This window comes from Exiguobacterium sp. s28 (assembly GCF_018618135.1).
Classification (GTDB): Bacteria; Bacillota; Bacilli; order Exiguobacteriales; family Exiguobacteriaceae; genus Exiguobacterium; species Exiguobacterium mexicanum_A.
On sequence record NZ_JACSLL010000011.1, the window covers coordinates 1 to 55,419 of the forward strand.

The 55,419-nt window shown below is 49.5% G+C and carries 66 protein-coding genes, 2 tRNA genes and 3 rRNA genes (1 of these 71 only partly in view); 50 read left to right on the forward strand and 21 right to left on the reverse strand.

The genetic code is table 11. From position 1 onward, the window contains the following. The 5 genes from KNP78_RS11300 to KNP78_RS11320 form a co-directional block, all read left to right on the forward strand. Positions 1-83: ribosomal RNA gene (locus tag KNP78_RS11300) — 23S ribosomal RNA — on the forward strand; the annotation flags it as partial. Between the two features lie 57 nt (positions 84-140). After that, a 5S ribosomal RNA gene (rrf, locus tag KNP78_RS11305) occupies positions 141-256 on the forward strand. Between the two features lie 91 nt (positions 257-347). Further along, positions 348-463 (forward strand): 5S ribosomal RNA (rrf, locus tag KNP78_RS11310). A 109-nt stretch (positions 464-572) separates the two neighbouring features. After that, positions 573-1,445, forward strand: coding sequence for a GNAT family N-acetyltransferase (locus KNP78_RS11315; protein ID WP_214824304.1), 873 nt, complete (start codon positions 573-575; stop codon positions 1,443-1,445). Next, complete coding sequence (locus KNP78_RS11320) at positions 1,438-2,376, forward strand: coiled-coil domain-containing protein (protein ID WP_214824306.1); 939 nt, start codon at positions 1,438-1,440, stop codon at positions 2,374-2,376. Before KNP78_RS11315 ends, KNP78_RS11320 begins: the two co-directional genes overlap by 8 nt. Before the next feature lie 9 nt (positions 2,377-2,385). Here KNP78_RS11320 and KNP78_RS11325 read toward each other — a convergent pair whose 3' ends face one another. Then, complete coding sequence (locus tag KNP78_RS11325; RefSeq protein WP_214824310.1) at positions 2,386-2,763, reverse strand: HIT family protein; 378 nt, start codon at positions 2,761-2,763, stop codon at positions 2,386-2,388. Between the two features lie 51 nt (positions 2,764-2,814). Between KNP78_RS11325 and KNP78_RS11330 the strand changes: the two genes are divergently transcribed. Then, the gene (locus tag KNP78_RS11330; protein WP_214824314.1) at positions 2,815-3,462 is read left to right on the forward strand and encodes a uridine kinase family protein; all 648 of its coding nucleotides are present in this window, start codon (positions 2,815-2,817) and stop codon (positions 3,460-3,462) included. Here KNP78_RS11330 and KNP78_RS11335 read toward each other — a convergent pair. After that, positions 3,457-4,236 carry a sporulation protein gene (locus KNP78_RS11335; protein ID WP_214824317.1) on the reverse strand — a complete coding sequence of 260 codons (780 nt, stop codon included), beginning with the start codon at positions 4,234-4,236 and terminating at the stop codon, positions 3,457-3,459. The two genes, KNP78_RS11330 and KNP78_RS11335, sit on opposite strands and share 6 nt — an antisense overlap. A gap of 139 nt (positions 4,237-4,375) precedes the next feature. Between KNP78_RS11335 and KNP78_RS11340 the strand changes: the two genes are divergently transcribed. From KNP78_RS11340 to KNP78_RS11370, 7 genes are all read left to right on the forward strand, one after another. Next, positions 4,376-4,452 (forward strand) — tRNA-Met (locus tag KNP78_RS11340). Positions 4,453-4,477: 25 nt separating this feature from the next. Further along, a tRNA-Met gene (locus tag KNP78_RS11345) sits at positions 4,478-4,554 on the forward strand. A 105-nt stretch (positions 4,555-4,659) separates the two neighbouring features. Continuing rightward, positions 4,660-5,109 (forward strand): tRNA (adenosine(37)-N6)-threonylcarbamoyltransferase complex ATPase subunit type 1 TsaE, encoded by a 450-nt coding sequence (gene tsaE / locus KNP78_RS11350; RefSeq protein WP_214824329.1) that lies wholly within the window; start codon positions 4,660-4,662, stop codon positions 5,107-5,109. Further along, the gene (gene tsaB, locus KNP78_RS11355; protein WP_214824331.1) at positions 5,106-5,762 is read left to right on the forward strand and encodes a tRNA (adenosine(37)-N6)-threonylcarbamoyltransferase complex dimerization subunit type 1 TsaB; all 657 of its coding nucleotides are present in this window, start codon (positions 5,106-5,108) and stop codon (positions 5,760-5,762) included. Before tsaE ends, tsaB begins: the two co-directional genes overlap by 4 nt. After that, positions 5,755-6,240 carry a ribosomal protein S18-alanine N-acetyltransferase gene (gene rimI, locus KNP78_RS11360; RefSeq protein ID WP_214824340.1) on the forward strand — a complete coding sequence of 162 codons (486 nt, stop codon included), beginning with the start codon at positions 5,755-5,757 and terminating at the stop codon, positions 6,238-6,240. Before tsaB ends, rimI begins: the two co-directional genes overlap by 8 nt. Then, positions 6,212-7,234, forward strand: a complete 1,023-nt coding sequence (tsaD, locus tag KNP78_RS11365; RefSeq protein ID WP_214824351.1) for a tRNA (adenosine(37)-N6)-threonylcarbamoyltransferase complex transferase subunit TsaD — start codon at positions 6,212-6,214, stop codon at positions 7,232-7,234. The genes rimI and tsaD overlap by 29 nt, the downstream gene beginning before the upstream one ends. 14 nt (positions 7,235-7,248) lie before the next feature. Next, positions 7,249-7,815 carry a hypothetical protein gene (locus KNP78_RS11370; RefSeq protein WP_214824354.1) on the forward strand — a complete coding sequence of 189 codons (567 nt, stop codon included), beginning with the start codon at positions 7,249-7,251 and terminating at the stop codon, positions 7,813-7,815. 50 nt (positions 7,816-7,865) lie between these two features. Here KNP78_RS11370 and KNP78_RS11375 read toward each other — a convergent pair whose 3' ends face one another. Next, on the reverse strand, positions 7,866-8,273 hold the full coding sequence (locus KNP78_RS11375) for a hypothetical protein (RefSeq protein ID WP_034781408.1): 408 nt from the start codon (positions 8,271-8,273) through the stop codon (positions 7,866-7,868). After that, positions 8,270-10,171 (reverse strand): ABC-F family ATP-binding cassette domain-containing protein, encoded by a 1,902-nt coding sequence (locus KNP78_RS11380; protein WP_214824357.1) that lies wholly within the window; start codon positions 10,169-10,171, stop codon positions 8,270-8,272. Before KNP78_RS11380 ends, KNP78_RS11375 begins: the two co-directional genes overlap by 4 nt. A 149-nt stretch (positions 10,172-10,320) precedes the next feature. Here KNP78_RS11380 and KNP78_RS11385 point away from each other — a divergent pair, with 149 nt between their 5' ends. The 6 genes from KNP78_RS11385 (at position 10,321) to KNP78_RS11410 (ending at position 16,707) form a co-directional block, all read left to right on the forward strand. Further along, positions 10,321-10,977: a redox-sensing transcriptional repressor Rex gene (locus tag KNP78_RS11385; protein WP_029596207.1), complete on the forward strand. Its 657-nt coding sequence runs from the start codon at positions 10,321-10,323 to the stop codon at positions 10,975-10,977. After that, positions 10,977-11,195 (forward strand): twin-arginine translocase TatA/TatE family subunit, encoded by a 219-nt coding sequence (locus tag KNP78_RS11390; RefSeq protein ID WP_034781411.1) that lies wholly within the window; start codon positions 10,977-10,979, stop codon positions 11,193-11,195. The genes KNP78_RS11385 and KNP78_RS11390 overlap by 1 nt, the downstream gene beginning before the upstream one ends. Before the next feature lie 3 nt (positions 11,196-11,198). Beyond that, on the forward strand, positions 11,199-11,987 hold the full coding sequence (gene tatC, locus KNP78_RS11395) for a twin-arginine translocase subunit TatC (RefSeq protein WP_034781413.1): 789 nt from the start codon (positions 11,199-11,201) through the stop codon (positions 11,985-11,987). 141 nt (positions 11,988-12,128) lie between these two features. Next, positions 12,129-14,768: a hypothetical protein gene (locus tag KNP78_RS11400; RefSeq protein ID WP_214824360.1), complete on the forward strand. Its 2,640-nt coding sequence runs from the start codon at positions 12,129-12,131 to the stop codon at positions 14,766-14,768. 106 nt (positions 14,769-14,874) lie between these two features. Beyond that, positions 14,875-15,168 (forward strand): YesK family protein, encoded by a 294-nt coding sequence (locus tag KNP78_RS11405; protein WP_214824363.1) that lies wholly within the window; start codon positions 14,875-14,877, stop codon positions 15,166-15,168. A gap of 192 nt (positions 15,169-15,360) precedes the next feature. Beyond that, positions 15,361-16,707 (forward strand): FAD-dependent oxidoreductase, encoded by a 1,347-nt coding sequence (locus tag KNP78_RS11410; protein WP_214824366.1) that lies wholly within the window; start codon positions 15,361-15,363, stop codon positions 16,705-16,707. Between the two features lie 31 nt (positions 16,708-16,738). Here KNP78_RS11410 and KNP78_RS11415 read toward each other — a convergent pair whose 3' ends face one another. After that, positions 16,739-16,921: a PspC domain-containing protein gene (locus tag KNP78_RS11415; RefSeq protein ID WP_214824369.1), complete on the reverse strand. Its 183-nt coding sequence runs from the start codon at positions 16,919-16,921 to the stop codon at positions 16,739-16,741. Positions 16,922-17,074: 153 nt separating this feature from the next. Here KNP78_RS11415 and KNP78_RS11420 point away from each other — a divergent pair, with 153 nt between their 5' ends. Together KNP78_RS11420 and KNP78_RS11425 are read left to right on the forward strand one after the other, a co-directional pair. Beyond that, the gene (locus tag KNP78_RS11420; RefSeq protein ID WP_214824371.1) at positions 17,075-17,548 is read left to right on the forward strand and encodes a hypothetical protein; all 474 of its coding nucleotides are present in this window, start codon (positions 17,075-17,077) and stop codon (positions 17,546-17,548) included. A 16-nt stretch (positions 17,549-17,564) separates the two neighbouring features. Beyond that, positions 17,565-18,149, forward strand: a complete 585-nt coding sequence (locus KNP78_RS11425; RefSeq protein WP_214764640.1) for an NADPH-dependent F420 reductase — start codon at positions 17,565-17,567, stop codon at positions 18,147-18,149. A gap of 39 nt (positions 18,150-18,188) precedes the next feature. Here KNP78_RS11425 and KNP78_RS11430 read toward each other — a convergent pair whose 3' ends face one another. Continuing rightward, positions 18,189-18,548 (reverse strand): TM2 domain-containing protein, encoded by a 360-nt coding sequence (locus tag KNP78_RS11430; RefSeq protein ID WP_034781421.1) that lies wholly within the window; start codon positions 18,546-18,548, stop codon positions 18,189-18,191. Between the two features lie 117 nt (positions 18,549-18,665). On the opposite strand from KNP78_RS11430, the gene KNP78_RS11435 reads away from it, so the two are divergent. The 3 genes from KNP78_RS11435 (at position 18,666) to bsh (ending at position 20,468) form a co-directional block, all read left to right on the forward strand. After that, entirely contained in the window at positions 18,666-18,824 is a 159-nt protein-coding gene (locus KNP78_RS11435) for a hypothetical protein (RefSeq protein WP_029596201.1), read from the forward strand. After that, positions 18,821-19,234 carry a hypothetical protein gene (locus KNP78_RS11440; protein ID WP_214824372.1) on the forward strand — a complete coding sequence of 138 codons (414 nt, stop codon included), beginning with the start codon at positions 18,821-18,823 and terminating at the stop codon, positions 19,232-19,234. Before KNP78_RS11435 ends, KNP78_RS11440 begins: the two co-directional genes overlap by 4 nt. A 259-nt stretch (positions 19,235-19,493) precedes the next feature. Further along, the gene (gene bsh / locus KNP78_RS11445; protein WP_214824373.1) at positions 19,494-20,468 is read left to right on the forward strand and encodes a choloylglycine hydrolase; all 975 of its coding nucleotides are present in this window, start codon (positions 19,494-19,496) and stop codon (positions 20,466-20,468) included. Between the two features lie 33 nt (positions 20,469-20,501). On the opposite strand, the gene KNP78_RS11450 is transcribed toward bsh, so the two are convergent. From KNP78_RS11450 to KNP78_RS11465, 4 genes are all read right to left on the reverse strand, one after another. Next, entirely contained in the window at positions 20,502-20,780 is a 279-nt protein-coding gene (locus tag KNP78_RS11450; protein ID WP_214824374.1) for a hypothetical protein, read from the reverse strand. A gap of 92 nt (positions 20,781-20,872) precedes the next feature. Then, the gene (locus tag KNP78_RS11455; protein ID WP_214756781.1) at positions 20,873-21,304 is read right to left on the reverse strand and encodes a hypothetical protein; all 432 of its coding nucleotides are present in this window, start codon (positions 21,302-21,304) and stop codon (positions 20,873-20,875) included. Between the two features lie 129 nt (positions 21,305-21,433). Then, on the reverse strand, positions 21,434-21,643 hold the full coding sequence (locus KNP78_RS11460) for a YdiK family protein (RefSeq protein WP_131472784.1): 210 nt from the start codon (positions 21,641-21,643) through the stop codon (positions 21,434-21,436). A gap of 16 nt (positions 21,644-21,659) precedes the next feature. Then, entirely contained in the window at positions 21,660-22,355 is a 696-nt protein-coding gene (locus KNP78_RS11465; RefSeq protein ID WP_251128373.1) for a CPBP family intramembrane glutamic endopeptidase, read from the reverse strand. Between the two features lie 213 nt (positions 22,356-22,568). Here KNP78_RS11465 and groES point away from each other — a divergent pair, with 213 nt between their 5' ends. The 6 genes from groES to KNP78_RS11495 all read left to right on the forward strand — a co-directional run bounded on the left by groES (position 22,569) and on the right by KNP78_RS11495 (position 27,001). Beyond that, on the forward strand, positions 22,569-22,853 hold the full coding sequence (gene groES, locus KNP78_RS11470) for a co-chaperone GroES (protein WP_021065365.1): 285 nt from the start codon (positions 22,569-22,571) through the stop codon (positions 22,851-22,853). Between the two features lie 42 nt (positions 22,854-22,895). Further along, positions 22,896-24,536: a chaperonin GroEL gene (gene groL / locus KNP78_RS11475; RefSeq protein ID WP_214824375.1), complete on the forward strand. Its 1,641-nt coding sequence runs from the start codon at positions 22,896-22,898 to the stop codon at positions 24,534-24,536. 57 nt (positions 24,537-24,593) lie between these two features. Beyond that, positions 24,594-24,812 carry a hypothetical protein gene (locus tag KNP78_RS11480; RefSeq protein WP_214824376.1) on the forward strand — a complete coding sequence of 73 codons (219 nt, stop codon included), beginning with the start codon at positions 24,594-24,596 and terminating at the stop codon, positions 24,810-24,812. A 73-nt stretch (positions 24,813-24,885) separates the two neighbouring features. After that, a complete protein-coding gene (locus tag KNP78_RS11485) occupies positions 24,886-25,431 on the forward strand; it encodes a hypothetical protein (RefSeq protein WP_214824379.1) in 546 nt (181 codons plus the stop codon). A gap of 158 nt (positions 25,432-25,589) precedes the next feature. After that, positions 25,590-26,156 (forward strand): hypothetical protein, encoded by a 567-nt coding sequence (locus KNP78_RS11490; RefSeq protein ID WP_214824382.1) that lies wholly within the window; start codon positions 25,590-25,592, stop codon positions 26,154-26,156. 23 nt (positions 26,157-26,179) lie between these two features. After that, a complete protein-coding gene (locus KNP78_RS11495; RefSeq protein ID WP_214824386.1) occupies positions 26,180-27,001 on the forward strand; it encodes a hypothetical protein in 822 nt (273 codons plus the stop codon). Between the two features lie 50 nt (positions 27,002-27,051). Here the strand turns inward: KNP78_RS11495 and KNP78_RS11500 are convergent, their stop codons facing one another. The 5 genes from KNP78_RS11500 to KNP78_RS15815 form a co-directional block, all read right to left on the reverse strand. Continuing rightward, positions 27,052-27,426, reverse strand: a complete 375-nt coding sequence (locus tag KNP78_RS11500) for an HIRAN domain-containing protein (protein WP_214824389.1) — start codon at positions 27,424-27,426, stop codon at positions 27,052-27,054. A 269-nt stretch (positions 27,427-27,695) separates the two neighbouring features. Further along, a complete protein-coding gene (locus KNP78_RS11505; protein WP_214824391.1) occupies positions 27,696-28,778 on the reverse strand; it encodes a hypothetical protein in 1,083 nt (360 codons plus the stop codon). Beyond that, a complete protein-coding gene (locus tag KNP78_RS11510; protein ID WP_214824394.1) occupies positions 28,775-29,482 on the reverse strand; it encodes an ABC transporter permease in 708 nt (235 codons plus the stop codon). Before KNP78_RS11510 ends, KNP78_RS11505 begins: the two co-directional genes overlap by 4 nt. After that, positions 29,479-30,327 (reverse strand): ABC transporter ATP-binding protein, encoded by an 849-nt coding sequence (locus tag KNP78_RS11515; protein ID WP_214824398.1) that lies wholly within the window; start codon positions 30,325-30,327, stop codon positions 29,479-29,481. Before KNP78_RS11515 ends, KNP78_RS11510 begins: the two co-directional genes overlap by 4 nt. A 130-nt stretch (positions 30,328-30,457) precedes the next feature. Further along, a complete protein-coding gene (locus KNP78_RS15815; protein WP_214824401.1) occupies positions 30,458-31,444 on the reverse strand; it encodes a LytTR family transcriptional regulator DNA-binding domain-containing protein in 987 nt (328 codons plus the stop codon). Between the two features lie 122 nt (positions 31,445-31,566). Between KNP78_RS15815 and KNP78_RS11525 the strand changes: the two genes are divergently transcribed. The 4 genes from KNP78_RS11525 to KNP78_RS11540 all read left to right on the forward strand — a co-directional run bounded on the left by KNP78_RS11525 (position 31,567) and on the right by KNP78_RS11540 (position 35,487). Beyond that, on the forward strand, positions 31,567-33,216 hold the full coding sequence (locus KNP78_RS11525) for a DUF2075 domain-containing protein (RefSeq protein ID WP_214824534.1): 1,650 nt from the start codon (positions 31,567-31,569) through the stop codon (positions 33,214-33,216). Then, positions 33,213-33,521 (forward strand): nucleotide pyrophosphohydrolase, encoded by a 309-nt coding sequence (locus tag KNP78_RS11530; protein WP_214754722.1) that lies wholly within the window; start codon positions 33,213-33,215, stop codon positions 33,519-33,521. Before KNP78_RS11525 ends, KNP78_RS11530 begins: the two co-directional genes overlap by 4 nt. Continuing rightward, entirely contained in the window at positions 33,518-33,946 is a 429-nt protein-coding gene (locus tag KNP78_RS11535) for a hypothetical protein (protein WP_214824404.1), read from the forward strand. The genes KNP78_RS11530 and KNP78_RS11535 overlap by 4 nt, the downstream gene beginning before the upstream one ends. A gap of 347 nt (positions 33,947-34,293) precedes the next feature. Then, positions 34,294-35,487, forward strand: coding sequence for an MFS transporter (locus KNP78_RS11540; protein WP_214824407.1), 1,194 nt, complete (start codon positions 34,294-34,296; stop codon positions 35,485-35,487). Between the two features lie 288 nt (positions 35,488-35,775). Here the strand turns inward: KNP78_RS11540 and KNP78_RS11545 are convergent, their stop codons facing one another. Continuing rightward, positions 35,776-36,204, reverse strand: a complete 429-nt coding sequence (locus KNP78_RS11545; protein WP_214824414.1) for a DUF4279 domain-containing protein — start codon at positions 36,202-36,204, stop codon at positions 35,776-35,778. A 72-nt stretch (positions 36,205-36,276) separates the two neighbouring features. Between KNP78_RS11545 and KNP78_RS11550 the strand changes: the two genes are divergently transcribed. Further along, positions 36,277-36,747 carry a hypothetical protein gene (locus KNP78_RS11550; RefSeq protein ID WP_214824417.1) on the forward strand — a complete coding sequence of 157 codons (471 nt, stop codon included), beginning with the start codon at positions 36,277-36,279 and terminating at the stop codon, positions 36,745-36,747. Between the two features lie 26 nt (positions 36,748-36,773). Here KNP78_RS11550 and KNP78_RS11555 read toward each other — a convergent pair whose 3' ends face one another. After that, complete coding sequence (locus tag KNP78_RS11555) at positions 36,774-37,046, reverse strand: hypothetical protein (protein WP_214824420.1); 273 nt, start codon at positions 37,044-37,046, stop codon at positions 36,774-36,776. A gap of 121 nt (positions 37,047-37,167) precedes the next feature. Next, a complete protein-coding gene (locus KNP78_RS11560; protein WP_214824423.1) occupies positions 37,168-37,395 on the reverse strand; it encodes a hypothetical protein in 228 nt (75 codons plus the stop codon). A gap of 134 nt (positions 37,396-37,529) precedes the next feature. Between KNP78_RS11560 and KNP78_RS11565 the strand changes: the two genes are divergently transcribed. Next, positions 37,530-38,063 carry a DUF3841 domain-containing protein gene (locus tag KNP78_RS11565; RefSeq protein ID WP_214754630.1) on the forward strand — a complete coding sequence of 178 codons (534 nt, stop codon included), beginning with the start codon at positions 37,530-37,532 and terminating at the stop codon, positions 38,061-38,063. Next, a complete protein-coding gene (locus tag KNP78_RS11570; protein WP_214824426.1) occupies positions 38,063-38,815 on the forward strand; it encodes a nucleotidyltransferase domain-containing protein in 753 nt (250 codons plus the stop codon). Before KNP78_RS11565 ends, KNP78_RS11570 begins: the two co-directional genes overlap by 1 nt. A 289-nt stretch (positions 38,816-39,104) precedes the next feature. On the opposite strand, the gene KNP78_RS11575 is transcribed toward KNP78_RS11570, so the two are convergent. Next, the gene (locus KNP78_RS11575) at positions 39,105-39,386 is read right to left on the reverse strand and encodes a hypothetical protein (RefSeq protein ID WP_214824428.1); all 282 of its coding nucleotides are present in this window, start codon (positions 39,384-39,386) and stop codon (positions 39,105-39,107) included. Positions 39,387-39,854: 468 nt separating this feature from the next. Here KNP78_RS11575 and KNP78_RS11580 point away from each other — a divergent pair, with 468 nt between their 5' ends. Then, the gene (locus KNP78_RS11580; RefSeq protein WP_214824430.1) at positions 39,855-40,895 is read left to right on the forward strand and encodes a flavin monoamine oxidase family protein; all 1,041 of its coding nucleotides are present in this window, start codon (positions 39,855-39,857) and stop codon (positions 40,893-40,895) included. Between the two features lie 43 nt (positions 40,896-40,938). Here KNP78_RS11580 and KNP78_RS11585 read toward each other — a convergent pair whose 3' ends face one another. Both KNP78_RS11585 and KNP78_RS11590 read right to left on the reverse strand, forming a co-directional pair. Continuing rightward, entirely contained in the window at positions 40,939-41,370 is a 432-nt protein-coding gene (locus tag KNP78_RS11585) for a MarR family winged helix-turn-helix transcriptional regulator (RefSeq protein ID WP_251128539.1), read from the reverse strand. Between the two features lie 14 nt (positions 41,371-41,384). Further along, positions 41,385-42,590 carry an MFS transporter gene (locus tag KNP78_RS11590; protein WP_214824434.1) on the reverse strand — a complete coding sequence of 402 codons (1,206 nt, stop codon included), beginning with the start codon at positions 42,588-42,590 and terminating at the stop codon, positions 41,385-41,387. 160 nt (positions 42,591-42,750) lie between these two features. On the opposite strand from KNP78_RS11590, the gene KNP78_RS11595 reads away from it, so the two are divergent. The 12 genes from KNP78_RS11595 to KNP78_RS11650 all read left to right on the forward strand — a co-directional run. Further along, on the forward strand, positions 42,751-43,215 hold the full coding sequence (locus KNP78_RS11595) for a hypothetical protein (protein ID WP_214824436.1): 465 nt from the start codon (positions 42,751-42,753) through the stop codon (positions 43,213-43,215). Positions 43,216-43,271: 56 nt separating this feature from the next. Continuing rightward, positions 43,272-43,727, forward strand: coding sequence for a hypothetical protein (locus tag KNP78_RS11600; protein ID WP_214824438.1), 456 nt, complete (start codon positions 43,272-43,274; stop codon positions 43,725-43,727). An 11-nt stretch (positions 43,728-43,738) separates the two neighbouring features. Further along, positions 43,739-44,200, forward strand: a complete 462-nt coding sequence (locus KNP78_RS11605; RefSeq protein WP_214824441.1) for a hypothetical protein — start codon at positions 43,739-43,741, stop codon at positions 44,198-44,200. 11 nt (positions 44,201-44,211) lie between these two features. Continuing rightward, a complete protein-coding gene (locus KNP78_RS11610) occupies positions 44,212-44,694 on the forward strand; it encodes a hypothetical protein (RefSeq protein ID WP_214824444.1) in 483 nt (160 codons plus the stop codon). Between the two features lie 17 nt (positions 44,695-44,711). After that, positions 44,712-45,167 carry a hypothetical protein gene (locus KNP78_RS11615; protein WP_214824446.1) on the forward strand — a complete coding sequence of 152 codons (456 nt, stop codon included), beginning with the start codon at positions 44,712-44,714 and terminating at the stop codon, positions 45,165-45,167. Continuing rightward, positions 45,164-45,652 (forward strand): hypothetical protein, encoded by a 489-nt coding sequence (locus tag KNP78_RS11620; protein ID WP_214824448.1) that lies wholly within the window; start codon positions 45,164-45,166, stop codon positions 45,650-45,652. The genes KNP78_RS11615 and KNP78_RS11620 overlap by 4 nt, the downstream gene beginning before the upstream one ends. 267 nt (positions 45,653-45,919) lie before the next feature. Then, on the forward strand, positions 45,920-48,046 hold the full coding sequence (locus KNP78_RS11625) for a glycoside hydrolase family 3 N-terminal domain-containing protein (protein ID WP_214824537.1): 2,127 nt from the start codon (positions 45,920-45,922) through the stop codon (positions 48,044-48,046). Further along, positions 48,043-51,261 (forward strand): GH36-type glycosyl hydrolase domain-containing protein, encoded by a 3,219-nt coding sequence (locus tag KNP78_RS15820; RefSeq protein WP_214824450.1) that lies wholly within the window; start codon positions 48,043-48,045, stop codon positions 51,259-51,261. Before KNP78_RS11625 ends, KNP78_RS15820 begins: the two co-directional genes overlap by 4 nt. Positions 51,262-51,296: 35 nt before the next feature. Next, positions 51,297-52,829, forward strand: a complete 1,533-nt coding sequence (locus KNP78_RS11635; RefSeq protein ID WP_214824452.1) for an alpha-glucosidase — start codon at positions 51,297-51,299, stop codon at positions 52,827-52,829. Between the two features lie 17 nt (positions 52,830-52,846). Then, positions 52,847-53,812 (forward strand): LacI family DNA-binding transcriptional regulator, encoded by a 966-nt coding sequence (locus tag KNP78_RS11640; RefSeq protein WP_214824454.1) that lies wholly within the window; start codon positions 52,847-52,849, stop codon positions 53,810-53,812. 156 nt (positions 53,813-53,968) lie between these two features. Next, positions 53,969-55,210: a sugar ABC transporter substrate-binding protein gene (locus KNP78_RS11645; protein ID WP_214824457.1), complete on the forward strand. Its 1,242-nt coding sequence runs from the start codon at positions 53,969-53,971 to the stop codon at positions 55,208-55,210. A 43-nt stretch (positions 55,211-55,253) separates the two neighbouring features. After that, on the forward strand, positions 55,254-55,419 hold the beginning of the coding sequence (locus KNP78_RS11650; protein ID WP_034781489.1) for a carbohydrate ABC transporter permease. Its footprint extends 722 nt past the window's final position; only the first 166 of its 888 coding nucleotides appear in the window; its start codon is at positions 55,254-55,256; its stop codon lies off the right edge, out of view.

Genomic DNA, 55,419 nt, shown 5'->3' on the forward strand with positions numbered 1-55,419 from the left:
AGACGATGAGGTAGATAGGTCATGGGTGGAAGCACGGCGACGTGTGGAGCTGAATGATACTAATCGGTCGAGGCTTTGATCTAGTCTAATGGTTTGTATGAATTGATGAGTCTTCAGTTTTGAGAGAACGATCTCTCTTGTCTGGTGGCGATGGCGAAGTGGTCACACCCGTTCCCATGCCGAACACGGAAGTTAAGCGCTTCAGCGCCGAAAGTAGTTGGGGGTCTCCCCCTGTGAGGATAGGACGTTGCCAGGCCAACGCGAAGGACGATCAAGCATCCGCTTGGTCGTTCTTTTTTTCATAAAAGTGTTGACGAATGGGATATATAATGCTAATATAATAATTGTCTAGTGGCGATAGCGAAGTGGTCACACCCGTTCCCATGCCGAACACGGAAGTTAAGTACTTCAGCGCCGAAAGTAGTTGGGGGTCTCCCCCTGTGAGGATAGGACGTTGCTAGGCCAACGCGAAGGACGATCAAGCAGATGCTTGGTCGTCCTTTTTTGTCGTTTCCTTTGAAACTTTTCATCTAATCTTCTCGTATGAAGAGACAGAAGAGGGGGAGTCAAGTATGCAAATCCGTGAAGCGACAGTCTCAGACTACAAGGCGTTCACTGAGGTTTCACGAGCGAGTTTTAAACAAGAGGCAGATCGTCTCCGATTACCATATCGGGACTTAAATATTGAACCACCGGGTTATGATGACGAGGCGATGAGCCTGTATTTGATTGAACAATTGATGTGTTATGTCATCGAACATGAAGGACAAGTCGTCGGGGGAGCCGTCGTGACGTTGACAGGGAAAGATTACGGACGGATTGACCGCATCTTTATTCATCCATACAGACAAGGTAAAGGGATTGGAAAACGGGTACTACAGTCAATCGAGAAGCTTCATCCGACTGTACGAATTTGGGAGTTGGAGACATCAGCAGCCCAACCCTACAATGTGGCATTTTATCGGGCAGTCGGTTACCAATCCGTCTTCGAATCAAGCGAAGAGGTCTGTTTCGTCAAACGAGTAAAGCAACCCGTAGATGAAGCAATCACATTGCGATATGAAGAGCGCTCCATCAAAGGTGCTCAAGCGTATGGAATGGATGCGAGTCAAATCGCCATCACGAATAGTAACGTCTCAGAACTACGGGCCAGCAATTGTAATTTCACGAGGAGCCAATTCCGCAATATTAACTTCAGAGAAACCGAGTTCGACGACTTGAATCTTTCCGGCTCACAATATCGATTCGTCACCATGTACGAGTCAGGACGGCCGACGACGTTTTTCCATACAAACCTGACGAACACGATTATGAAAAACTGTCGGCTTGATGGGGTCCAGATCGAGGATTCATCGATTGACGGCTTAACAATTGATGGGGTACACGTCAAAGACCTGTTAGAACATTATCGAAAAGAAACTGGAGGAATGAAACGTTATGAGTGATCTCTACCAAACCCAACACGACTTACAACAACAGATGGCAGAACGGGACCGACTCGCCCGGAAATTAAAAACACTCGACAAGCAAATTGCCGAACATGAAGCTGTACGAAAGCAACTTCTCAATTCGTTTACGAAAGAACAGCGCGATGTCTATGACTTGGATTCATTCTCGCTCGTCAACGCATGGCGTAAACTAAGGGGAACATTCAACGAACAAAAAACGATTGAATTAGAAGAGGCGGCCCGGGCCGAATTGAAGTTACGAGAACACGAGGCAATGGTCGATGAGTTAGGGCTTGAACGTCGTGATTTATATGAAACCTTTGAGACGTATAACGGGATTGACGCAGAGTGGGAAACGTTCGTAAAAGAGAAAGAAGCCCACTTGAAGCAGGATCCTGAAGTTAAGGAAACACTATATCGGCTCACGAAGCAGCAAGTGGAAACGAATGAGGTGCTCATTGAGTATAAAGAAGCCATTAGTGCTGGACATACAGCGCGGACTGCCATTTCAAGAACACTGAAACATCTCGACAGTGCAAAAGGCTGGTCGACGTATGATACGTTCTTTGGAGGGGGCTTGATTGCGACAGCGATGAAACATGATGCCATCGATGCCTCGGAGCGGAAGATGCATGAACTTCAAGCCGCACTTGAGCGATTCTCGCGGGAGTTGGTTGATGTGAAAGGCGTCGTCAGCGGATTACAGATTGAACGCGGATCACTGATCCAGTTCGCTGACTATTTCCTCGACGATATTTTCTCGGAATGGACGATGCATGGACGAATCAACGATTCACTGGATAAAGTGAACGGGCTCGATCGTGAAATCGCTAAACTGATCGAGAAAATGACAAGAGAAGTCGAACGTTTGGAGCGACAACTCGAAGAAATAGAAGCGAAACGAAAACAGCTCATCCTTACGCGGTGAGCTGTTTGGTCATTCTGGTCGTTTCAACCAATGGCGCAACCCTTTCCCGGCATGGGGACCTGCCGTGTAACGCGGGATGACATGCAAGTGCGCGTGGGACACGGTCTGGTTTGAAGCGGTCCCGACGTTCCAACCAAGCGTATAGCCGTCAGGGCCATACGTCTCTTCGAGGAACACCTTCGCTTCGTGGAGCAGTGTGTATGTATCATGCCATTCGAAAGGCGTGAGATCGAACGTCGTCGCTCGGTGTTGTTTCGGTACGATGACGCCTGAACCGACGAGCACGTCCTGTTCACGATCATGCATTAAAAAGTAGCATGTCTCGTTCTCGGCAACGATTCGTTGTGATGGATCAAGCTGTGGATGACAAAATGGACAAGTGGCCATCGGATTGGTACACTTCCTTTCTATATGAAGTGTACCAAAAGGGGGATTCAAATGAATGATTTGATCGATTATATCGTCGACGAAGTCGGGCAAAAAAGACATACGGTCATCGGGATTTCGGGACACGGAGGTGCCGGCAAGACGACGTTCGCTGATGCTTTAAGTGCGCGTCTCGGGGATGTGAACTATATCAATACCGACCCTTACATCACGGATTCGATGTTACGGAAGAGTGCTATGATCGACTATATGGTCGACGGTCAAACGCATCACTACAAGATGACGGCCTGTCATCCTTCCGCGCACCACTTACTGTCACTCGAGCGTGATGTCCGGATGGTACGAGAAGGCATCGGCTTTTATACGATCGACGTCCCGTATCTCGAACGGACTTGGATCGATCCAGCAAAACGAATCACTATCATTGAAGGGATGAGTGTCGCCTTCCTCGAACCTCACTATTTCGATGTATCGGTCTATTTGTATACGGATAGCGAGACTGAGTTCGCCCGTCGTTCTGTCCGGGACATCCAAGAGCGTGGGATGGACCTGGGCTACTTGAAAGCCTCGCACGACGAGCGTCGGTTTCAATATGAACTGTTCATGCATCCGCATCGTGAGAAGTTCCAGACGGTCGTCTCGACAAGCGATAATGTTTGGACGATTGAGCGGAGCCCACAAAAAAACCGCTCATCATGAGCGGTGGCTGCGTAACGTTTCTTGGATCCCGAGCCCGAGCCGATCTTGTTCGCGCTCGAGTTGGTCCCACGTAAGCGAGCGATGGCGTAACGTGACGTCGTTCGCAATCGATTCAAGTGTGCGTTGCTTCTCGATGTTGTCGAGCCAGTAATAGACGTCGACCCCATCCTCATCGATGCGCCAGAACGATTTGACGACTTCGAACTCGTCGGCCCAGTCGCCGACCGGCTTAAACCCATACTTCTCGACGAATGGATACGGCCGTTCTTCTCCGAGCGGGTCGATGACGTTGCGGACGAACATGAGCTCGAGACCTGCATGTTCGGTCGCCTCTAACAAGCGTTTCAAAGCGGGGAGCGGTTCGACTTCGACATTCTCGACAACATCGAACCAAATCCGTTTGCCGTCCGTGTCCCAGACGGTCGCTTCCACACTATACGGAGCGCCCGCTGTCGACGGGGCATACATCGTTAAATCAAACGTGAACGGGATATGCCCTTCAGTACCTGGTTCGAGGACGACCGATAGAGGGATTGGGACTTCTTGAAGATCAGCCTCGCGGTTGAACTCATTCCCTTCGAGCGTGATGTCTTTGAAAGTCGTCAAAAAGTTAAGCGTCAACTCCTGCAGTCGCACGACATGTGAAGTGGTGTTCGACACACGTAACGTTCCATGGACGGTTTCGTTCGGGAGAAACGGTACGGTGTGAAAATAGACGGATGCATCCAGTTCGGAAAAGAACCATTTTTTAAAGCGATTACCCCATTTCGACATGACGGTCGCGCCCCTTTTCTCTAGTAAGTTACACTCCTTATCATGTTCCCGATTCCAATTCTCAAAAAACATTTAGAAAAAGGTTGCATTTTATAACTACTTCACTTATTATAGAGGATGTCGAAACAATTCAAACCATCGCGGGGTGGAGCAGTCTGGTAGCTCGTCGGGCTCATAACCCGAAGGTCGTCGGTTCAAATCCGGCCCCCGCAACCAATTTTTATTTAATTTCATATGTCGTCGCGGGGTGGAGCAGTCTGGTAGCTCGTCGGGCTCATAACCCGAAGGTCGTTGGTTCAAATCCAGCCCCCGCAACCAATTTTTTAAATGAGATAGCGAAACGATGACGTTTCGTGTTTTTTTTTGCGCAAAATTGAGTGTACAATGAGTACGTATCGCTAGAACCACTAAAGGAGAAACATCATGTATACATTGATTACCCATTCTGCGGCCGAAACGCAGGCGGTGGCAGAAAAACTCGCCACGCTCGTCAAAGCCGGAACGGTCATAACGTTGGACGGCGACCTCGGTGCCGGCAAGACGACGTTCACCCAAGGCTTTGGTAAAGGCCTCGGCGTCACGCGTAACGTCAACAGCCCGACGTTCACCATCATGAAACAATACCAAGGGCGCTTGCCGCTCTATCATATGGACGTCTATCGTCTCGAAGACACGGGGGACGATATTGGCCTCGAGGAATACATCAACGGTGATGGTGTCGCCATCGTCGAATGGTCGAACTTGATCGAGTCGTCACTTCCGACGGAACGGCTCGCCATCACAATCGAGCGAGTCGGGGACGAGGAACGTCAACTGACGTTCGCGCCCGTCGGCGACACGTACGATGCAATCGTGAAGGAGGTGCTCGCATGAAACAACTCATGATTGACACGTCGACGACACGTCTGTCTGTCGCCTTGAGTGAGCACGGACAGATTCAAGCCGAGGCGACAGTCATGGTCTCGAAAAATCATGCCGTCACGCTCATGCCGATGATCGAACAATTGATGAATGCGGTCAAATGGACACCGACCGAACTCGAACGCATCGTCGTGACGACAGGTCCGGGATCTTATACGGGTATCCGCATCGGTGTCACGACCGCGAAGACGCTCGCCTACACGCTTCAAATCCCGCTCGTCGGGGTCTCGGCGCTCCGTCTCATGGCGGCGGCCCCGAATACGGAGCTCCCCGTCGTCGCGCTCATCGACGCCCGTCGTGGCAATGCGTATATCGGTCACTATCAGCAGAACGAGGCCGTCACACCCGACCGTCATGCTTCGGTCGCTGCTTGGCTTGAAGCTACCATCACAGGACCATTCGTCGTCGTCGGTGATGTCGAGCCGTTCCGTGACGTACTCGCGTCTTACGACTATACCGAAGCACCGGCCGCGCATAGCTATGGCCGGGCGAGCGATCTCGTCGCGTTAGGTGACGTCACGGACGATGTTCATGCGTTTGAGCCCGAGTATCTTCGTCTCGCTGAGGCGGAAGCGAAATGGCTCGAGGGACAAAACAATGGCTGACATTAAAATCCGGCGCATGACATGGCTCGACGTCGAAGAAGTGACCAAAGTCGAGGAGGCCTCGTTCGCTATTCCGTGGACGAAAGAAGCGTTCATGAACGAGATGCTCCGCAATGACCAAGCGATCTATTTCGTCGCTGTGCATGAACGACGCGTGGTCGGCTTCGTCGGGGTTTGGCAAATCGTAGACGAGGGGCACATCACGAACATCGCCGTCTTACCGGAATATCGTGGGCAAGGCATCGGCAATCTTCTCCTGACGAAACTCGTTGAATTCGCCCGCTCGAAGTCACTCGCGGCGCTCACGCTCGAAGTGCGCGTCTCGAACATCGGCGCCCAAAAGTTGTATGAACAGTTCGGTTTTGAAAATGCCGGACGCCGGAAACGCTACTATCAAGACAATAATGAAGACGCCTATATTTACTGGGCGAAGTTAGGAAGTGAAACAGATGGACACATCGCTCATCCTCGCGATTGAGTCGAGCTGTGATGAGACGTCCGTCGCGCTCGTGCGTGACGGCAAGACGCTCTTGTCGAACGTCGTCTCGTCGCAAATTGAAAGTCATAAACGGTTTGGCGGAGTCGTCCCGGAGGTCGCCTCGCGCCATCACGTCGAACGGATCACGTACGTCATCGATGACGCCCTTAGTGAAGCCGGTGTGACGATGCAAGACGTCGATGCCGTCGCGGTCACGCAAGGGCCGGGTCTCGTCGGGGCACTCCTCGTCGGCATCAGTGCGGCCAAAGCGCTCGCGTTCGCCCACAGTAAACCACTCATCGGTGTCCATCATATCGCCGGACACATCTATGCGAACGAACTCGTCGAAGAGATGGAGTTCCCACTCGTCTGTCTCGTCGTCTCGGGCGGCCATACGGAGCTCGTCTATATGCCCGAGCACGGTATGTTCGAAGTCATTGGGGAGACACGTGACGATGCGGCCGGAGAAGCGTATGACAAAGTCGCACGGACGCTCAGCCTTCCTTACCCAGGTGGACCTGCCATCGACCGTCTCGCAGCCGATGGGGAAGACACTTACAAGTTCCCACGGGTTCGGCTTGAAGCGGGAAGTTTCGATTTCAGCTTCAGCGGGCTCAAGTCGTCGGTCATCAACGCCGTCCACAACGCTGAACAGCGCGGGGAGACGGTCATCCCTGAAAACTTGGCGGCCAGTTTCCAAGCGAGTGTCGTCGAAGTGCTCGTCGAGAAAGCGATTCGTGCCGTGAAAGAAAAAGGAGCGAAGCAATTGCTCGTCGCAGGTGGCGTCGCAGCCAACCGTGGACTCCGCGCTGCGCTCAAAGAAGCGACGGACCGCGAAGGCATCCGCCTCGTCATCCCACCACTTGATCTATGCGGAGACAACGCCGGTATGATTGGAGTCGCGGCACATCACGCGTATGTGCGCGGAAAGCGCGATACACTGGCGATGAATGCGGTTCCTGGGTTATCCTTAGAAGAGAGCATGACAGTCTAGGGGGAAATATACAGATGATGAAACGCATAATCATTGGAGGTCTCGTCGTACTGCTCGTCGTCGCGACGTTTTTGCAAGTACGGGAGATCATCCGCGCTTATAATATCGCCTATCAAGAAGAAATCGTTCCGGAAGCGACACGCGTCCGGTCGCTCACGGGAGCGGAATCGCTCGAAGGTATCGGCCGGGTCACGGGTGAGAACACGCTCGTCGAGACGTTGTATGGCTATAAGAGCCTAGACGACCAAGACATCGAAAGCGTCATCGTCGTCGACCGCAACCTCGGCGTTCAGCCGAAAGCGAGCGATGCGTATTATCAAATCGCACCGGGACGAGAAGCGACCGAAGAAGAGGCGGCGAAGTTCGAGGACATCGTCAACGAGTTTGACGAAGAGCAATTGTTCGCCCAAGTCATCTCGACGCATGAGGCAAAATATGTGACGAACGACGAAGAGGAGCTCACATTCTACAAAGTGTTCGTCCGTGACGTCGATACGAACGAGTACGTGTTCTTCATCACGGAAGACGGCATCAAGCTCGACTTCCACACGCGCGGGTTCCAACCGCTGCGTTATTTCTAAACGTAAAACAGGGAAGCTGACCTCCACAATGGAGAGCGGCTTCCCTGTTTTTATACTTCTGGATGATGTTTCTTTTGTTTATACCACATATTCACTCGGCTCACGACATAGACGATCAAGGCGAGCACCCACATGAGGAGCGTCGACTGATAGAAGTGCCCCCATACCGAGCCGGGCGTGTAAAAGCTGTGCACGGTCACATCGACCGGCCAGACGACAAGGCGGATAAAGAGCGTGCTCATGAGCAGACCGCTCAACAAGCTGATGACAATCCCGCTCCACGTCTGGATGATGAAGCCGATGACGACCGGCAGGAAATAAAACAGGAACGACGGGACGACGGTCGGTTCCCCACGAATCAGTTCGGATACGTACTCCGTCCCGGTCGGCACGATGTAGGCGAGACCAGTCAGGAAGGCGTGCATCCACTCGATTCGCATCGCACGGAATCGCATCATGAATGGAGCTCCTCCCATTCTGCATACAACGCCGTGATCGATTCTTTCGTCGCATCGGACTCGGTCGACAGTTCCTGTGCCCGGGCGAAGTCGTTGAAGACGTCCGGTTCACACAACAGCTGCTCGATTTCCTCGAGCCGGGCCTCGTGTTGCTCGATCGTGAGCTCAATCTCCTCGATTCGTTGTTTCATCCGGCGCTCCTCACGTTGCTGTTCCTTGTCGGCGCGCTGTTTTTTGACGATGACTTGTTTCGTCTCTTCACGAGCGAGTCGGGCCAGTTCTTCGAGTTCTTCTTTCTTCTCGACGTAGTACGAGTAATCACCGAGGTATTCGTCGATGCCGTTCGGCGTGATCTCTAAGACGCGCGTCGCGAGCCGGTCGATGAAGTAACGGTCGTGTGACACGAACAAGATCGTGCCCGGGTAGTCGACGAGGGCGTTCTCGAGGATCATCTTCGAGTCGAGGTCCAAGTGGTTCGTCGGCTCATCCAAGATGAGCAAGTTCGGTTGCTCGAGCTTCAACTTGGCGAGCGTCAAACGGGCCCGCTCTCCACCCGACAATTCGTGGACACGTTTCATGACGTCGTCACCGCTGAACAGGAACTGACCAAGCAGGCTGCGAACTTCTTGTTCGCGCATGAGCGGCCAGTCGTTCCAAATCTCGTCGATGACGCGGTTGGCGTCTGACAAGTTCTGTTGCTCCTGGTCGTAGTAGCCGATCTCGACGCCGGTGCCGTAGCGGATGTCACCGGTAAGGGCCGGCTGTTGTTTCGTCAACACTTTCAAGAGCGTCGATTTGCCGACCCCGTTCGGGCCGACGAGGGCGACCGATTCGCCGCGTTGCAGTTGGAAGCGGAGATTTTGGGCGATCGGTTCCTCATAGCCGATGGCGAGGTCGCTGCCGCTCAACACGTCGTTCCCGCTTTGGCGCTTAATCGAGAACGAGAGGACGGCACTACGCTCATCACCGTCCGGCGCTTCCATTCGATCGACTTTCTCGAGACGCTTGCGGACACTCTGGGCCCGCTTCGTCGTCGTCGCCCGGGCGATGTTGCGCTGGATGAAGTCCTGCATCTTGGCGATCTCTTCTTGCTGTGATTCGAACTGTTTCTTTTCTTGCTCATAGATCGCGGCCTTCTGCTCGAGATACTTCGTATAATTGCCGACGAAGCGACGGCTCCGGTGACGCGACAACTCATAGACGACCGAGACGACGCGGTCGAGGAAGTAGCGGTCGTGGGAGACGATGAGGACGGCGCCTTTATAGCCGCTCAAATACTTCTCGAGCCAACCGAGCGTCTCGATGTCCAAGTGGTTCGTCGGCTCATCCAGGATGAGCAGGTCTGGACTTTGGAGCAGCATCTTCGCGAGGGCGAGGCGGGTCCGTTGTCCACCGGAGAGCGTATCGATGCGGCGCTCGAAGTCGTCCGGATAAAAGCGCATTCCGTGAAGGACGGAGCGGATCGTCGCCTCGTATTGATAGCCGCCGCGGTCTTTGAACGTATGCTGTTCTTCATCGTAAGACGACAGCAGGCGCTCATAGGCGGCCGGGTCGTTCAAGATGCGCTCGCTGCCCATGTCTTGTTCCATGCGGCGGAGCGTTTTTTCCTGTTCAATTAAATCGGTGAAGACGGTGAGCATCTCGTTCCAAATCGTCTCGTTCGATTCAAGTCCTGAATCTTGGGCGAGATAGCCGATCGTCACGTCTTTCGGTTTCATGATATCGCCCGAGTCATAGTTGTATTCCCCGGCGATGACTTTGAGCAGTGTCGACTTGCCGGCGCCGTTCCGGCCGACGAGGGCGACGCGTTCGCCTTCTTGGATTTCGAGTTTGACGTTCTCTAAAATCGGCTCGACGCCGAATGATTTCGATAAGTTATTGACTTGCAGTAGGATCAAGTGAAAAAACCCCTTTCTCTCTATTTAGTATACTGTATTTTTTAGTCTTTTCAGGTATATTCGTTGAGTGGTTATGTGAATTCGTTTACAATCAAGGTGTATGAAATTAGATTCGTTTGAAACGCGTCGTAAAAAGGAGGCTCTTTCCGTTGAGTCAAAACGAACCAAAGATTCCGCAAGCGACAGCCAAACGGTTGCCACTATACTATCGGTTTATCCAAAGCCTGCATTCATCAGGAAAACAGCGTGTCTCTTCTGCTGAACTGAGTGAGGCGGTCAAGGTCGATTCGGCCACAATCCGTCGCGATTTCTCGTACTTCGGTGCGCTCGGTAAAAAGGGATATGGCTATAACGTACAGTATCTGTTAGACTTTTTCCGTAAGACACTGAATCAGGACGAGATTACGAACGTCGCCTTGGTCGGGGTTGGTCATCTCGGGACAGCTTTCGTCAACTATAACTTCCTTAAAAACAATAACACACATATCGTTGTCGGGTTCGACGCAGACGAGACAAAAGTCGGCACGACGATGTCCGGTGTCCCGATTCATCACGTCGATGAGATGGAACAGATCATGAAACAAAACAAGATTGACGTTGCCATTTTGACGGTGCCGTCTGCCTATGCACAGCCTGTCGCGGATGACTTGGTCCGCTTCGGCATCAAAGGCATCTTGAACTTTACACCGGCCAGGCTTACTGTGCCGGATACGGTCCGCGTCCATCATATCGACTTGTCGATCGAACTCCAGTCGCTCATTTACTTTATGCAACACTATCCATCTGCTGAGGGGGTCCATCAATAATGGAATTACTATTATCGTCACTCGTCGTCGGTATTCCAGGCGGAGCAAGTCTGTTTGTCATCGCGATTATCGCGCTCATCATCTTCGGGCCGAAGAAATTGCCTGAATTCGGACGCGCCGCCGGACAGACGCTCCGTGAGTTCAAAAACGCCACGAGTGGCATGATGAACGAGCATGACGAGAAAGACAAGAAAGAAATTGAGAAGAAAGAGCAGTAAGCGATGAGCCATCAACCTGATCAAGAACGGGCACTGTCCGACCACTTGACAGAGCTGCGGAGACGACTGATGCTGTCGGCATTTGTCGTCTTTGCCTTCTTTTTGATTGCTTTGCCGAGTGTCAAATATGTGCTCGCCTATCTCCAGGCCGACCTCGTCGAACGAGGCCTTGAATTGAACGCCTTTGGGGTCGCGGACCCGCTCATGATTTACTTGAATTTGGCGCTCGTCATCGGGCTCGTCGCGGCTGGTCCGTTTCTACTGTATCAACTGTGGGCGTTTGTCGCACCTGGTCTGCATCCGAACGAGCGGAAAGCGACGCTCGCTTATATTCCGATCATCTTTATCTTGTTCCTCGTCGGTTTGGCGTTTGCCTACTATTGGTTGTTCCCGCTCGTCCTCGATATCTCGACGGACCTCGGGCAAGACCTTGGTCTGACGCAAATCATCGGGGCGTCGAACTACTTCACGTTCTTGCTGCAACTGACCATCCCATTCGGACTGTTATTCCAGTTGCCGGTCGTGACGATGTTCTTGACGCGCATCGGTGTCGTGACGCCGTACTTCCTGTCATCGATTCGGAAGTATGCGTACTTCGCCTTGTTCGTCGTCGCGGCCTTCATCACGCCGCCGGATTTGACGTCGCACCTCATGGTGTCACTGCCGCTCTTCTTCTTGTATGAGATCAGTTTATCGATTTCACGCATCACGTACCGGGGTGTGCTCCGACGTGAGAAAGAGGCGATGGTGAAAGAACAGATGGATTTGATGAAACAAATGAATGAGAAGTAAACACCATGTCATGCGACGTGGTGTTTTTTTTGATTTTAGGGCTATTCAATTTTGAAAAAACAACTTAAAATTAGGAGGGTTAAATCAAAAAATGGATTATTTTTGAAAGTTATGCATTCATAAACAGAAATGAGGAGAGTAATGAACAAGTGGTTATGGAGCATGCTCGTGGTGCTCGTCATGATGGTAGCACCGGGAGTTGAAGTCCGAGCAGAAGACTATGCCAAACCGGAAATCATTCCGGCAGGAGAAGTCGTAGGAGATAGTGGGTATGTGTGGCGTTCGGGAGATCCGGAGACGCTAGTTCACATTGAGACCGGTGAGGAATATACGTTACCGATTCGCGTGTCTGCTGCTTATAATATGTATGCCATCGGAGACGGCCGATTTATGTTAAAAGGATGGCCGGAGTGGGTGATGTGGGATATACGTACGAATGAAGCGACGACATTCCCAATCGAAGCAGGAAGTGAGAATCGACTCGTCTCAACGAATGTAACAACAGGAATGATGTTATGGGCTGATGACGAAAAGTATATTATCACATCGATGTCAGGTGATATTCTCGGATCGCTCACGAAAGGCAGCGATCAGGTATACAGTCTGCTCGATGATGGGAACGTCCTCGCGTTCGCCGACGGTCAAGTGACGAAGCGGACGGTGACAGGAGAGGTGCTTGAGACAATCAGTTCCTATTCAGGACAGGTGAGGTGGGCCCGTCACATGAAAGAAGCGAATCAATGGTTCGTGATCAAAAATGATGACTCGGAGCACATGTTTATTTTCGATTTGGCGACGAAACGATGGATTGAGAAAGATGCGCCAAACATAAGTAACCTTACGTGGAAAGACGGCACCTACTACTTCATGACGCGAGAAATGTATACGACATTCTATGTCAGTTATAACGTCAGCACGAATGAGTGGAAAGAGGCACCGATTGATGACGCTGACATTCGACAACACGGTCCTTGGTACGTTTTTGGTATGAAGAAGACGGAAGTGTACACACCGGAGTCTTTATGGAAAGCACCATGGCAACTGAATGTCAATGTGCCGAAAACGACGAATCGCTATGAGGTAGGTCGTCCATATGACGTCAACGGAACGGCCACGCTCGTCGATGGTACGGCCTTACCGATTCCAGCGACTGAGCTGACGGCACGTTTAGCCCATCAAGACGACCCGTTCGTTTGGGAGCAAGGGAAACTGACGTTACAGACGAATGAGTCGTATGACATGATTTTTAAGTGGAACGATTTTGAGCGCCGGTTAGACTTATGGGCATCGAACTATGTGCCGCTCACGCTCGACCCGCCAACCGGTGTCTTAGGCCCGATCAGCGGGAAGACGGCACCGAACACGCCGGTGTTTGTCAGTGTGACGAAAAACTTGTATCAATCGAACTCATCGGATTCATTGTTGAACTATCAATCGGCGACGGTCCAATCGGATGAGTCGGGTCGCTATACGTGGCAACCGGCGCGGTGGTTCACACCTGGATCGCGTGTGACTGTGAAAATCGGTAGTGGGTCAGGTGTTTACGCCGATCCGATTGAACTTCAGACGGTCAAAGAAAGTGACGATACTTCATCAAATGGTATCTCGGTTCTGACGAAAACGGTCACTTCAGGTGTCACATTGAAAACGACGCCGAACGCCGCAGTGGATGTGTTGATTCGCAGTGGGAAATACTACGAAATTTCGAATGAGCAGGCAGATGAAGACGGACTCATTTCGATTAAAGAGTTTAATACGATGCCTGTAGACATCGGAACAAAAGTCTACTTCAAATTAAAAGAAGCACCCGCTTCAGCGTTCCGGCTCACAACCGTGGAGACAAGAGTGGAACCGCCTGTCTTTTCGTGGACTCGGACACCGTTAATGTATGACAAATCCATCAACATCACATCGAGTACCGATCAGGCTTATCGCATCTATCGAAACGGTACGCATGTGGCGACAACACGCGTCATGCCGTACACGTTCGATACCCCATTGAAAGAAGGGGATGTCATTCTCGTCACACGTTCGAGCGGCGATGCGACGTATGAACTCACAAAGACGGTCCGTGCGTTCACTCCGACGCTCAGTGTGACGGACACGTTGATGACAAAGACACAAGCGACACTCTCAATCAAAAAGACGAGCACGGCGACAGTGCGCTTCTATGTAAATGACAAACTCGTCTCGGCCAAACGCCTATCGACGACACGTTACACCGTCCCCGCCAAACCGGGGGATCGTGTTCGCGTCAAAGCATCGGTCGGCTCGAAATCGCGTGACGTCTCGATTCAGTTGCCGAAAACGTCGCTGTCGACGCTCTCGATTAATGATGAGAAGTCACTCTGGGTCGGGTACGTGATCCCGAATAGCACGGTCACGTTGAAAAAAGGGTCGACGGTGCTCGCCACAGCAAAAGCGAGCAGCACCGGACGTGTGACGCTCCGCTTCACGCGGCAACCGGTCAATGCGACGCTCTCGTTGACGAACCAAAGCGGGACGTTCCGACATGTGCAGACGGTGAAGGTGACGACTGGACCGACACCGACGCTCGTGACGACGATTCCATCAAGCACATCGAAGACACTGAAGGTGACATCGAACGTCGGGTACGGCACATTGACGCTCACGCGGGGGTCGACGGTGCTCGCGAAGAAGACGGTGACGTCGACGTCGACAACGCTCAGTTTCACCCCACAAAAGAAAGGAACGAAATTGACACTCCGTCTCGTGACGCCAAAAGGCCGAAGCGTGACGAAGACGATTTATGTTCGTTAACTGAGAAGCCATTCGCGATGATGCGGATGGCTTTTTTTAGAGATGGGGAACAGGGGGAGGACGTGATACGATGGAGCCAATCGAACATAGGTCAGGGGGAGAAGCGATGGCTTGGGAGTACTATGGGGATGAACTCATCATCATCGGCGTGTTGACGACAATTTTGTTGATTGCCGTGCTAAACTTTTTGAAATCGCGATTCAAGCGGAGACTCGTCTTCTCGTTAACGTTGCTTCTCGTGGGATACGTATCGTGTATCATCGGACTCGTCTTCGTCCGCGGTTGGGACGCGCTGGGCTGGATTTTGATCGGCATTAGTCTGTATGTGATCGGTCTCCTCACTTATATCGGCGTCGTTATCTATCACTGGGTCAAAGGGCGACGCACCACAAACTCATAAGTGAACCGTTCCGGTTGCGGGACGGTTTTTTTGTTGTCACACATGGAGTTCAAACTTTAGACATAATTACGTGAAAAAGTGAGCAAAGGGATTGTCAAACCTTCTTGTGAAATAGTACACTAAGTTCAGAAAGTAAATGTGATATTTATCACAAACACTAACTTGCCTAACACTCAAAGGAGAGACAACCATATGAAAATCGCAGTCATCGGATGTACACACGCAGGAACAGCAGCAGTCAAAGGATTACTCGCCAAGCACGACAATCTCGACATCACGGTGTATGAACGCAACGACAACGTCAGCTTCCTCTCATGTGGGATCGCCCTCCACGTCGGCGGTGTCATCAAACGTGCGGAAGAGCTCTTCTACGCGTCACCGACCGAACTCGAAGAACTCGGCGCGACGATGCGCATGAAGCACGACGTGTTGAACATCGACACGGAAGCGAAGACGGTCCATGCGAAAGACCTCGACACGGGAGAAGACGTCTATGACACGTTCGACCGTTTGATCGTCACAACTGGTTCATGGCCGATCGTCCCGACGCTCCCTGGCATCGAGATGACTGGGATTGAGCTCTGCAAAAACTATGGCCACGCCCAACGCATCATCGAGCGGGCGAAAGATGCGACGAACATCGCCGTCATCGGTGCCGGCTATATCGGTGTCGAGCTCGTCGAAGCGTTCGAAGTGTACGGCAAACACGTCACGTTCATCGATAGCGCCGACCGCATCTTGAACAAGTACCTCGACAAGTCGTTCACGGATCAACTTGAAGCGGACATGACGTCACGCGGCATCGACCTCGAGCTCGGCCAGACGGTCGAAGCGTTCCGCGGGAGAGATGGAAACGTCACGCACGTCGTGACCGATAAAGGTGAGTTCGAGGCTGACCTCGTCATCCTCTGTGTCGGCTTCCGCCCGAACACGGGACTCCTTCAAGGCCAAGTCGACATGCTCGGCAACGGCGCCATCATCGTCGACGAATATATGCGCACGAGCAACCCGGACGTCTTCGCGGCTGGTGACAGCTGTGCCGTCTATTACAACCCGGCGCGCACACATGCCTACATCCCGCTCGCGACGAACGCCGTCCGCATGGGAACGCTCGTCGCAGAGAACTTGATTGCACCGCGGGTCCGTTATCAAGGGACGCAAGGGACGTCAGGTCTCCGTCTCTACGATTGGAACATCGCTTCGTCAGGTCTCACAGAAGAAGCGGCCGGCCTGTTCGGCCTCGACGTCGAGAGCGTCGTGATTGAAGATGCGTACCGTCCGGAGTTCATGCCGACGGCTGAACCGGTCCAGTTCAAACTCGTCTATGAAGTCGGCACACACCGCGTCGTCGGAGGACAAGTCCTCTCGAAAGCGGACATGACGCAAGCGGTCAACACGTTGTCGCTCGCCATCCAAAACGAGATGACGGTCGAAGAGCTCGCCTATGTCGACTTCTTCTTCCAACCGCACTACAACAAGCCATGGCACTTCATCAACAGCGGGGCGCTCGCGGCGATGAAAGATAAAGTCAACGCATAAAAAAACTCGGGAGCCGCGGCTTCCGAGTTTTTTATAGATAGCGTGGAGCGTCCTTCATCGAGTTGGCGAGGATCATATAGATGAGAAAGTTCCCCGGCACGATTAAAAAGAGCAGACGAACGCCGAGCGGGGACAGGTCAAAGTATTCAGCGATGCCGCCGCAGACACCGAAGAGTGAGCGGTTCGTGGCAGATTTGCGAAGCGGACGGGACATAAGTGTGGCTCCTATCTCAGTTGTGATATGAAAATTTTACCATATAAACCTACTGGAAATGTATAGGTTCCACAGGTTTTTTTTCGTCTGAAGCCGGGGAAGGGGTAAGAGAAAGCTGATGTGTCACCTGGTCCTGTCAAAGGAGGAGCCAATATGGCCAAGAAGGAAAAACAACCGTACCATATCGTCACGTTCACGTTTCCAGAGGAGTCCATCTCGTATCAAGCGTTCAGCAAGTTGAAAAAATACCACGCCGAAGGAATCGTCGGGTTCGAACAACTCGTCGTCATCAAGCGTGAAGATAACGGGGCCTTCTCGTTCGAGGATGCCGTTCAACTGACGCCGACGAACAAGTCGACGAAAGGTGCCTTGATCGGGATGGCCGTCGGGATTCTCGGCGGACCGTTCGGGATTCTGTTCGGCACGCTCACGGGAGGACTCATCGGAGGAACGAAAGATTTGAAACACGTCCAGAGTATTCAAGAGACGTTCAAGCGGACGGTCGGGAATATCGAGCCCGGACAGACCGGGGTGATGGCAATCGGGGAAGAGTTCGATCACTCGGTGCTCGATGGACTGGCGGCTGAACTTGGCGGCACGGTGACACGGACAGACGAAGAACTGTGAAGGGGAGTCGGACTACATGAAGATTGGTATTTTAGGGGCCGGGAAAGTCGGACGGACGCTCGGACGCAAGTTCGAGGACGTCGGCTATGACGTGTTGTACGGGACACGGTCAGAACGGGAAGGGACGATGTCGCTCCAGGAAGTAGCGTCGAATGCGCAAATCTTGTTATTGACGACACCGTTCGCGGCGGCCGTCGATTTGATTCAATCTCTCCGGGACTTGGACGACAAAATTGTCATCGATGTGACGAATCCGATTGCCAAAGAGTTCGATTCCATCGAGCGGCCGGAAGGGAAATCAGGGGCCGAGCATCTGCAGGAACTCGCACCGCACGTCCGCATCGTCAAGGCGTTCAACCAGACCGGCGTCGAGAACTTGGAGAATCCGAACATGTCGATGATGTTCATCGCCGGAGACGAGCAAGAATCGGTCCGGGCCGTTCAAGACCTTGCCTCGAAAATCGGCTTCGACGCCCATACGCTCCGTCACTTGAAGCTGGCGCGAGAGCTCGAGTCGCTCGCGTGGCTATGGATTCATTACGCGACGAAAGAACGGAAGCATCGGAACTTCGCGTTCTACTTGAAAGAGAATAGCTTCTAACAGAAAAGACGGTCACGCGTTGGCGTGACCGTCTGGTCGTTAAAAGGCAGCTTGACGCTCAGAGCGAGTCTTCAACGACTCGATTGTCTCGCGTTCGATGGCTTCGACTTCGCGTTGTTGCCAGCCTGGCATGAGGAACGCGTCGACGAGCGCCCAAATGCCGGCGACGAACAGCCCGATAAAACCAATCAATACAACCGTAAGGACGATTGAACCGACCGTGAGAGCAAGCATTGCAAGGGCGCTACCGGTTTTCTTGAAATAGAAGCGGTGAGCACCAAATCCGCCGAGGAAAAACCAAAGCAAGTACGCGACGACGAGATTGCGTTTCTTTTTCTCGACTTCGCTGTTGACGAGGAGCATTTCCTCCGTCGATAAATCGGTACGTGAATAATTCATGATAGGATGTGCCTTCTTTCCGAGAATTGATATAATGAATGCAGACTTTATTGTACCGGGAAACGGATGAATTCCCATGATTTTCTATTTATTTTTTTGGAAGTGAGGAATGAACCAATGGGTTTTGCGATTGTGACGTTCATCGTCGCGTTTATTCACGTCATCGCGGGAGCGGTCGTGTTACATAAATATCCGCAATATAAGTCGATCGCCATCAGTGTGATCGTACTAGGTTTCTTATATGGTGTGTTGACGGTTGGGTTTATTGTGTTATGAAAAAATCACCAACGATGCTACGTATTCGGGGGAAGTTCTCGAATCAAGATGTATTAAAACTAGGGACGGGCGTTATGCTCGGGTTTGTCGTATTGGAGCTGCTGCTCGGGGACGTGCCTCAAAGTACTTTGATGTCGTTCGCGTTCGTCCTCTATTACTGGCGCCGTGACGTGGCGTATGCACAAGGTAACGCGAGAGGGAAGGCCATCGGGGAACAGGCAAGTACGTTCACGCTTCGCGTCGTGATTGTCCTCTTGATGATCGGCTTCTTCATCTCGTTCCGTGTCGAGACACTCGACCATTCCTTGCGTGCTCTCATGCATTACGGGTTGGCACTCATCTTCGGGTTAAAGGGCTTTGGTCTCTGGTTTTTTCAAGACCTCGAACCTTCTACCGAACGTCACGCATAACATAGCGGGAAGACCTGGCCGACGCGATATTTTTGTTTGTATTCTTGAGCTTATTTGATGCAGACTAGCTAACGATAACGATGCTACTATGGCATCGATTTCATCCACGCGTTGAAAGGAATGTACATGATGAATGAGTGTCAAGACTTCGAGACCGGTCAGGTGAAAGCCTGACCGGTCTTTGGTTGAAGTTCCTCGATAACGTGAATAGGACAAAGAGTGCTGTTATTGTCTGCATTGGATTGGAAGGAGTCTTATTATGTGTACAGCAATCACGTACGCTCCGCACGCCCACTACTTCGGCAGAAACTTAGACTTGAACGTGTCCTATCACGAGCAAGTGACGATCACGCCCCGACACTATCCGTTTAACTTCAGACGGATGGGCGAGAATACGAACCATTACGCAATGATTGGAATGGCGACCGTCGTGGAAGACTATCCGCTCTATTACGAGGCGACGAATGAGAAGGGACTGAGCATGGCAGGGCTGAACTTCCCGGGGAATGCCGTGTTCAAGCCGGAAGTCGACGGACGAGACAACGTCTCCCCGTTCGAGTTCATCCCGTGGATCCTCGGCCAGTGCGCGACAATCGAGGAAGTGAAAGAGCGACTGGAGACAATTCATCTGATCAATCTCAATTTCAGCGACGCGCTCCCGCTTCACCCGCTACACTGGATGATCGCCGACAAGGATACTTCGATTGTTGTCGAGCCGATGACGGACGGGTTGCGCATGTACGACAATCCAGTCGGCGTCTTGACGAACAATCCGTCGTTCGAGTATCAGCTGTTCAATCTGAATGATTATCGGCACGTCTCGACGAAACTGCCGGCCAATACGTTCGCGCCGACATTGAACCTCGATGCCTATTGTCTCGGATTAGGCGGGCAGGGCTTGCCGGGTGATTTATCATCGACATCACGATTCGTCCGGGCAACATTCGCTACATTTAACTCGGTCTGCGAACCGACCGAGGCGTCCGCGGTCGGTCAATTTTTCAAACTGTTGGATACGGTGATGCAAACGCGGGGCTTGAACGAGGCGGCGGACGGGACGTTCGAGTACACGATCTATTCCTCATGCTGTAACGTCGACGACGGTATCTATTATTACCGGACGTATGACAACAACCAGATCACGGCCGTGTCGCTGTTCCATGAACCGTTAGACAGCGAGCGATTGATCACGTATCGGCTACAATATGAGCAACAGATTCATTATGAGAATTGAGAACAGCCCTCTTCGCGCGAAGGGGGCTGTGTGTTACAGTGTGTCGTTATAGAGAGGGGCCTCATCGTCCGTGCTGATGACTTTCAAATGACGCTCGTCTTTCACGTAGACGCTCTTATAGGCGACACGTTCACCTGCATAGAACAAGATGACGCGGTTGCCGTCGTTATCCGTCTCGACTTTCGGTTCATACTGTGCGATCTCAATCGTCTCCTCGAGCACGCCATACTCTTCGTATGTAGACAAGTCGTCTTCGTTTGAGCAGGCGACGAGAAACAGGGAAGCGACTATCGCGAGAATTGCTTTCTTCATCATACCTCTCCTTATTTGATAGTTAACCTATCAAATATAACGCAGATTGATTTCTTTTTCAAAAAAGAGCCAGGATGAGTCAGAGCGGATGTTCATGCGCCGATGACTAAAACGACACGTCCTTCTTCTAACGCAAGTGACTTGATGTTGCCGACTTTCACTTTTTGGAGCGGGCCGATTGCACTCAAGTCGAGCGTCAGTGTTCGAGCATCGTAAGTGATATAAGGCGAGTGGTTTAAAAACTTGTCGTTGAAGATTTCTTTATCCGTCGGCTCGACCTTTACGACAGTGAACACAATTTTCCGCCCGTGAATCTCTTTTGGCACCAATGTCAGTTTCATCCGAACATCTTTCGAGAAGAAAGCGACCCCGACTTTCTTTGACCCTGCTAAAATCAATTGTCCGTTTGTGATCTCGACGGTCACATCCGACAGCTCGGGGATTTTTGGACTTATGAACGATTGAAGTTTGGACGCCTCGAGTGGGACTGTGACAGCTACGTTATTCATCATCTTCTTAAACATACAACCAGCTCCCTTTACCATTTTTATACTTCACTAAATGATTAATACCTTTATTTTACAATCTTGAATCCTTTGTTTGGGAGAAAGTGATCCATAAGAAAAGACCAAGCTGCGCGCTTGGTCTTTTCTTTAGGCCGATTTATCGTTATTTTCTTTTTTCGCTTTTCGAGCGAGCGTCAAAATTTGATACACCTTGAAGAAGTCATACGCGGCTACGGCGATGATGAAGTACGTCCAGAAGCTGAAGCCGTACTCCTGCACCGAGTAGTAGGCGAGGACGGTGAACAGAATCCCGAACGAGAGACTGAACAAAAACATAACTTTTAAGTGTCGCGGCATCAATGCCACCTCATTTCTACATTAAGAATAATACGACCATGACGAGCGCGTTGTTGAACGCGTGAATCGCAATCGGCACGATCAAGCGACGCGTCTTGGCATAAGCGACCGTGAAGGCGAAGCTCATCGCCACGTAAACGAGAATCTTGTTGTCACCGTGGATGAGCGCGAACAAGAGCGAGCTGACCGCGAACGCGATCCAGAACCCGAAGCGGGCGCTCAAGTTGCCGAACAAGATATGACGGAACAGAATCTCTTCCATAATCGGTCCGAGCAAGACGACCGAGAGCGTCATGACCGGGACGAGACGGACGATATCCGCGATTTGCTCGGTGTTCTGGGAGCCCATGACGTCACCTGAAATCCACGTCTCAATCAAGTTGGCGACGATGACGAGCCCGTACTGCATGAGGATCCCAAGCCCGATCCATTTGACCGTGTCGTTCAAGTTCGACTGGATCCCTTGCTGTTTATACAGCTTCAAGTCGGGCCAAAGCAAGAAGACCGAGATGATAATCGTCAAGCTGAACCCGATGGCGAACCAGAGCCCGGTCGACGTCGGCGTGATCCATTCCGGACGCACACCGCTAATCAATACCGGAAAGAATTGAACAAACGCGTATAGCAGAATCGGGATGATATGCCGAATCCGAATGTTAGGCGCCATCGAAAAACGGGTATTTATCGATTGGTTTGAGTTTAGTGTAGCCAATTCAACACGTCCTTATTCCTAAGAGTCAACGTTCCTTTTGACCATTGTATCAAATAAGGTCTCTTGACCGCGAGTGGGAGCATTTTTTCGATGTTCCCGCTTGCATTTTCAGGCGTCTCATACTACACTAATCAATGTTAGCACTCCTTTTTGATGAGTGCTAAAACTTACGATTCAACGATACATCATTCATATTCGGAGGAGGTTTTTTCTATGTTAAAACCACTAGGCGATCGCGTCATCATCGAAGTCGTGGAGAAAGAAGAAAAGACGATCGGAGGCATCGTGCTTCCTGACACGGCGAAAGAAAAGCCGCAACAAGGACGCGTCCTTGCAGTCGGTACAGGCCGCGTCACGGACCAAGGTGAGCGAATCGCGCTCGACGTCAAAGAAAATGATTTGGTCATCTACTCGAAGTACGCGGGTACCGAAGTGAAGCATGAAGGCAAAGAATACTTAATCGTTCGAGAGAGCGACATTCTCGCAATCGTAGGCTAAGACTCACCATTCTTCAAAAACTTTTTTAGGGGGAAATGAACAATGGCAAAAGAAATCAAATTCTCAGAAGACGCACGTCACGCGATGCTTCGCGGTGTCGACGCACTCGCTGACGCGGTAAAAGTCACAATCGGACCGAAAGGACGCAACGTCGTCCTCGAGAAGAAGTTCGGCTCACCGCTCATCACGAATGATGGCGTGACCATCGCGAAAGAAATCGAACTCGAAGACCACTTCGAAAACATGGGCGCGAAGCTCGTTGCCGAAGTCGCCTCGAAGACGAACGAAGTCGCAGGGGACGGTACAACGACAGCGACAGTCCTCGCTCAAGCGATGATTCGTGAAGGTTTGAAGAACGTGACAGCAGGCGCGAACCCGATGATTCTCCGTAAAGGGATCGACAAAGCGGTTCGTCGTTCACTCGAAGAGCTCAAGCACATCTCGAAACCAATCGAGTCGAAAGAAGCGATCGCGCAAGTCGCAGCCATCTCGGCAGCGGACGAAGAAGTCGGCGAGTTGATTGCTGAAGCGATGGAACGCGTCGGCAACGACGGCGTCATCACGATTGAAGAGTCACGCGGCTTCACGACAGAACTCGACGTCGTCGAAGGGATGCAGTTCGACCGTGGTTACTTGTCACCATACATGATCTCAGACTCAGACAAGATGGAAGCGGTGCTCGACAACCCGTTCATTTTGATCACAGATAAGAAAATCTCGAACATCCAAGAGATCATCCCAGTGCTCGAGCAAGTCGTACAACAAGGGAAACCAATCCTCATCGTTGCGGAAGACATCGAAGGCGATGCACTCGCGACACTCGTCTTGAACAAGCTCCGTGGTACGTTCAACGCGGTCGCAGTCAAGGCACCAGGATTCGGCGATCGTCGTAAAGCGATGCTCGAAGACCTCGCGACGCTCACAGGCGGTCAAGTTATCACTGAAGACCTCGGCCTCGAGCTCAAGTCGGCAACGCTTCAACAGCTCGGACGCGCATCGAAAGTCGTCGTCACAAAAGACACGACAACAATCGTCGAAGGTGCTGGAGACGAAGCAACGATTAAAGCACGCGTTCAAACGATTCGCAACCAAATCGAAGAGACATCATCTGACTTCGATCGTGAGAAACTCCAAGAGCGTCTCGCGAAACTTGCAGGTGGCGTAGCCGTCGTTAAAGTTGGCGCAGCAACAGAGACAGAGCTTAAAGAACGTAAGCTCCGCATCGAAGACGCGCTCAACGCGACACGCGCGGCGGTCGAAGAAGGCATCGTCGCAGGTGGTGGTACGGCGTTCATCAATGTCATCCCAGCCGTTCGTGCGTTGCTTGCAGAAGTGACAGCGGATGAAGCGACAGGTGTGAAACTCGTCCTTCGTGCCCTCGAAGCACCGGTCCGTCAAATCGCGGAAAACGCGGGTGAAGAAGGTTCGGTCATTGTCGAGAAGCTCAAAAACGAGTCGGTCGGCATCGGCTACAACGCCGCGACTGGCGAGTACGTCGACATGATTGCTCACGGTATCGTCGACCCGGCGAAAGTGACGCGCTCAGCGCTTCAAAACGCAGCATCAGTATCAGCCATGTTCCTCACAACAGAAGCGGTCATCGCAGACAAGCCAGAACTAGCAGGCGCTGGCGGCGGTATGCCTGACATGGGTGGCATGGGTGGAATGGGCGGTATGATGTAAGTCATACGCTTTAATAGAGACCATTCATCAGCGAAAGCTGGTGGGTGGTTTTTCTGTATGCCAAATTTGCGGGTGATTTTTTTTGACCTGAATAATGTTCTTAAAGTAAACGCCGACGAGCTGACGAATGGAGGAGTGATATTGTGGCACCACTTTGCACCAATTGCAATTACAGATAAAAAGCAAAAGAGGTTCTTTCGCTTGGATTTTCAAAAAACGGAAAAGCTTGTCCTTAATATGGACAAAAATAATAACCTCTCTTTTTTTGCCAAATAGGGTTGATATTAAAATTCACTAGGTTATTATATTAACATACTTACTATTTTTGGAAACGCGAAAGGGGAAAACTATGTTCAAAAAAATCTTACTTTACGGTCTAGCCATATTAGGAATCATTTCAATTGTTTCATTTGTTTACATAGGTCTATTTATGGAGTCGGAAACACAGGCAGAGATTCCGGAAGGTGTTTATTACGTAGAAGACGAAGATCCGAAGCGAGTATATAGTTCAGAGGACGTTGTAGTTAATCAAGGTGTGATTTTCGGACTCACGTCTCTTCATCGGACTTTCGAAATCGGGGTGGAGCGGACATTTGAAAATCCGGGAGGTCCAAAACTCGAAATAGGCTACATGGTTAACAACAAAGTAGGTATCAAAGAGTTTGAAAAATTGACTGTCTCACCTTTCCAATTCCGTTTGTACACAATGGATGGGAGTGAACGTCCTCTATATAGAAACAATGAGGGTGATTATACTTGGGCAGAAGATGGAAAAACCGCAGAAGGTGTCGTGAATTTCTCGGTTAGTGGAGAAGAAGAGGAGTACATCTTAGAATTTGAATCAGAAGCATATCTTAAGGATCCTAAAAAAATATCATATCGAATCAAACTATAAAGACGGGGCAACCCGTCTTTTTCACGCAGTTTTATAAAGCACGTTACATAAATCTCAATCATAATAAACAATAAATTCTAAATAATCATTAATAAAAAGTTAAATGAATCCTTATTTGGTGTTAGTCTACTAATAGAGAAAATTTAGGAGGGTATGAAATGAAGAAAAGAACGATGCTTGTCATCGGTGCAGCAGCTTTAGTTGTGGTTGCGTTAGCGACCGGTGGGGACGAAGAACCATCAACAGAAGAAGCAGCAACACAAGAGGTTGTAGCCGAAGAGGAAACAACCGAGGTGGTGGAAGAAGAAGCGGTAGTTGAGGAAGCAGTCGAAGAAGAGGTAGAAGAAGTAGCTGCCGAATCAGAAAATGTACTCGGAGAAGTGGAATTACGCCCACTTATGAACGGTACTGGAACAGAACAGGTAGGCGAGTACGCTTATGTAGCGTCTTCAAAAGATGCGATTACAGAAGAGAACCTACTATCTTTCTTTGAGAACGAAGCAAGCAACTACGAAGATGCCAACTATCTTGTTATCGACTTGCAAGATGGTACTGCCTTCCACGTACTAAGCGGTATGCCTATGTTAACTTACGGTGTATTCAACACGGAAGAATTGAACCTAGAAGAACAGTGGGAAACAATCATTGTTGATACGGATAACGGTACGGTGTCCGGCACCTTGCATGATGGGGTAGCAGCAGACAAAGCATTATTTGCTAAGTAATAAACAAGTAGGGGGAAAATGAGATGAAGAAATATGCATTTTTAGCGGCTTCTGTTATGGCGATCGGTCTTGTGGCAGCTTGCGGTAGCGAAGAAGCAGTAGAGGAAACAGGGACAGAAGAGGTAGCGAAAGAAGAAACAGGCATGACTGCCGATGACGCATATTCATGGTTGAAAGAATCGGGTCTAGTTACTGGCGAAGCGGAAGATGTGACAAGCAAGTATGAGGGTTCAGAAGGCCTTGTGAAAGCTATCAGAACGCCGGAAGCCGATATCATGCAGTACGAAACGGTAGAACAAGCTAAGAAATACGAGAAACCGGATTCTGATACATCAAAAGTGGTAGACAATGTTTTCGTATTGCTTAAAGCGAATCAAGATAAATCGGAACAGTTCGTACAGGTGCTTGAAGCTAAAGCACCTCTAAGTGCAGAACAAGCAGCGGCAGTAGAGAACCATCCGTTTGCAGATTCTATGAACGCCGACTTCAATGCGTACACGACTGCTTTCTATGGTGTCCCAACGGATGAACGGTCTATGGTATACGACACTTACGTTAAGGACAAAGAAGTGACGTGGACGGGTACGGTAGCCGATACAGAAGCGATGGGCGATAGCATTGTCTTAGTATCATCAGACGATTACAACGGTCAAGATTGGTCAACTCTTAGCACTGATAATAAAGAGTTGCTGCCGTACACAATCGTTGTAGAGTTAAAGGACGAAAGCAGCAAAGCAGGAATCAAGAACGGCGACGAAGTGAAAGTGAAGGGTGTTGTCGGATCACGAGGTGACGTAGACTCACAATTCAACTGGAAACTGTACGAAGGTGAAATAGTCGAATAAGAATATCCCCCTAACGAGTGTGTTAGGGGGATTGTTGTATGTATTCAGTTCTATTCCAGTACGTCGGGTATGTAGTAAATACTGATTTCGATACCTAAGCTTAATCCGTCCTTACCTCGCACTTCATCGAATCCGACAACCTGTTTTACCTTGCCACCAACCACTTTAACCGACATTCTACGTACATACTTCGTAGCAAGTGTTTTCTTAACTTGTGTCGTCATGTTTTTTGGTACGTAACCGAAGTGATGTTCTTCATCTTCAATAAGGGTTAAGTACACTTTGATTGCGTTGGGGTCGTATTGGTTCGTAGGTTCTTCATCGAATCGAATATGTTCCTTGTACAACATTACGTCCTCAAACTCAAATCCTTCCGCATCTTCATCGAGAATTCCACTCTTCGTATAGCCACCGTATAGCTTCAAATCATGGTCTGAAAGATTTTTTTAGCGTTCTTACGAATCAATGCTTAAATATCCTTGTTGCCCTCGTTCTTATGAGTTACACCGGCGACGTTGAATGTGATTGATTCCAATACGGGGAGCTTAGGGTGTTTCGGCTTAGATTACGCCTTCACAACAACAGATGCCGGTTCTACTAGTGCCGCAACTGTTTCGATTGCCTCGTCCTATTTGAATATTTTCAACAGTGATTTAAACATTTTAGACCACCTGTTCTTTGTTGAATTGAGGTATCACTCAACCTCACCACGGAACCGCGCTTCTTCTCGTTGACGACGTTCCTCTTCTTCTTGTTCAAATTCTGCCTGGGCTTCCGCCCGTTCTCTTTCCATAGCCGCATAATACGCATTCTCTTTTTGGAATTTTGAAGCGTATTCTCTTCTTTTTTTTGCATCTTCTACTACTGCATCAATATGCCCATAAACAGATTTTCCGCCATCTTCATTATCCCAAGCACCTTTTAAATAAGGATAGGTGTAGTGGTAAAGCACCGTAGGATCAGATGGGTTTCCCTTAAAATATGTATGTCCATTAGAACGAATACCTATCAAAACTAGTTCTACTTCTCTAACTTGTCCGTATAAACCAACGATGCCGTACAACTGTTCCTCATCAGCCCCCATATAGTCAATCATGATATTAGAATCACGCACTTCATGTAGTTCTCTTTCGTGGTGTAGAATTTCTCTCCCTGCTGCATTAGTTGAAGCCCCAGTGATCTTTGTCTTATAAATGTTCAACTTCATTTCGATATTAATCTTTGTCGAAGGTAAGTCACCCCGATTTTTCACTCTAATGTACAGTGATTCTATTTTCTCATAAGTGTATTTGTCTTTGATTGGAAATCCTTCTTCTCTATATTCAAACATAGTGGCAGCTTCTACTTTAGCGTTACTGTATTTTTCTACGTCATTTTTTAAGTCAACTTCCGGAGATAACGAGAGCTTTGACTGACTCATTTTTTGTGTAAATCGAAAAACAATATAAACTAAATAGAGATTTATAATGGCTACAACAAAAGTTGTAATCGGGTCGATTTTATCAAAAAAATCAAAGAACTTATCTGCCCTCGTTACTTCTTTTGCTCCTGCTACAATAAAAACCAGATTCATTATTATCATCACCTTCGACTTCATAGTGTACAAATGTAAAAAGACATACTTTTTTTGGTAATACTCTTCATTATCATAATAAACTGATTGAGAAAACGAAAGCCAATGAGATGTACGGGCAATGGAATGATGATAAACGCTTGATTGAGTAATGGAAAAAAGGGTGCCGCCTTTAAAGTCAAAGCGACACCCGGTTTCAATCAATCCGTCTGTTTCCGGTTATACATCACAATACTTCCGACGAACATGACAAGTGCCCAGGCAGACAGAATCAAAAGTTCTATCCATGTAACACCAAGGCCAGTTCCCGCCTCGATTTGATGCGCCAGGTCAATCAAAACGATGTTCGGCAAGTACTCGAGCAAACCGATGATGGAGAAACGGTCCTCGTACACCAACAGCATCGGTGAGAACGAGAAGAAGAAAAACGCCGGCATGACGATGAGCGAGGCTTCCATGACCGTCTTCGTCATCAATCCGAGAATCGTCCCAATCCCGATATAAAAGAACGTCGAGACGATCAATGCGAGTGAGATGACGAGTAGGTTCGCAGGACTGTATCCCATGATGAAGGAGCACGCTGCAATCAAAACGAGCGTCGTCACAAACGTGAGCGCACTCTTCCCGAGCAAGATGTCGAGCGTACTCGCCGGAGACAACATCAGCCCGCGGAGCGTGTTCTTTTCTTTCTCTTCGGCGATCAATGCGCACTGGACGAACGTTGCGACGAGGCTGAACGTGATGTTGATGACGAAGTACGTCACGTCGATGCCTTCTCCGCCAAGCTGTGAATAGAAGACGGCGAAGAACAGCGGCATGATTAACGTCGAGGAGACAAATAAGTTCCGCGACAAGTCTTTATAGTCTTTCTGGAAAATGGCGAGTGCTCGTTTCATTGAAAATGTCATGATAGTTTCCTCCCCGTCACTTCGATAAAGATATCCCCGAGCGTCGGCTCATTCGAATGGATGGCCGCGATATTTTGGTCGCGCATCTGAGCATGGAGCCAGTCGGCCCCGTCTTTTCCTTGCTTCAATTCAACCATCTCCCCGTCATGCAGTTCGACGCGCATGGAGCCATTCGCATATTTCCGGCGTAATCGTTTCGGGGCGTCGAGGAGTTGAATTTCCCCTTGATGTAAGAAAGCGACGCGGTCGCACAGTTCCTCTGCCTCGTTCATATCGTGCGTCGTCAAGAAGATGGTCGTCCCTTTTGCCTTCAAGCGTTCGATGCCTTTATAGATGTGGCGTGAGTTGACCGGGTCGAGTGCGGACGTCGGCTCATCTAAAAATAACAGTTCCGGTTCATGTAACAATGCGCGGGCCAGTGTCACCCGTTGCAGCATCCCGCGCGATAAAGCGGAGATGCGTTTTTTGCGTTCCCCGGCCAAGTTCACCATCTGGAGCACGTCATCGATACGTGTGCGTGGCTCGTCGTACAGGTCGCAATAGAGCTGCAAGTTCTCTTCAATCGAGAGACGCGTGTATAGGCCGCTGTTATCGGTCAATACACCAATCCGCTTCCGATACTGTTCTTGTTTCAACTCCGAGACCGGCACGCCGAACACGGTCGCGTCACCTGACGTCTGAGCGAGTTGGGACGTCAAGATTTTGATAGTTGTCGTCTTTCCCGATCCACTCGGTCCAAGAAAGCCGAACACTTCTCCCTTGCCGACAGAAAACGTCACGTCGCGTAACGCCTCTTCATTGCCGAATAGCTTTTTTAATCCGTTCACTTGAATGATTGAGTCCATTCTCGTTCCTCCTCGTCGATGTCGTCTTGCTTGCTTTTATCATATCGAGAGGAAGAGGAGAGCGCATTAGAATGGCGATAAATGGCGCTTTTCGAGGAGCGAGTGGAGCAAATATAACGGTGAATGGATCCTATTTCAGCCCGATCATCGTCTTCAATTCAGCCATTTTCGTCTTCGAGAGCGGGATGGTCGTCTTCGCCGAATCATCGAGTACGAGGCTGAAACTGTTCTTCGTATACGTGATCACTTCCCGCACCCGTTGAAGGTTGACGATATATGACCGATGGCAGCGGAAGAAGCCGTACGGTGTCAAACGTGTCTCGAGTTCGTTCATCGTGAAGACGCTCGGGAACTGTTCGGACTGACTGTGCAATACGGATTGTCCGTCCTGACTCTCGATGTAGTCGATTTCCGGCGGGTCAAGCAAGACGATTTTCTCGTTCACTTTCGTCGGAATCTTCTCGAAGCGGACGTGCATGACGTCAGGCGTGATATCTTCGTTCGCATCCGGTTCATCCGGTTCCACGTCGAGCAGGCGCAAGTGTCGGTGGTCAATCCGATAGACGGTCGACGTGACGAACAGGGCGCTCTCCATGTTGCTCGTCAGAAGCAGGATGGCTTTTTGTTGTTGCTTCAGTTGCAGCAAGACGGTCGCGAACAAGTGCCGTGTCTCTTGGTCGACGTTTTGATCCGGTTCTTCAAGCACATAGATGTCCCGATTATGTAAGAGCAGGGCCGCGTATTGAACGCGCCGGACGAGCGACAAGTTGAGCCGGTTCAATCGTTTGTTCCGATATGGGGTGAGTTGAACGGTTTGCAAGATGGTATCCAGTGATTCCGTCGATGCGTAAAGCGTATGCGTGAAACGCAAATATTCCTCGACCGTCAGCCGGTCGTATAAGCCGTCACGGATGGAGAAGACCGAGAGCGTACGATTCGCTGTATCGATGGTCCCGGAGTAGGTCGCATGCTTGTCGGTCAATAGCGCGAACAATATTTCCCGGGAAGTGACGCCGCAGTGGATGGCTGCGACTTCACCCGGATTGATGGTGAACGAGATATGTTCAAGGATGAGCGTGTCTTGTTGGCGAACAGAGACGTTGTCGAACGTAAGCACCGAATCCCTCCCTTTTTAGTTGGAGTATACCATTGATTCAGGAAAGACTTGAGTAATGAATTGGAATAAGGCTATGCTAAACTGGAGATAATTTGAAATTAGATGAGGGTGTGTCAGTGAAGATGATTGAGGTCATTCCGTTAGATTTTGATAAAACGAGTATAGATGAGATTGACCGGACAGCCGATTATTTGAACTATCCGGTGATTTATATTTTGAACGGACAGAAGGAAGCGTATATTGGGGAAACGGTGCATTTCCAAAAACGCATGAAACAACATCTGAAGCTGAAACAAGCTGATCGGAAAAATGTAGACCAAATCAATCTCGTGAAGCATAAGACGTTCAATCGGTCGGCGACGTTCCATCTTGAGACGAAGTTGATCAACTACTTTTTAGGGGACGAGAAGTACACCTTACAAAACAAAAGCAAGACGGCGAGCGACTTCACACACAATTATTACAATAAATCGTTCTACGACAATGAGCTGTTTCCTGAGTTATGGGGTGCGCTACATAAGAAAGGGCTCGTCGAAAACGACCTGCACGCCATCGAGAACAAAGACATCTTCAAATTGTCACCGTTCAAAGAACTATCTGTTGAACAGATGGACTTGAAAGAGCGTGTGCTTGAGTTCTGTGAGACACGGATTGCGAAGTCCAAGCCCGAAGACACGTATGGAGATTTATACGTCATCGAAGGTGAGGCAGGCGTCGGCAAAAGCGTCGTGCTCAGTTCTATCTTCAATACCATTCAGGCGCGGACGAACGAGGCGGGTTCGAATCTGTATCAGACGGAGAACTATCTGGTCGTCAACCATGAAGAGATGCTGAAGACGTATAAAGGGATTGCCAAACAAGTCAAACACTTGAAGGCTGTCAATTTCGTCAAACCGACGCCGCTCCTCAACAAGTTACAAGATAAAAAAGTGGATATTATCTTGGTCGACGAGGCGCACCTCCTGTTGACGAAATCAGATGCGTACAACAATTTTCGAGCAGATAATCACCTCGAGGAGTTGATGAAACGTGCGAAGATTGTCATTGTCATCTTTGACCAAGACCAAGTGTTAAAGCTGAAGAGCCGGTGGGACCAAAGTGTATTAAAGAGATATAAACAAAAAGCGAAGTGTTTGAAAACATATAAACTGACGAATCAGTTTCGGATGCAGGCGGATGAGGATGTCATCGATTGGATCAACGCTTTTAAAGCTAAGCAGATACAGGCATTCCCGTCGTCTACAGACTATGATTTGCGCGTGTTTGAAACGTTGGAAGAGATGCATCAAATGATTATCGAACAAGATCAGAAACATGGACTCAGTCGAGTCGTGTCAACGTTTGATTATCTTCATAAAAAGGATGGAGAAACGTATTACGTCTATGAGTCGAACGGGGAGTATAAGATGCCGTGGAATACGACGGGCGGCAAGACGACGTGGGCCGAGAAGTCAGAGACGATTGCTGAGGCCGGGTCGATCTATACGATCCAAGGTTTTGATTTGAACTACGTTGGCGTCGTGCTAGGTCCTTCGGTAACGTACGATGAGATGAAGGATTGCTTGGTGATTGACACGAATCTTTATAAAGATACAGGAGCTTACGCTGGGATTGACGGTGTCAAAGATGTCGAGTTGGCGAAAGAACAGATTGTATTGAACTCCATCAATGTGTTGATGAAGCGAGGCGTCCGAGGACTTTATTTGTATGCGAGCAATCAAGCATTACGAGACAAGCTATTACACATTCAAAGAGAGAAGGTACAGATATGAACGAAGTACAACGACTGATGGACAAAGTGATTGAATTCCGTGACGAGCGCGATTGGGCGTTCCACCATAACCCGAAAGATTTGGCGTTGTCGTTATCGCTTGAGGCAAGCGAACTGTTGGAGTTGTTCCAATGGGTGTCGAGCGAAGAAGCGCTCGAGACGAAGCACGTCGAGATGAAAGAAGAACTCGCGGATGTCCTCATCTATGCGCTGACGTTCGCTCATGCGGCAGGAATTGATGTGTCGCAGGCGATTGAAGAGAAGCTTGAGAAAAATGCGGTGAAATATCCGAGTCCACAATCATGAGTGAAACGCTCGAAAGGTATCCTCCAGATCAATTTATGATTCCTTGCCATTTAATCGGAAAGAATTTCTCACCTCGCGTCGCATCGGAGAAAACAGGTATTCGGTTTTATACCCAGACCGAAGTCGGGGAGATGGAGCGCATAGGAAAGCTGATTGCTACGCACGGTCATGCGTCATTTGAACCACCACTTGAATTTCAACAAATGGAAAATCCGTATATCGGACTCTTTTGGATGGTGGACACCCTTACAAAACATATCGATACCCTTCGTTCTTGTGGAGCCGACCATATTTATATCGACTTAGGTGTCATTTATTATGGTGATTTAAAGTTGGGGTTTGACCCAGACTTCTTGATGAAACTTGCAAACTTGAAGATTGAGTTTTGGATTAGTGGTTATGAAGAGAAGGGAGAGAACTCATAATGAGAGCGAAACATCGACGCCTTTTTCTCATGTATCTCAGTGTAGGTCTATTGAATATCGTCCTTTTGCTTATGATGCCGCTTTTTCAAATCGAGAGTTCAACATGGATGCTCGTCATGTTTCCGTTATTGACGATTATTTGGTTTGCGAATGCTTTCGTTCATTGGAGACATATGAAACAAGAGACGATTCAATAAAAAAACGGCTGAAGCCTAGCATCTAGATAAAATAAATTCGAAAGGAGCTCGTCATGTATCATTATCTGAACGACATATAACCTTATATTCGCGGACCGCCTTATGATTTGTCTCGAACTTACTAGACAAATCATATGAGGAGCGGATGATATGAATCGGAATATAGTAGTTTTGTTAGCTGTACGTGTGATTGCGAATTTCGCGGATAGTTTTTATTTTTTAGCATCGGTGTGGTACGTCAAAGACATGACGGACTCGTCTTTTTGGATTGGCGTCACGACGTTTGTAGCAATGGTGCCGGTTGCGTTTCAAGTGCTGTATGGACCGTTGATCGATCGTTACGCCAAAAAGAAATTATTGCTTTTGGCAATGGCGGTGCAGGCGATTGTCTTCACAATCCTCGCGGGTTTATATGTAATAGATGAACTGTCGGTAGGGGTCGTCATTGTCGGCTTGTTCGTCGCGACGTTGGCGAGCGAATTGAGTTATCCAACGGAGTATGCACTCGTTCCGACTCTCGTTCGGGAGGCGGACCTGCAAAAAGTCAACGCACTCTTCACGTTCACCTATCATAGTCTCGATATCTTGTGCAATGCGATTGCCGGGATTTTGCTTGCGCTTATTGGTGTCGGTCTCGTCTATACGAGTAACGCCATTCTCTATCTGTTTTTATTTGGGGCGATTGGCTTTTTGTTACGCATAAACGAAACGAAGGCCCATACACCAAGCGATTTTATGTATTTTGCTGATTTACAATTTGGGTTTCGTTACGTATGGAAACTCGGTTCGTTTCGCACGTTGATTCTTGTCTTCACGTGCCTTAACTTCATGATTTCGATCTCACTTGGCGTCCTCCCGATTTTGGCGAAGACGGAACAGGAATACGGCTTATGGCTTGCAGCCATTTCGATTGGTACGTTATTGGGAAGCGGCTTATCGATTCGATTTGGCGTTCGTTCGTTACGATGGACATTCGTCTTGGCAACCGGATTCGGTGGAGTCGCTTGGTGCATCTCGGCATTTTGGTTGAATCGTAATTTTGGCGTGACGTTGATTTGTTTCAGTATGGCTTGGGTGGCGATTGGGATGATGGGGATTCAATTTCAAACGCTTCTTCAGCGTCAAATCGAACCTGATTATTTAGGACGCGTATTGACCGTTGTCTATGCCCTTCAAGGAATATTGGCTCCGTTCGGTTATTTACTCGGTGGAGCGCTCGCGGACTGGGTTGGACACGGATTACTGTATCTCGTCGGGGCAGTTACCTTATTAGGTATGAGCCGCTATTTTTTGAGAAATTCTTTTTTGAAATCTTCTATTGCGATGCACGATCAAGCTGTGTGACGCAGACGCCGTACAGCCTTTCCGAAAAAGACTGTACGGTGCTTTGTTAAATCAACATGTCGAACAGTGAAGGCGAAAAACATGCGAAAAATTGTGGAGCATCATAAATGATCCATATCAAAAGGAGATCAAGAGAGTGAATGCACGAACCAAAATGTGGTAGGGGCTCGCCATCCTTCACGGGATTTCCGTATGATTTTCCCGCTGTTGCTGTGCGGGTTTCAGATTCTGTTAGCGAGACAAGAACAGGAAGTGTCCTTAGACGAATGAATGTTAGTCCGGTGAAGTCTAATAACCCTCATCCTGATATGGGTTCGCATATAAATCGATGTCAAACTCGGCACAGATCCGATGGGCGAATTGAATCGTCTCCAAATCAAACACAAGCGACGGTGTTTGACCGCCTTCCATTACGATTACGATGATGAATCGCGCTTTGATGTCGTCATACGCACTGTAAATGTCATCTAAAATTGGTTCTTTTCCACGAAGTTGAGCAATGATATGTTGCAGCTGATCGTTCACATCAAATGAAGGCTGATAGCCCGTACCGAGTGACCACGATGTATGTTCGCGAGGATGGGAAGAATAGCCTTTTTCACCTCGTTTGAAGGTTTCTGTAGGAATGATTCCTAGCCGACGCGTCACATCTTCGATTGAGAAATCATCGGCAAGCAGTTGGAAATAGACCAGGACTTCGGTTTGTGTAGAATTCATGAACACCCTCTTTTCTTTGTATGACAGTCTACTTGAATATAAACGATGCAATCGTAAGAAAGGAATATGAATATGACCCAACGCGAACGGTTTGATCATTTATATGAGGCAGGGAAACGTTCCACCCGGCAAGCACTTCTTCTTGGAGTGTTCATCATCTTACTCGGCGCTATTTTTTGGTTCACAGGCGAGCGTCGACTCGCTGAACTGGTATGGTTCGTCTTGTTCATTCCGGTCGTCTCGTTCGTCAAAGTGTGGGCGCGGACGAAAACGCTGCTCACGTTCAACGAGGCTCCCGACTATCGGCGTCTCGTCTGGTATGAATATTGGAGTGGGATGGCCGTGATTGCGATCTTTTGTATATTGATTGTGACGTTGCTGTTACGTCCGGAACAAGCGAATATTTTGATTCTCGTTGTGGCGTTCAATCTATTTGCGTGGATTGCCTCTTCTAAGATTGATCAAAAGCTTGCCACCATCGACCCGGAACACGTGACGCATAAAGCCTATGAACGCGGTAAAGTCGGTTTCTTTTTAAAATAAAGGCAGTCAAAAAGGAGTAGCGCGCGCTACTCCTTTTCGTTTACCCGATCGACCAATTGTTTCGCTTCAAGCAGCGACAGGTCATATTTCTCACGCAAGAATTTAACGGTCGGAATCACGCCAATCGTATCGATTTTTTCTTTAATCGACGCATGGAATTCAGCATCTTGCACGATTGGTTCGGTATGGAGTTGTTTTCGTTTCAATGCACTCATATCCTTTGCTTGTTGCGCAATGATATTGATCAAGAAGGCGTTCAAAATCAATGAGGCAGTCAACATGATCGTGTTCCAATCCATTCAACCACTCCTTTCGACTTAATCATCGATGATATCGAAACTGTAAGCATTGGTGAGCGGGTTATGGATGATCAACTCATAACTGAGCTGTTGTTCGTCCACATCGTGAGTGATGTCGACATTAAGGGCGTGTCTCTATTTTTTCTTCGATTCGCTCGAGGCGATCCACTAAGACGTCGAACTGTTGTTGCTGATGAGCCGCGGTTTGACGATCCAACTCGAGTCGCGCGTCCGCCCGCTTCTCGTAGCGACCGATAAATCGAACAATCATCACGATGAACGCGATGAGTAACGCGAGTGGGACAAGTATTGCCAATAAACTAAATAGTAACGTCATTAAAACATTCATGCTTTTTCCTCCTTTATGTAATCCATACGGCTAGTATACTTCCAAATTCAGACAAACCCAAACGATTCCCATGATGGATAAGGAAACAGCAGGTCAGTTATGCTAACAGTATCTTCTTAAAAAGGGGTGGACCTATGGCCATTTACTATACATATCAACATGCGGGCGCCTGGGAAGCCGCCAATGCATGTGGCTACTTGTTTGGCGACCCAAACTTTGGAATTTTTCAAGACGAGGACTACGCGTATCATCGCCCTGCTTACGACTGGCTCGCGGGACAATATGAGCAACGGACGAAAATTTCGCTTCGTGGAAACTATCCAGTTTGGTTGAGCAAAACAAGGCCAGACGTCGCACGGGGTGGCTACTTGGAACCTGGAGAACCGGGCGTCGTGCTGACCGTTGAGCTGCCGGACGCACATGTGCTCGCAGTCGAGGCCGGTTACTGGACGTTCGCGTTGAATCGGTATTTTCTCTCGTTTGAAGATCGGGAAGCCGAAAGCGAAGAAGAGTTGAAACAATCTTGGGAGAAAATGTTCGACCGCGACTGGTGCGAATCGATTGTCGAGGAGTACCCAGAGACGAACACGAAATATCACTATCTCGTCGATCGGGTTGATCTCGAGCAAGTGCTCGACGTGACGACGTTTATTGAGGAGGGTGTGTGATGGAGCGACCAACGCGACTAGGTACAGACGAGGCGGGTTACGTCATCAATCAAACAGACGTGACACGGATTCAACCGATGTTTCGGCCAGTGCTCGATGCAGTGATTCAGTTGTTGCGAGAAGAATTTGCAGAAGCGCTACATAGCGTATATGTATACGGTAGCGTCGGTCGTGGGACTGCTGTGGCCGGAGAATCGGATTTAGACGTGACGGTCATCGTCAAACGGGAAGTGGACGTTGACGTATTGAAGCGACGGAGCATGATCTTATTGCAGGAACATCCGGAAGTAATCAAAATTGATTATGACATCGGGCTGTTGGATACAGTGCTTGAGCCCGCTAATCATTTTGAATGGGGGTTTTGGTTACGTCACATGTGTGCATGTGTTGACGGGACTGACTTGTCTCATCGTTTTTCGTACATGAAACCGGACGCGCGGACTAGCCGAGCGTTGAATCGAGATTTGTCCGATCAGTTACGAGAAGCGCAAGTGAAATTGAAGGCAAGATGTATGACGGGAAACGAAAAACGATCACTCGTCAAACGGATGATTCGAGGCGCGTATTTGACAATCAACGTCGAAGATCAAAGTTTTGTATCGACGATCACAGAGAGTCTGTTTGTATTGCGCCTCTATTTTCCGAACAGTGAAATCATAGATGACTTAGAGCGAGTCATGGAGTCAGAAGAAGTTCAGGATGAATGGTTGGGTGAGTTGATTGTGAAGTATGAATCGTCGTTCCTTCCATGATGACAGTCATCTATCAAAGCGACTCCTTCCGGTCTAAATCATCAAAATGAAATTCGACATGAAGCATTCCTACTAAAATGTATAACTGAATCAATGACTTAAGCAACATCGGAATATAGATGACTTCAAAAAACAATAAGCCCTCAAATAAGAACATACATAGAAGGATAAGAAGAAAAGTGAACGTTTTACCTCTTTTGAATCGAGAGAACAGGCGAATGCCTGCAAGGAACGGATAAAGTAGCGTCTTGACTGTATTGGACATGCTGGTAAGTCCTTTCTAAAAACGTCACCGCTCATTGTGTGGGATGTAGCCAGGTCTGGTGCGTCTGCGTCTGACGTCCGATTCGAAGTAATACATTGGGGTAATAACGCCGATCGAGAGATAAAGCGGAATGAGAGCTTCTAGTAATAATGACACAGGGATTAACGCTTCGGTGATGAGAGTCCATCCAAGGACAAAGACCAACATGAAGGAAACCATCATTCCTTTTTCTGTTTTAATATATGGATACAATCCACGCATCAATAAAATATACGGGAATAAAAGATAATAGAACATTCGTTTCACGTCGTAACGTCCTTTCTCGAGAGATTCACTCAAATGATTTGAAATAACCATTTTTGATATGGCGAGTTAATCCAGTCACTTCTCTTACATGTCATCACTCGTTAAGCTGGACGTATCCCGGTTTTGTGCGTCTACGTCTGACATCCGATTCGAAGTAATACATTGGGGTGAACAATCCTGCTGAAAGATAAATCATAAAAACGATTTCCAGTAAGAGCGAGACTTGGAGGCCATATCCGATAACGAGGACATGGACGGGGACAAAGAACAGCATGAATGCATAAGACATTGTACTTTCCGTTTTGATAAATCGATATAATCCTCGCATTAATAAGATGTAAGGAAATAAGACGTAATAGAAGAAACGCTTCAAGTCGTAACGCCCTTTCTTGAGCTTTGCGCCCAGATTATGTATATTCGTCTTTTTCAGTATAATAGGAACACCACATACAAAGAAGGAGCTTTTTCATGAATCCATCAATTGCGATTATCGGAGCCGGTGTGAGCGGCTTATATGCCGCGTCGCTCCTCACTGAGAAAGGCCATGACATCACCGTGTTCGAGGCGCGTGACCGTATCGGGGGACGAGTGTTAAGCCATGACGGGTTCGACCTCGGCCCGACCTGGTATTGGCCAGAGACAGAGACGACGATCACCCAGCTGATCGAACGCCTCGGCCTCCCGACGTTTTCTCAACACACGACCGGTGATTTGATGCTCGAGCGGCAGTTCGGTGTCATCGAGCGCCATACGCTCCCGCCCGGTCACACCGTCCCATCGATGCGACTCGTCGGAGGCATGGCCAGCTTGACGACGGCACTCGCTACAAATTTGCCTACCGGGACGATTCAACTCGAGTCGACCGTCACCTCGATTCAACAGACTGAAGACGATGTCTCCATCGAACTCGAAACAGGGCGGTCCCAAATGTTCAGTCACGTCATTCTAGCGATCCCACCACGACTCGTCTCACGCATCTCGTTTCACCCAGAACTGTCTGAAACGACGAAGTTAAAGCTGGAAAACACGCCGACCTGGATGGCCGGGCAGGCGAAAGTGCTCGCCGTCTACGACCGTCCGTTTTGGCGAGATAACGGTCAATCCGGTCAAGGCATGAGCTGGGCCGGGGTGTTGCAGGAGATTCATGACGCCTCGCAACCGGGCGGACTGGCCGCGTTATTCGGCTTCTTTCGGTTGTCTGCTGCCGAACGCTCGGTACTCGACCGAGACGAATTGAATCGACGCGTCATCGATCAACTCGTGCGCCTGTTCGGGGAAGAGGCGAGACAGCCGCGAGACGTCTTATACGTCGATTGGTCGAGTGACCGGCATACGGCCACGGTTCAAGACGGGGAGCCATTGACCGATTTCCCTGTCTATGAGCCGATCTCGCTCGATCCAGTCTGGGAAGGAATGCTCTCACTCACTGGGACGGAGACGGACTCCTTGTTCGGCGGTCATATCGAAGGCGCGCTCCGGGCAGCGGAACGTACCGTCGAGCAACTTTAACCAAAAATGCGTATCATCCCAAGCCAGGGACGATACGCATTTTTCATTTGAACTTCTTGATCATCAGCGCGAGCGAGCGATTGATCATCGTCATCTCGTCATCTTCAAGCACGGAAAACATTTCTTCGGCGAGCCGTTCTTCGATGACATCGATTTGTTTCGAATACTCCATACCGATTGGGCCGAGCCGGATGAAGCTTTCGCGCAAGTTGTCCGGGTTCTTCTCTTTTTTTACGAACTCACGTTGTTCGAGCACTTTGAGAACTTGGCTGACCGCACTTTTGGAGATATTCATCTTTGTCGCAATCTCGGTCGTCGTCCATGTGTCTTTTCGTTTGAAGAGGAGCAACATCTGTTCTTGCTGGTAACTGAGTTCGAATTCATTCAACTCGGTAAAATATTTGGTGAACAACAAGTCGAGCTCGTCGATTTGACGATACATCTCGATGACTTGCTGTTTGCGTGTGTCCTTCAATGATTGTTCTCCTTTCATCGCGTGTCACGGAACGTCTGGCTCCGTACGTATAACACGCTACTGAATACTAATCCGATTATACCAAACGAGATGAGTAACGTTTGAATCGGTACAGCCAAGGCGACCAAAATCGACAGGACGGCGAATGCGATCGGCTCTAAGCCTGACGCAGCGAGCGCCATGATGCTCATGACGCGTCCGATCTTATCGTGATCGCTATGTTCTTGCATGAGCGTGACCGTAGGCAAATAGACGAGCATCAACATGAATCCGCTCGCGGCCGCAGCCAAGGCGAGGAGGGTGATGGACTGCGCCTGCGTATAGAGGAAGAAGGCCCCAATCGTCAAAAATAGGACGCGGAAGACGAAGCGTCCACGATGGACCGAGCGGAACAACAGGACGAGAAAACTTGCGGCGAACGTCCCGACAGCAAGCCCACCTTCAATCAGACTCAAGTCAAACGCATTCCCGCCCCGTTCACCGACGAGAATCGGGATGCTCATGATGAGCGGTCCCATGACGAACAAGTTGACGATGGCAATCGACAGCGACCCGCTCCGTAAAATCGGCGTGCTCGAGACGTAACGAATGCCTTCTTTCAAATCGACGATGACATGACCGAGCGACATGGCTCGGGCGAGGGGGATGGAGTCACGAATCAAGCGCGGCATAATCAAGATAGCGGCGATGAAAATCAAGCCGGCCGCCGTCCCAAAACTGAGTCCGAAGCCGCCCCATGTGAGTAAGGCACCGGCGAGGAACGGTCCGAACACGAACATGAGCTCGAGCGTCCCTTGGAAGAGCGAGTTGGCACGCTGCAGCTCTTCTTGTTTGACGAGCGACGGGATCAAAGAAGACAACGCTGGATAGGACATACCGTCAAGTAGTCCGAACACGATGGAAATCATAATCAAGGCGAACACTGAATACGCGTCCGCGAGATGGAGCGCCACGACCGCGACCATGAGAAGACCTTGCCCGAGGTTCGTCAAAAACAAGAGCCGACTCTTTTGGAATCGGTCGGCGAACACACCGCCGAATATCATCATCACGACACGCGGTAACGAGACGGCGGTCATGATGATCCCGAGGAGGGCGGGTTGCTTCAGCACATCGATCGTAAGCCACGATACGCTCAAGAAGAAAATCGAGAAGCCGAGCGTGAGCGTCATTCCGGATAACCATGTGAATACGAAGCGTGGATTTCGTAGCAAATTCATAAAGAAAACCTCAGTCTTTCTGCCTTTTAATATAGTTAAGTTAACTAAACTATAAAGCGAAGTTACTGGTTCGTCAAGCGAGTAGGCTACTACAAAACAATTGTAAAAAAACGGAACTTTTTTTGTTAGAAACCGTATAATTAGCTAAGAGGTGAATGAGATGAGTAAACAAGAACGATTACATAAAGTGAAACGAATGAATGTACAGTGGATGTTGTTACGGCTCGCCTTCGCCCTTCCGACCGGGATCCTCGTTTGTTACTTCTTACAGTCGCAAGGCTCCCCGATGATTATGGCAGCGTTCCTTTTATCGTTGACCAGTGCAGCAAGTATTTTGTTTATGAGGGAAGCGCGCTTCGTCAAAGCATTGACGGCGCATGATCAAGCGAAGAAGGTGATCGGTATCCAATATCAACTCGATTACTTGTTCGTCATCATGATGGCCGTGATTTTTCCGATGATGATGCGACTGAATATCCTGACAAACTTGATTCCTTTCCTTCTATTCGTCAGTGGCAGCGCATTAATCTGGTTTACGCAGCATAAGCTCGATCAACAGCTGAGCTGGATGGATACGGAACAACCGACTCGTCGCGAGATTCAACGCACAAGGTTCACGTGGTGAGATTGAAACAGACACGAGGTTAGCGCGTGAGTCCATCACAATTAAAGGAGTAGCTTATGAATAAACATCAGCGTTTGAAGCAAATGGTTACCGCAAACCGAAAATGGCTTCTCGTACGACTCGGTTTTGCGATTCCGGTTGGGGTATTGCTTTTCTTCTTTCTGCAAACTGAGACACGATCGCTCATGTACGGAAGTTTGATGGTCGTGTCGTTGTTGGCGTACGGCGTGATGATTGGGCGGGAAAGTCGATTCATGAGCAGTTTCACAGACCACATTCGAGCGAAGCGGGTCATCCACATTCAATATGTGTTCGACTACATGATGGTTGTCTTCAGCTGTTTGTTTTTCCCGTTGCTCTTGAAGCTCGAAACAATCAGTTGGGTCCCATTTTTCATCTTCTCCCTTGCAGCGTTGGCGCTGGTAATTGTCGAGCGGCTGCTTGATGAGAAAGTAAAGCGGATCGATCCCCAGCAACCGAGGCGTCGCGACGTTAAACGGGAAAGCTTTTAAGGGGGGATTCGATGACCAAACAAGAACGCATCAATCTGATTTATAAAACCAATATAAAGACGGCTGTTCTTCAAAGTCTGCTCACGTTTCCGATGGTGTTTTGTCTCGTCGGATTGATTCAATCGGATTCATGGAACGGTTGGTACGTGGCCGGCGTACTCGTCTGTCTCTTGCTGCTGGGAGGAATCTTCTTCAAGGCGAACCGAGTCGAGACCGAGTTGACTGAGCGAGAAGATGCCAAAATCATCATCGCCCGTCGGAACGGATTTGTCTTTGCGCTGTTCGTCGTATTCATTTTATCGTTTGCGCTGACGCTTAACCTCGGTTGGATGTATTCGTGGATAGTGGTGCTGACAATCGGTGTGTTGTATGGTGGATACCGCTTGATTCGAAAACAAGACGAGCGATTGAGTGACATCGACCCGGAGCATCCGATGCTGCGTGAGATTCGACTCGACAACGTCAGAGACTGAGGAGGTACGAGATGAACAGGGAAGCCCGGACTGAAGCGTTGTTACAAATCAATACGACGTATCGTCGTTTTATGATTGGAAGCAGTGTCGTCATCTTTGTGAGTGCGCTCTATTTCATGATGCATACGACTTATTCTGGCGTGATTGCGGTGGTCAGTCTCATCCCGACGTTGTTTTTCGAATGGAAACAGACGACGCTCTATCTTCAGTTCAATGACGACTGGACGTATCGACGTCTCATTAAACTACAGTTTTCCTCACTCGTTTTCACGTTCATCTTATTGTTCAGTCTGATCACCCTGTTTTTAACGGGACAGATCCATCCGGACGTGTTGATGTGGGCGGTGGTCATCGGGGCACCACCTTCTGTCTTGTTACCGCTGTGGATTGATCGAAAACTGCTCAAACTCGACCCAGAACACATCACCTCGAGTATGTTAGCAAAAGCCAATCGCGAGAAGCTGAAGCGTCGTCTTGACGGAATCAATGATTAGAAAAGGAATGGAATCGTATGACGAAACAACAACGGATTGACCAAATGAATCGATATCGTAAGCAAAGGAAGCGGCGACGAGACATGCTGTTCGCTCCTGTCCCTGGACTATTATTTGTCACGTTGCTCGCGGATCACATTTGGTGGGTTGGCTTAGGGTTGATGGGTTTGTTCGCCAGCGGTTCAATCGTGTATTTGCTGAAAGAAGGAGAGGCGTTCGCTCGTCTATCGGATGAAAACGGCGCACGAGTGGCGACGCAAAACGTCTACCGGATTTTAGGTGGGTGGTACGTCTTGATCGTCGGTAGCGTGGTAAGTTATAAACTGGCGGCCCCTTGGTGGACATGGATTCTCGTCCTTGGGATGGCGGTGCTGTTGCCGCTTCTGTATAAACGCTTCAATGAGACTGTCCGAAGCGCGGATACAGCTCAACCGGTCCGCTCTGAATTGGCAACAGCGAGTGGATTGCTATGAAGATGTTGACGAAACAGGAACGAATCGAGCGTTTGCTCGCACATGAGGATGCGACGTGGCATTGGCGCTATTGGGGTCTCTTCTTCAACCTCATCGTCGTCGCGTTCATCTCGTATCAGACATCGATTTACTTACCGCTCATCCTATTTGCAGTGTATTTGCCACAATTGTGTGTTGCGTGGTGCAAGACGAAAGTGTTGCTGACATTTAATCCAGATCGTCGCTATCGGCGTTGGATTTATAGTGATTTCATCGTCGAATGGTTCATCTTTTTGCTTTTCCTGTGTCTGTTCGCTTGCTATCACACCGGTTTCATCACGATTTGGACACTTGGACCCATCTTGGTGATTGGCGTGATTGGTGGGGTGCTGTTCTCGCATATAATCAATCGAGCTATTCTTGATTTTGACATAGAGCATGTCACCTCTAAATCATTCAATAAAGCCAAAGTGCGACGAAATAAAGCCGGGAAAATGAGTCATTGACATAAGTCAGGGCTCATTTTTTTATGGAACGATTCGGGGCAACGGGAATCTAAAGTATATTCAGTTCGAAATGGTTGAGTGAGGTGTATTTCAATCTAAAGATGATCATTTGCAGTAAATTAATACTTTTTATAGAAACGTTTCGATTAACCATTGCATCTCTTTTTGTAAGCGCTTATACTTTTGGTATACACAGGTGAAACGTTTCGATTTACAAATCATAGATAAAGGCGGGATGGAATGAGAGCGACACAATTAGTGCAGGAGATGACAGTGGCTGAAAAGGTAGGACAGCTTGTTCAGACACTGCCATCCATTTTTTCGGATGATGAGCAAGATGTGATCACCGGACCGATTGCGGAGTTGTTGAAAGAAGACGGCATCACCGATGAGAATCGGTGGAACATCGGATCGGTCATCGGGATCAGCAACGCGAAACAAGCGCAAAAGTTGCAGGAAAGTTACTTGCGACATAATCGACTCGGCATCCCGCTCTTGTTCATGGCGGACATCATCCACGGTCACCGGACGATTTTTCCGGTCCCGCTCGCGATGGCCTGTTCTTGGGATCTTGATGAGGTCGAACGAATGGCACGCACTTCGTCTATCGAAGCGACGGCATCCGGTCTACACGTCACGTTCTCTCCGATGGCTGACTTGTCACGCGACCCGCGTTGGGGACGTGTCATGGAATCGACCGGAGAAGACGTGTGGTTGAACGGCGAGATGGCGGCGGCGTTCGTCCGCGGTTACCAGTCGGACGATTTGACGAGACACGATACGTTGGTTGCCTGCGTCAAGCACTTCGCGGCGTATGGCGCGCCGGAAGGAGGACGCGACTACAATACGGTCGATGTATCTGACCGCGAGCTGCGTGAGTTCCATTTGCCAGCCTATAAACGAGCCCTCGAAGAGGGGGCGAAGATGGTAATGACGAGTTTCAATGTCGTCCATGGTGTTCCGGCCACGGCTAGTGAATATCTCATGCGGGATATCCTCCGCAGTGACTGGGGCTTCGAAGGTGTATTGATCTCGGACTGGACGGCAATCAAAGAACTCATCCATCATGGCGTCGCCGAGACGCTGAAGGATGCGGGCGAACTCGCACTCCGAGCTGGCGTTGATATCGATATGATGTCGGGCGCATACACGAATCATCTGGAAGCGATGCTTGCAGATGGGGTCGATGAGGCTTTACTGGATGAGGCGGTCTTGCGGATCTTGACGCTAAAAGAAGAATTGGGTTTATTCGACAACCCTTACCGAGGGATCGATCAAGCGAAAGAGACAACGCTCCACCTTTCAGATGGGCATCGAGATCAGGCGCGTCGTCTGGCAGAAAAGAGTGCGGTCCTTTTGAAAAATGATGGTGTCCTTCCGTTACAAAAGCAACGTGTCGCGCTCATCGGACCGTTCGTCGACTCGAACGACGTGCTTGGCCCGTGGGCCGGATATGGGAAAAGAGAAGAGGCCGTGACGTTGCGGCAGGCATTTGACCGGGCTGAAATTCCTTATGTGTTTGCGGAAGGATCGACCGTCGAAAAAGAAATTGATTGGACGGAGGCTTGCCGCATCGCAGAACAGTCGGATATCGTCATCCTGGCGCTTGGCGAAGCCTCGTGGATGAGCGGTGAAGCCGGCAGCCGTACGGACATTCGTCTTCCGAAGACACAGCGCGAAGGGCTTAAGCGTCTAAAGGCACTCGGGAAACCAGTCGTGACGATTTTATTCAATGGCCGTCCGCTCGATCTGCGCGACGTCGTCGAACATTCGGATGCGGTGCTCGAGGCCTGGTATCCGGGCACTGAAGCTGGTTCGGCGCTTGTGAACTTATTATACGGGCAAGTCAGTCCGTCGGGGAAACTGACGATGTCGTTTCCTTATAACGTCGGCCAAGTACCGATCCGCTACGACTCGTTGCGGACAGGGCGTCCGTCAGACATCGAACACGCTGATCCACGCTACACGAGCAAATATCTCGACGCACCGAATGAGCCGCTCTTCCCGTTCGGATATGGCATGACATACACAACGTTTAGCTACAACGATTTCATCGTCAAAGACGTGACAGGCGGCATCGTCGAAGCGACTGTCGTCATTCGAAATGATGGGGCGACGACGGCAGATGAAATTGTCCAATGGTATATCCAAGACAACATAGCCAAAGTCTCACGGCCGGTCAAACAATTGAAAGGGTACGAGAAAGTGACCCTCAAAGCCGGCGAATCCGTGACGGTGACGTTCGCCGTTGAAGGAGATATGCTCCACTATCTTCAGCCGAACGGTTCGTTTGACGCCGATCCGGGAACGTTTACGCTCTTTGTGGGCCCGAACAGCCGTGACGTATTGGCAAAATCTTTTGAACTAAAAACAAAAACGAGGTGTACGACGTGAATGTATTAACCGAACAGACAACACTAACATGCGGAGACGTGAGCCTTTCGCTCACTCCGATGGGAGACATCCGCCAATTGAAAACCGGACCGATCATGGTCAATCAGTTAATCCATCATCCATTCGATGGATCGATGGCAAACCTTTATGTCCGACATGAGGGCGGAGTTGCCCGGCCGTTGCTGGGACTGCATTCACCTAGTGATTTCGCGGCCTCTGGTCAGGAAATCGTTTGGTCAGGACACTATCCGGAGTTTGCTTATGAAGTACGAGGGACGATCAGCGACCACGGCGTTCGCTTTGACGCTACATTCGAAGGGACAGGTCAATTCGACGTCACGTACGTCCAAGATCTCGGACTCGCTGATGAAGGCGGTGTTCGCACGAACGAGGCTTACATGGCCCAGTATATCGACTATATGAAGACGGATACGGCGCTGATGGCGCGCCAAAATCAAAAGCAGTCGACCGGGTTCCCAGCGATTCGAATGACGTCGTCCCGAGCTATCGCAGAATATGCGACGGATGGTTTTGACGTGTATGGCACATCCTATAAATTGACCGGGCGAGCCGCAGGACTAGACGGTGCACTGCCTTCCCGTGTCTATCAATATGAGTTCGCCTTGCCGACACTTCGTACTGAACCGTTAGACATGGGGACGGACCGAGAAATCACATTCGAATTGTCATTGGTTCAAAATCATCCGGAAGCGCTGACAGAGCAATCGATTAAGCATTTCGCAACGATTGAAGCGGGAGCACCCGTCGAACAAACAGTACGTCCTCGTCCGTATCTTCGCCAATCGTTCCAATCAATCAGTGGCGCTGGGCTCGCAATGAGCGAAATCGAGCGCCTCTATCCGGTGCGACGACTCGAAGAGACAGCGGGTGGACAGCTCTTGTCCTTCTTCACAGAAGAGGGTTCGCACGTCGTCTTAGCGGCGAAAGAGCACCTCGTTGAGCGGAGTCACGGCAACATCTTATTGAACGCCGGGAGTCTGATGCCGGACGAGTCGAAGCTCGCCACGACCGTATTCATGAACGGTGTCTTCAACTCACATATTGTTTATGGCAATACAAACTTCAACAAATGGACGACTAACGTCCGAAATCCACTCAATGTCCCGAAAACATCGGGGCAACGCATCTATGTCGAGATGGATGGGGCATACCATTTGCTGACGATGCCGAGCCTGTTCGAGATGCGTCTGAACGAGGCCGTATGGCGCTACGATTTGGACGGGGAGACGATTATCGTCCGTACGTCCATCGCCTCAGGTGCTCCTGTCATCAAGACGACCGTCGAATCGTCGCAACCGCGACGGTTCGTCATGAGTCACCAGGTCGCGATGAACACGCAAGAGTACGTCGTTCCGTTCCGTATGGAGCAGACGGACAACCGGCTCCTATTCAAGGCGGACGAAACGGCAGACAGCGCCGGTATACGACCTGATTTGACATATGCAATCGAGAGCAATCAGCCGTTTGAGCTCCTCAAAACGTCGGATTGGTTCGACCAACCGTTCGAGGACGATCTTGTTTGGATGTCATACGAACCAAGCGAGCGCGTGACGGTGCATCTTGGTTTGGCGAATCACAGTCCGTTTGAGCTAGACGAAAAGCAGGAGCGGAACGCTTACCGAATGTGGATGGATAGTTATATGAACGGTCTCACGCTTAAAGGCGAGGCATCTGACATCGAGGCGTTGAATATTCAAGCGCTATGGTACGTCCAAAACATGCGGGTGCACTATCAGTCACCGCACGGCCTTGAGCAATACGGTGGAGCAGCCTGGGGTACACGGGACGTTTCACAAGGGCCGATGGAGTTCTTGCTTGCGACCGGTCATTTTGAAGAGGCGCGAAAACTCTTGCTTGTGATTTTCAGCCATCAATTTAAAGACGGAGATTGGCCGCAATGGTTCATGTTCGATGAATATGCGGGTATCCAACAAGAGGATAGCCATGGTGATGTCATCGTTTGGCCGCTCAAGGCATTGTCGGATTACTTGGCCCGAACCGAGGACGTGACATGTCTAGACGAAATAATTCCGTTCCGCGACCGTGACGGAAAGACAGAAGCGGACGCTTCACTGTATTCGCACGTGGAACGAGCACTTGGATTCATTGAAGATCACTTTGTCGAAGGTTCTGTCTTCTCAGCCTACGGTGGAGGAGACTGGGACGACACGCTCCAACCAGCCGATGAAGAGTTGAAACGTCACCTCATCAGTTCATGGACGGTCACATTGACGTACCAAGCGTTCCGTCAGTTGCACGAACAGTTGCCGGCGTCACATTTGGCAGATCGCTTAGGTGAGTTGAGCCAAGCAATTCGGAAGCAGTTCACAGACGAGATGATTCGGGACGGGGTTATCGCAGGATTCTTAAAAGAAGTTGATGGACGCTTCGAGACGATGCTTCATCCGTCCGACAAGACGCTGCCAATGCGCTACCGCTTGTTGCCAATGACGCGCAGTGTCATCGCTGAACTTGTCGATCAAGACCAGATGACACGCAACTTTGATTTGATCGCCACACATTTGACGTTCCCGGACGGAGTCCGTCTCATGAACCGACCTGCCGAGTACCGGGGCGGAGTCAGCCGTCACTTTATGCGGGCCGAACAGGCAGCGAACTTTGGTCGTGAAATCGGGCTGCAGTACGTGCATGCTCACATCCGCTACATCGAGGCGCTGGCGAAGGCGGGGCTACGCGAGAAGATTCGTCCGGCTTTCAATATGATCAACCCGGTCCGGATGGACGAAGTGAAGAATGCCGCACCGAGACAACGAAACGCCTACTTCAGTAGTTCGGACGGAGATTTCGCTGACCGCTATGCGGCGGAGTCACAGTTCGGCCGCTTGAAAGATGGAACGGTACCCGTGAAAGCGGGATGGCGCATTTATTCGAGTGGACCGGGAATCTGGTTCAACCAACTCGTCTCGAACTACCTGGGGATTCGTCTCGGGACAACCCATGTCGAGTTCGATCCGATCGTGGATGCGGACACATATGTGCAGATCCGCTTGTTCGGTACGGAGACGATGGTCCAGTTCCGTATGGGTGAGCCGAGTATTACGCTGAATGGTCAGAGGTTGAACGGTCACACCCTAACGAATCCATATCGCGAAGCAGGACAGCGTGTCGAAAAAGATGAATTTTTGCGCTACGCCAAGGAAAAGAATGAGTTAGTGATTACGGTGAAGGGGTGACGAATTCGTCACCCTTTTCTTAATAGGAGGACTATATGGACGCAAAACAAGTGAGCACGGTCTATCAAGTATATCCAAAAAGTTTTCAAGACAGCGACGGCGATGGGGTCGGTGATTTACAAGGAGTGATCAGTCGCCTCGACTATTTAAGCTGGCTCGGGGTAGAGATGCTTTGGTTGAATCCGGTTTACGTCTCGCCCGGTTACGATAATGGCTATGACGTCGCAGACTATACACGAATCGATCCTCTGTTCGGGTCGATGGATGATATGGACGAGTTGATTCGTGAAGCACGTGACAGAGGAATCGGCATCATGATGGACATCGTCGCCAACCACACGTCGCATCAGCATGAGTGGTTCCTTCAATCCGAACGTGATCCGGAAGGAGCGTACGGTAATTTCTACATTTGGTGTGATACGCCGAATGAATGGAGCTCGTTCTTCGGGGGCGGGACGTGGACGTACTCACCGATCCGGGGCCAGTACTACTTCCATGCATTCGCTCCGGAACAACCAGATTTGAATTGGGGGAACGAGCAAGTACGTAAGGAAATGGCGGCAGTCTTAGCGTTTTGGGTCGAGCGCGGGGTGACTGGTTTTCGGTTTGATGTCATTGATTTGATTGGCAAAGACGTCCATCGAAAGCAATGGCTCGACTTTCCGTTGATGCGTCGTTACTTGAAAGATTTAGTGGCGCAAGTTGACACCTCTTCCTTGTTGCTTGTCGGGGAAGCTGGAGGATTGACTCCGAACGAAATTCTAACTTTGCAACGGGACGGTTCGCTCGACGTCGTCTTCAATTTTGAAGTATGTGCTCTCGATGAGCAGGCAGGACAAGGCAAATGGAAGCTCGCTCCGTTCGAACCGTCGAGGCTAAAAACCACGCTCGATACGTGGCAACGAGCGTTTGCGGTGGAAGGACGCAATAGCCTGTTTTGGAATAACCATGACCAGCCGCGTGTCATTTCACGATGGTATGACGATGACGAGCGGGCTGCGAAGATGCTCGCGGTCCTCCTATACGGATTGAAAGGAATCCCGTTTCTGTATCAAGGAGAAGAGGTCGGGATGACGAACGGTATGATTGCGACAGAGGAGTATCAAGACATCGAGACGCTAAATTATTTGCGGGCGGGTGGAACGCTTGATGCCGTTCGCATGAAAGGACGTGACCATGCCCGGATTCCGATGGCATGGGGCGAAGGGACGGACTCGTTCAGCACGGGAACACCGTGGCTTCGATCAGCTCACGACGAAGCAGGCAGGGACGTCGCGACGATGCGTTCAGATAAAACGAGTCTGCTTCATCTGTACCGAGAATTGATTGCGCTACGCCGGACAAATCGACTGCTTCGAGACGGAGCTTATGAACTCGTACCGACCGAGGAGCGGCTATATGTGTACCGCCGCATCATCGATGGGGAGCCTCCACTTCTTGTCGTCGCAAATTTGTCTCAAGATACGCTGCCGATGCCCAGTGGTTGCGGGGAACGTTTGGTTTCGACAGAGCAGGTTGAGGCGCCAATGCTACGGCCGTATGAAGCGTTCATATGTTATAATTTTTGACAGAAGGAAGTGAGGAAATGGCAGGAATTAAAGACATCGCAAAAGAGGCTGGCGTTTCGATATCGACCGTCTCATATGCGCTAAACGGCAGTCCGAAAGTGACAGAAAAGACGAGGCAACGCATCATTAAAATCGCCGAAGAGTTGAACTACGTGCCGAACGCCGCGGCGAGGACGCTAAAAACGAGAAAGACACATATTATCGGAGCGTTTTTAGGCGATTATTCCGGGTCGTTCTATGGAGAGTTATTAAAAGGCATCAACCAAGAGCTGTCTGATACTGGCTATGAGTTGATTGTTTGTAACGGTCCCGAATCACATCGTCTGATGACCGAACGCATGGTGGATGGGGCGCTCATCTTAGGGCATCGCTTCACCCAAGAACAGATTTTAGAGTTCGCGGACCGAGGGCACCCGCTGACGATGCTCGACCGTGAGATTGAGCATCCGAACATCAGTTGTGTGCTGCTCGATAATCAGATTGGGATGAATCAAGAGATGGACGCCATCTTAGAGACCAACCCTGGACAAATCCATCTTGTGAACGGACCGGTCGGCAATCATGATGCTGTCGAACGACGGAAAGTTGTCGTTGATCGCGCGAACGCGGCTGGGGTAACCGTCCGGGAATGGACCGGTGAATTCACGAAACGGTCAGGCATTCGGGCAGCGAGTGACTTACTTGAAGTGCTCGAAGAAGGGGATGCCATCATGTGTTTAAATGATGACATGGCGCTCGGGGTTTATGACGTCTTGCAAAACTCTTCTTTCAGAATCGGGGAAGACATTTCGCTCGTTGGCTTTGATAAACTCGAGATTACAAACTATACGCAGCCTCGAATCGCAAGCGTCAGCTATTCGAAGCCTGACTGGGGCAAGAAGGCGGCTCGCGCGTTACTCCAACTGATTGAAGAGAAAGAAAATTCGAAAGAGACGATTCCTTCAAAGTTCATGAAAGACGCCTCGATTCGAAAAAAAAAATAATAAAAGATAAAATACGTATTGTAAGCGGATACATTGTGAACTATAATGTTTATAGAAACGTTTAACCTGTTGATTTGCAGTAAAACCTTTGTATAAACATTATTTTTTTACACGATAATCGAAACGTTTCGATTATCAAGAAACGGAGGAATTCAGATGAAGAAATTAGGGTTAGCAGCGGTAGCGGGCACGGTAATCATTTCAGGTCTATTGGCGGGATGTTCTTCTGGATCGAGCGGCGATGACGCAAATACCATCACAGTTTGGGCGATGGGTGAAGAAGGAAAAGCTTTGCCAAAACTAGCAGAACAATATGAAAAAGAAAACGAAGGCGTTAACGTCAAAGTACAAGCAATCCCTTGGGATACAGCGCATGATAAACTGTTGACTGCGGTCGCTTCGAAAAATGGTCCGGATGTCGTTCAAATGGGAACGTCTTGGATGCCTGAATTCGTAGAGGCGGGAGCACTCGCGAATATGAAAGATTTCGTAAAAGATTACCCGGAACTTGATCCATCAAACTTTTATGAAGGATCGGTTGAAACGGTTCAATTTGAGGACGGTCTTTACGGGGCACCTTGGTATGTCGACACACGTGTTCTTTATTATCGGAAAGACGCACTTGAAAAAGTAGGTTACCCAGAAGCGCCAAAAACGTGGGATGAATTAGAAGACGCTTCGAAAAAACTTGCGGCTCGTGACGGGGAAGACATGTACGGGATTACGTTGGACACGAACGACCAAATGCTATCGTTCATGTTCGCTCGTCAAAACGGTTCAGAGCTGTTAACAGAAAATCAAGAGCCGCTCTTTGATCAACCAGAATTCATCGAAAGCGCAGAATATTTAACAAACTACTTCACAGAAGGATATGCACCAATCGATTTAGGGCTTGATGTTGTGCAGGCGTTCGGGGCAGAAGAACCGAACGTGCCGATGTTCATCAGTGGACCATGGATGATTAACATTATCAATGATCAAATGCCTGACATTGAAGAGAAGTGGGGTACAGCCGTTCTTCCAGCGAAAGAAAATAATATCTCGTTCCTTGGAGGATCGAACTTAAGTATTTTTGAAAGCAGTGAGAAGAAAGACGAAGCCGCGAAGTTTATCGCATATATGAGTAAACCAGAAACACAGACAGAGTGGATGGAGATGACGAAGTCACTTCCATCGACAAAAGCGACATGGGCAGAGAACGAGACGCTCAAAGACGATGAGAAACTCAAAACATTCGGTGAGCAGATGGAAGCGGCAGAGCCGATGCCGATGATGACAACGTGGGAAAAAGTAGCGCAAACATATTTGCAGAGCTTTGAGAAAATGTATCGCGGTGCGGCTACTGTAGAAGATGAAGTTAAGGTGTTCCAAGAAAAAGCGAAGTCGATTTTAAAATAAACGGAGGGGTACACCCCCTCTCGTTTAATTAAAGGAGAACCTTATGAAACAATTTCTTAATGATCGAGCGCCATACTTGCTCGTCGCGCCGACCGTTCTCTTGTTACTCATGTTCTCGATCATGCCGTTATTCATCGCTTTTTTCATGAGTTTTACAGACATGGATTTGGCGGGAATTGCGAACTGGGCAAACATTGAATGGATCGGAC

Coding starts and splice junctions, on each gene's coding strand:
- rimI (WP_214824340.1), top strand. CDS start 5,755: ATGGCTGACATTAAAATCCGGCGCATGACATGGCTCGACGTCGAAGAA.
- KNP78_RS11610 (WP_214824444.1), top strand. CDS start 44,212: ATGAACAGGGAAGCCCGGACTGAAGCGTTGTTACAAATCAATACGACG.
- KNP78_RS11580 (WP_214824430.1), top strand. CDS start 39,855: ATGAATCCATCAATTGCGATTATCGGAGCCGGTGTGAGCGGCTTATAT.
- KNP78_RS11515 (WP_214824398.1), bottom strand. CDS start 30,327: ATGGACTCAATCATTCAAGTGAACGGATTAAAAAAGCTATTCGGCAAT.
- KNP78_RS11390 (WP_034781411.1), top strand. CDS start 10,977: ATGGAATTACTATTATCGTCACTCGTCGTCGGTATTCCAGGCGGAGCA.
- KNP78_RS11635 (WP_214824452.1), top strand. CDS start 51,297: ATGGACGCAAAACAAGTGAGCACGGTCTATCAAGTATATCCAAAAAGT.
- tsaE (WP_214824329.1), top strand. CDS start 4,660: ATGTATACATTGATTACCCATTCTGCGGCCGAAACGCAGGCGGTGGCA.
- KNP78_RS11535 (WP_214824404.1), top strand. CDS start 33,518: ATGAGTGAAACGCTCGAAAGGTATCCTCCAGATCAATTTATGATTCCT.
- KNP78_RS11435 (WP_029596201.1), top strand. CDS start 18,666: ATGGGTTTTGCGATTGTGACGTTCATCGTCGCGTTTATTCACGTCATC.
- KNP78_RS11420 (WP_214824371.1), top strand. CDS start 17,075: ATGGCCAAGAAGGAAAAACAACCGTACCATATCGTCACGTTCACGTTT.
- KNP78_RS11430 (WP_034781421.1), bottom strand. CDS start 18,548: ATGAATTATTCACGTACCGATTTATCGACGGAGGAAATGCTCCTCGTC.
- KNP78_RS11645 (WP_214824457.1), top strand. CDS start 53,969: ATGAAGAAATTAGGGTTAGCAGCGGTAGCGGGCACGGTAATCATTTCA.
- KNP78_RS11410 (WP_214824366.1), top strand. CDS start 15,361: ATGAAAATCGCAGTCATCGGATGTACACACGCAGGAACAGCAGCAGTC.
- KNP78_RS11555 (WP_214824420.1), bottom strand. CDS start 37,046: ATGGATTGGAACACGATCATGTTGACTGCCTCATTGATTTTGAACGCC.
- KNP78_RS11480 (WP_214824376.1), top strand. CDS start 24,594: ATGCCAAATTTGCGGGTGATTTTTTTTGACCTGAATAATGTTCTTAAA.
- groES (WP_021065365.1), top strand. CDS start 22,569: ATGTTAAAACCACTAGGCGATCGCGTCATCATCGAAGTCGTGGAGAAA.
- KNP78_RS11590 (WP_214824434.1), bottom strand. CDS start 42,590: ATGAATTTGCTACGAAATCCACGCTTCGTATTCACATGGTTATCCGGA.
- tsaD (WP_214824351.1), top strand. CDS start 6,212: ATGGACACATCGCTCATCCTCGCGATTGAGTCGAGCTGTGATGAGACG.
- KNP78_RS11605 (WP_214824441.1), top strand. CDS start 43,739: ATGACCAAACAAGAACGCATCAATCTGATTTATAAAACCAATATAAAG.
- KNP78_RS11425 (WP_214764640.1), top strand. CDS start 17,565: ATGAAGATTGGTATTTTAGGGGCCGGGAAAGTCGGACGGACGCTCGGA.
- KNP78_RS11550 (WP_214824417.1), top strand. CDS start 36,277: ATGACCCAACGCGAACGGTTTGATCATTTATATGAGGCAGGGAAACGT.
- KNP78_RS11530 (WP_214754722.1), top strand. CDS start 33,213: ATGAACGAAGTACAACGACTGATGGACAAAGTGATTGAATTCCGTGAC.
- KNP78_RS11615 (WP_214824446.1), top strand. CDS start 44,712: ATGACGAAACAACAACGGATTGACCAAATGAATCGATATCGTAAGCAA.
- KNP78_RS11510 (WP_214824394.1), bottom strand. CDS start 29,482: ATGACATTTTCAATGAAACGAGCACTCGCCATTTTCCAGAAAGACTAT.
- KNP78_RS11415 (WP_214824369.1), bottom strand. CDS start 16,921: ATGTCCCGTCCGCTTCGCAAATCTGCCACGAACCGCTCACTCTTCGGT.
- tatC (WP_034781413.1), top strand. CDS start 11,199: ATGAGCCATCAACCTGATCAAGAACGGGCACTGTCCGACCACTTGACA.
- KNP78_RS11640 (WP_214824454.1), top strand. CDS start 52,847: ATGGCAGGAATTAAAGACATCGCAAAAGAGGCTGGCGTTTCGATATCG.
- KNP78_RS11315 (WP_214824304.1), top strand. CDS start 573: ATGCAAATCCGTGAAGCGACAGTCTCAGACTACAAGGCGTTCACTGAG.
- KNP78_RS11540 (WP_214824407.1), top strand. CDS start 34,294: ATGAATCGGAATATAGTAGTTTTGTTAGCTGTACGTGTGATTGCGAAT.
- KNP78_RS11370 (WP_214824354.1), top strand. CDS start 7,249: ATGATGAAACGCATAATCATTGGAGGTCTCGTCGTACTGCTCGTCGTC.
- KNP78_RS11455 (WP_214756781.1), bottom strand. CDS start 21,304: ATGTTTAAGAAGATGATGAATAACGTAGCTGTCACAGTCCCACTCGAG.
- KNP78_RS11400 (WP_214824360.1), top strand. CDS start 12,129: ATGAACAAGTGGTTATGGAGCATGCTCGTGGTGCTCGTCATGATGGTA.
- tsaB (WP_214824331.1), top strand. CDS start 5,106: ATGAAACAACTCATGATTGACACGTCGACGACACGTCTGTCTGTCGCC.
- KNP78_RS11565 (WP_214754630.1), top strand. CDS start 37,530: ATGGCCATTTACTATACATATCAACATGCGGGCGCCTGGGAAGCCGCC.
- KNP78_RS11495 (WP_214824386.1), top strand. CDS start 26,180: ATGAAGAAATATGCATTTTTAGCGGCTTCTGTTATGGCGATCGGTCTT.
- KNP78_RS11595 (WP_214824436.1), top strand. CDS start 42,751: ATGAGTAAACAAGAACGATTACATAAAGTGAAACGAATGAATGTACAG.
- KNP78_RS11560 (WP_214824423.1), bottom strand. CDS start 37,395: ATGAATGTTTTAATGACGTTACTATTTAGTTTATTGGCAATACTTGTC.
- KNP78_RS11525 (WP_214824534.1), top strand. CDS start 31,567: ATGATTGAGGTCATTCCGTTAGATTTTGATAAAACGAGTATAGATGAG.
- KNP78_RS11625 (WP_214824537.1), top strand. CDS start 45,920: ATGACAGTGGCTGAAAAGGTAGGACAGCTTGTTCAGACACTGCCATCC.
- KNP78_RS11335 (WP_214824317.1), bottom strand. CDS start 4,236: ATGTCGAAATGGGGTAATCGCTTTAAAAAATGGTTCTTTTCCGAACTG.
- KNP78_RS11600 (WP_214824438.1), top strand. CDS start 43,272: ATGAATAAACATCAGCGTTTGAAGCAAATGGTTACCGCAAACCGAAAA.
- KNP78_RS11620 (WP_214824448.1), top strand. CDS start 45,164: ATGAAGATGTTGACGAAACAGGAACGAATCGAGCGTTTGCTCGCACAT.
- KNP78_RS11440 (WP_214824372.1), top strand. CDS start 18,821: ATGAAAAAATCACCAACGATGCTACGTATTCGGGGGAAGTTCTCGAAT.
- KNP78_RS11450 (WP_214824374.1), bottom strand. CDS start 20,780: ATGAAGAAAGCAATTCTCGCGATAGTCGCTTCCCTGTTTCTCGTCGCC.
- KNP78_RS11405 (WP_214824363.1), top strand. CDS start 14,875: ATGGCTTGGGAGTACTATGGGGATGAACTCATCATCATCGGCGTGTTG.
- KNP78_RS11375 (WP_034781408.1), bottom strand. CDS start 8,273: ATGATGCGATTCCGTGCGATGCGAATCGAGTGGATGCACGCCTTCCTG.
- KNP78_RS11485 (WP_214824379.1), top strand. CDS start 24,886: ATGTTCAAAAAAATCTTACTTTACGGTCTAGCCATATTAGGAATCATT.
- KNP78_RS11320 (WP_214824306.1), top strand. CDS start 1,438: ATGAGTGATCTCTACCAAACCCAACACGACTTACAACAACAGATGGCA.
- KNP78_RS11570 (WP_214824426.1), top strand. CDS start 38,063: ATGGAGCGACCAACGCGACTAGGTACAGACGAGGCGGGTTACGTCATC.
- KNP78_RS11325 (WP_214824310.1), bottom strand. CDS start 2,763: ATGGCCACTTGTCCATTTTGTCATCCACAGCTTGATCCATCACAACGA.
- groL (WP_214824375.1), top strand. CDS start 22,896: ATGGCAAAAGAAATCAAATTCTCAGAAGACGCACGTCACGCGATGCTT.
- KNP78_RS11490 (WP_214824382.1), top strand. CDS start 25,590: ATGAAGAAAAGAACGATGCTTGTCATCGGTGCAGCAGCTTTAGTTGTG.
- KNP78_RS11545 (WP_214824414.1), bottom strand. CDS start 36,204: ATGAATTCTACACAAACCGAAGTCCTGGTCTATTTCCAACTGCTTGCC.
- bsh (WP_214824373.1), top strand. CDS start 19,494: ATGTGTACAGCAATCACGTACGCTCCGCACGCCCACTACTTCGGCAGA.
- KNP78_RS11330 (WP_214824314.1), top strand. CDS start 2,815: ATGAATGATTTGATCGATTATATCGTCGACGAAGTCGGGCAAAAAAGA.
- KNP78_RS11460 (WP_131472784.1), bottom strand. CDS start 21,643: ATGCCGCGACACTTAAAAGTTATGTTTTTGTTCAGTCTCTCGTTCGGG.